Here is a 57,671-nt window from a genome sequence, read left to right as displayed (position 1 = left end):
ATCTAACGCTAATAAATCTGCAGCCGGTTCAGCACCATCGAGTGCTTCTTCTGACGCTAATGCTCTAGTTGAAATCGCCGCTTTTGCACGTTCGCGTAGCGCAGTTACGATGTCTTCGTCAAAACCATCAATGTCTAATAGTTCTGTTTCAGGTACGTAAACAATTTCTTCTAAAGACGTAAAGCCTTCTTCTGCAAGTACTGTTGCAAAATCTTCGTCAACTTCAAGTGTTTCAACAAATAAGTTAACGATTTTAGCGCTTTCAGCCTGATGCTTCTTGTTAAGGTCTTCAACAGTCATTACGTTTAATTCCCAGCCTGTTAACTGAGTTGCTAAACGTACGTTTTGACCATTACGACCAATCGCTTGTGCTAGGCTGTCTGCTTCAACAGCAATGTCCATTGAGTGGTTGTCTTCATCAACAATGATTGAAGCAACATCAGCAGGTGCCATTGCGTTAATAACGTATTGTGCTGGATTGTCATCCCACATAACGATATCAACACGCTCACCACTTAACTCATTTGAAACAGCTTGAACACGTGCGCCACGCATACCAACACAAGCACCGATAGGATCGATACGTTTGTCATTGGTTTTCACAGCGATTTTAGCGCGAGCGCCTGGGTCACGTGCAGCACCCATGATTTCAATCACTTCATCTAAGATTTCAGGTACTTCTACTCTGAATAACTCAATGATCATTTCTGGCTTGCTACGGGTTAAAAATAACTGCGCACCGCGAGCTTCTGGGCGTACTGCATAAAGTAAAGCACGTACACGGTCACCAGGACGGAATGATTCACGGCTAATGATGTCTTCTTTGTAAATAACACCATCAGCATTATTACCTAGATCAACAACAACGCTTTCACGGGTGCTTTTCTTAACGACACCAGTAACAATCTCACCTTCACGTTCAATGAACTGTTCAACGATTTGAGCGCGTTCAGCTTCACGTACTTTTTGTACGATAACTTGCTTCGCGGTTTGCGTCGTAATACGGTCAAACACAACTGAATCGATTTCATCTTCGATGAACTCACCAGGTTGAATTTCTGGATTTTCATATCGCGCAGCTTCAAGTGTGATTTCGCTGTAAGGGTTTTCTAAAGCTTCACCTTGATCATCGACAACCATCCAACGACGGAAAGTGTCGTAGTGGCCAGTTTTACGGTCGATAGCAACGCGAACTTCAATTTCGCCTTCATACTTTTTCTTAGTTGCAGTGGCTAGAGCAATTTCTAGCGCTTCGAATATTTTTTCACGCGGGACGGCTTTTTCATTTGATACCGCCTCTGCGACTAGCAGAATCTCTTTATTCATTATGTCTTGCCTCGTTCACCTTGAAACTATCAAAACTTCGCAATAATGTTGCCTTTGCGTACATTATCTAAAGCCACTATCAAATCTTCACCATCTACGTTTATCGTTAGCATTTGCCCTTCGATTGCCGTGATGACACCTTTTAAATTACGACTACCCGCTACTGGCATCGTCAATTGTACTTTTGCATCTTCGCCGATATACGCAGCGTATTGCGCTGCAGTAAATAACGGTCTATCAACCCCAGGCGAAGAAACTTCTAATGTGTATTCTGTCGAGATTGGGTCTTCAACATCTAGAACAGCACTAACTTGACGGCTGGCTTCGGCACAATCTTCGATATTGACACCACTTTCACCATCAATAAATACACGTAATATTGAATGACGCCCAGCATGGACAAACTCAATACCCCAAAGTTGAAAACCAATAGCTTCAACAGGTACTGTCAGCATTTCTGTCAGTTTAGTTTCTAATGTTGCCAAAAATGACCCCCAAAAACGAAAAAAAGGGCATAAGCCCCAAAAAAGTCCGTATAATCACGGAGTTACCAAGCTCCATATAACAAAAAACCCCGTAATGACGAGGTCTTAATATAGAACCTTTTAATTGAAGAATGTTTTACGCTATTTCGTAAAACCAATCGACAATAAGCTGGTTGCGGGGGCCGGATTTGAACCGACGACCTTCGGGTTATGAGCCCGACGAGCTACCAAACTGCTCCACCCCGCGTCAACTTGCGCAATTATATTAACTTACGTCTTCTCTTGCAATGATTAATCCAATTAACTTTGATTAATCAAATTTGGTGCGGATGGTGGGACTTGAACCCACACGAGCATAGCTCACCACCCCCTCAAGATGGCGCGTCTACCAATTCCGCCACATCCGCATATGTAACTGTTACTATTTCCTATTAGCTAATTTGAGGTTAAGTTTGAGAGAGGGAAACTTAACTTAGCTAGTAGAGACAAAACTTAATGGAAGCAACAAACTATGTTGCTTCAATTTTTATTTAGTCAGGAATCTTTGTTTCAGTTTGAGTAGGAGCTTGTTCAACTTGCTCTACTGCAGAACCTAAATCATTCCATGCATCATCTTGCTTTGAATGGTTAGCACTTAAGTTACCTAATACTAGGCTTAAAGTGAAAAAACCAATCGCTAGCACAGCTGTGCTACGTGTCAGGAAATTACCTGAACCGCCTGAGCCAAATAGAGTTCCTGATGCACCAGCACCAAAAGAAGAACCCATATCAGCACCTTTACCTTGCTGAAGAAGGATTAGGCCAACAAGACCAATCGCAACAACCAAGTAAACTACAATTAAAACTTCATACATAATATTAAGCGCTCATCGCTATGGAACATAAACTTAAAAACTCGCTAGAGTTTAAGCTAGCACCGCCAATCAGTCCACCATCAACATCTGGCTGTGCAAAAATATCGGCTGCATTTGATGGGGTAACACTACCACCGTACAAAATACGAATATTTTCTCCGATGAACGGTGACACTTCAGAAAGTCTTTGACGAATAAACGCATGGACTTCTTGTGCCTGCTCTGGAGTTGCACTTTTACCAGTACCTACAGCCCATAAAGGCTCATAAGCAATAATGGCATTATCAAAAGCCATGGTGCCATTCTTTTCAATCACAATGTCTAACTCTTCGGCAATCACTTCAAAAGTACGCCTTGCTTCACGAGCTGGACCAGATTCACCAACACAAAGAATCGGCGTTAAACCATGTTTCTGTGCTGCAGCAAATTTCTCTGCAACGATATTACTTGTTTCGCCATACATACGACGGCGTTCGGAATGGCCGATAATCACATATCGACACCCTGAATCTTTTAGCATTTTACCGGAAACTTCACCAGTGTAGGCTCCAAAGTCATGCTGACTAAGGTTTTGTGCGCCCATTCTTACAAGCGCGCCATCTAAGGTTTGCTTATTTGCTTCAAGTAGTTGTCTTACACTTTCAAGGTAAATTGAAGGTGGACACAAAACTACTTCAGCAGAATCATTTTGGAGCTTTGTAGCGAACTTGCTGAATAACTCTTGGGCTAAAGCCGAACTGCCATTCATTTTCCAGTTGCCAGCTACCATAGGACGTCTGAGTGCCATTACTGTCTCCTTTCAAAGCGGCGTGAATAATAACGAACCACCAAACAAGTTACAATACCTAAGTTAGGAATAATTACTATAACGTGTCAGAGTGTTGTTTTTTTACTCGGTACGATTAAGTATTAATAAATAAACAATTAATATATAACATTTAGGATTTACTAACGCGTTGCACTGCATCAGCAATCTGTTGTGCAAAAGATGTGACCAATGCCATCTCTTCACCTTCAACCATCACCCTTATTAAGGGCTCAGTGCCGGATTTTCTAAGTAAAACTCGACCTGTTTTACCTAATAGCTGCTCTACATGCTGCAGGATAGTGATTACCGCTGACGATGATAACGGATCTGTCTCACTATCAAAAGTGACATTAATTAATACTTGAGGCAACATTTTTAGCGGTTTTACCAACTGAGCTAACGATAATTGTTGCTGCTGCATTGCCGCTAACACTAATATTCCCGCGACGATACCGTCCCCTGTCGTGCCGTGATCTAAATCGAGTATATGCCCAGAGCTTTCGCCGCCAATACGCCAGTGGTGTTGACGCATCAACGCCATGACATAACGGTCACCTACTTTTGAGCGCATAAATGGGATATTCAATCTCTTAAGTGCCAACTCCAAGCCTAAGTTGGACATCAAGGTGCCAACAACCCCGCCCTTTAAGGTGCCGTTATTAAGCGCATTAGCGGCAAGCACATAAAGAATTTGATCGCCATCAATCACATTACCTTGATGATCCACCATCATGATCCTATCACCATCGCCATCTAAGGCAATGCCGACATCAGCTTGTTCAAGCTGCACTTGCTCGCATATTGCCGCCATGGATGTCGCGCCAACATTATCATTAATATTTAATCCATTAGGTTTATCACCAATGGTGATCACTTCTGCGCCAAGCTCTTTAAAAACACTAGGAGCAATGTGGTAAGTTGCCCCGTGAGCGCAATCAACCACAATTTTAAGACCTGCTAAGGTCAGCTCTGCAGGAAAATGACCTTTACAATATTCAATGTAGCGCCCTGCTGCATCATCAATTCTTGCCGCTTTACCCAATAAATGAGACTCAACACAAACTAAGTCTTTGGTAAGTTCATGCTCTATTTCTAATTCAAGCGCATCATCTAATTTACTGCCATCAGCTGAAAAAAACTTAATACCATTATCATAATAGGGATTATGGGAGGCACTAATAACAATGCCAGCTTCCGCCCTAAAAGTTCGGGTTAGATAAGCAATAGCTGGCGTCGGCATAGGCCCAACCAATAATACATTTAAGCCAGCGGCAGATAAGCCAGCTTCCAGTACGGATTCAAACAGGTAACCCGAAATCCGCGTGTCTTTACCGATAATCACTTTCTTGGTGCCACTGCGTGAAAGCACCCTTCCCGCTGCCCAGCCAAGCTTAAGAGCAAGCTCGGGGGTCATTTTACCCGCGCCGATCTTGCCCCTAATTCCATCTGTTCCAAAAAATTGTCTTTGCTGCATGTGTACCTCTCAAAGTGAATCCATACCACTTGATAACGTAACCTAGGCAAAAAATGCATGTTTAAAATGACTGAGAAGGTTAGTTATGTAAACTTGCCATTGTCGCTGACATCACAGTGAGTGCATCAACGGTTTCTTCAACATCATGTACCCGTAAAATTTGCGCTCCTTGCTGCGCCGCAATCATTGCCCCAGCAAGACTACCCGCTAAGCGATTATTAATATCACGCTGTAATAAATCACCGATCATGCTTTTTCTTGATAAACCTACCAGCACGGGAAAATGCAAACTATGTAGTTCAGGTAATTTAGCTAACAGCTGATAATTATGCTCAAGGGTTTTACCAAAGCCAAAGCCTGGATCTAAAATGATATTTTCCCGAGACATACCGGCTGCTAAACAATAATCTACCCTTAGCGACAAAAAGTCATTAACTTGTTGGATGACATTGTCGTATTCTGGTGAGTCTTGCATATCTTGTGGTTGCCCTTGCATATGCATCAAACACACTGGCACATCGAGCATCGCTGCCATTGCCAGCGCGCCGGGCTCTTGTAGCGCACGAACATCATTAATAATATGGGCGCCAGCAGCAACTGCTTGTTCCATGACTTGCGGCTTACTGGTATCGATTGAAATCCACACATCATGGTTTTTGGCAGTATATTCAATCACAGGGATGACTCTTGCCAATTCCTCTTCTTCAGAAACGCTAGCCGCACCTGGTCTGGTTGACTCGCCACCAATATCCACAATCGCCGCACCTTGGCTAATGACTTTATCAACCTGAGCGCAGGCCTTTTCAAAGCTGTGGTGCTGACCGCCATCAGAAAAAGAATCAGGGGTCACATTAATAATAGCCATAACAATCGGACTGGCTAGCGAGAGGGTTTTATCTCCCGATTTAAGTTCAAACACACAACCTCACTTATACTCAATTTAATGAGTTAGATAATATTTACTCTATTACCTGAATTAAAGAAATTTTCACAAAGCAATAAATATAAAAAAACCCCTTTCGGGGTTTTTTAAGTTAATTTAACTCAGCGTTATTTAGCAGGCGCATCAGTATCTGGTGTAGATTCTGTTTTAGCATCTGCTTTATCTGCGTCTGTAACTTCAGAGTCAGCTTTAGTCTCTGTCGCGTTTGCAGGCGTGCCTTTATCTTTATCATCAATTGAATCATCAGCATCCCAATCGGCTGGCTGACGAACTTCGCGACGATTCATTAAATCATCAATTTGATCGGCATCGATGGTTTCAAATTTCATTAACGCATCTTTCATGGCATGGAGAATATCCATGTTGTCATTTAAGTATGTATGCGCACGATCGTAATTTGAATCAATTAAGTGTTTTACTTCGGCATCGATGATACGGGCAGTATCGTCAGACATATGCTGGGTTTTACCCATACTGCGTCCAAGGAATACTTCGTTTTCATCTTCAGCATAAAGTACCGGGCCTAATTTTTCAGAAAAGCCCCACTGGGTCACCATGTTGCGTGCAATTGACGTTGCATATTTAATGTCTTGTGAAGCACCTGTCGATACGCGCTCTGTACCGTAGATCATCTCTTCGGCTAAACGTCCGCCGTAGGCAACTGAAATTTGGCTTTCAAGTTTACGACGACTTTGGCTAATTGCATCCGCTTCAGGTAAGAAGAAAGTCACACCTAATGCACGGCCGCGTGGAATAATAGTCACCTTATGCACAGGATCATGCTCAGGCACTAAACAACCCACAATCGCATGACCGGCTTCATGGTATGCGGTCATTTCTTTTTCATCTTCAGACATCACCATAGTGCGGCGCTCAGCGCCCATCATGATTTTGTCTTTAGCACTTTCAAACTCTTCCATGCTCACTACGCGGCGATTACCCCGAGCAGCAAATAGCGCAGCTTCATTGACTAAGTTTGCTAAATCAGCACCTGAGAATCCTGGGGTGCCACGAGCAATAACACTGGCTTTCACACCATCTGCTAACGGCACTTTACGCATATGAACTTTTAAAATTTGTTCACGACCACGAACATCCGGTAAGCCAACAACCACTTGACGGTCAAAACGACCAGGACGTAGCAATGCTGCATCTAATACATCAGGTCTGTTGGTCGCAGCTATAACAATAATACCTTCGTTACCTTCAAAACCATCCATTTCAACCAGCATTTGGTTCAAGGTTTGCTCACGCTCATCATGACCACCACCAACACCAGCGCCACGTTGGCGACCTACGGCATCAATTTCATCGATAAAGATGATACATGGTGCAGACTTTTTAGCTTGCTCAAACATGTCACGTACACGTGATGCACCGACACCAACAAACATTTCAACAAAGTCAGAACCAGAAATGGTGAAAAACGGAACTTTAGCTTCACCAGCAATGGCTTTTGCCAGTAAGGTTTTACCCGTACCTGGTGGGCCAACAAGTAGTACGCCCGTAGGAATACGGCCACCAAGCTTTTGGAAACGGGTTGGCTCTTTTAGGTAATCAACCAATTCTTTTACGTCTTCTTTTGCTTCGTCACAACCTGCAACATCGCCAAAAGTGGTTTTAATTTGGTCTTCGCTCATCAATTTGGCTTTACTCTTACCAAATGACATCGCGCCTTTACCGCCGCCGCCTTGCATCTGACGCATGAAGAATATCCATACACCAATTAACAACAGCATTGGGAACCAAGAGATAAAGATTTGGGTTAGGAAGCCTGACTCTTCAGCTTCTTGGCCCTTCATTGAAATCCCTTTACGATCAAGATCATTGATTAAATCTTGGTCATACATTGGCATGATTGTAGTGAACTTCTCTCCAGAGCGTCTTACTCCTTCAATAGTACGTTGATCACTTTTAATTTCTACCGAATTGATATTGCCGTTTCGGACACTATCTAAGAATACGGAATAATCCATCTTCTGCGTTGACGAAGAAGAGGGGGAATAGCCCTGAAACACTGACATCAACACGACGGCGATGACAACCCAGAGAATTAAATTTTTTGCCATGTCACTCAAATTGTTAGACCTCTTGAAGACCCACGATAATTAATCGTTAGACTACTATAACTTGTAACCAGTCGCCACTATATAAACTTCACGTGAACGTGGTCGTGATGAATCTGGTTTGCGTGTTTTCACTGTTGTAAAAGCTTGTCGCACTGCTTTCATATATTCGTCAAAGCCTTCCCCCTGAAAAACTTTGACTGCAAAACTACCATTAGATGCCAAAACTTGATGACACATATCTAATGCTAATTCTACAAGATACATTGCCCTTGGTTGATCCACACCATCTGAACCACTCATATTAGGCGCCATATCTGATAGTACTACATCAACTTTATCTTCACCAACGCGGTCAAGTAAAGCATCAAGTACTTTTTCTTCACGGAAATCGCCCTGTAAAAAGTCGACGCCCACGATGGGATCCATAGGTAAAATATCACATGCGACTAATTTACCTTTTTCTCCCACTAGTTTAACTGCAATTTGAGACCAACCGCCAGGCGCTGCGCCTAAGTCCACTACTGTCATACCAGGTTTAATTAATTTGTCTTTTTGTTGGATTTCTTCCAACTTGAATGCAGCTCGAGAGCGTAAACCTCGCTTTTGAGACAGTTTTACATAGTGATCATCAAAATGTTCTTGCATCCATCGGCTTGAACTTGCCGAGCGTTTTTTCGTTGCCATTTAAATTCCGTAACGATTTGGAGTTACATCATGCTTATATAAGGGTAGAATAGCCGTTTTTCAACAGTAACATTTAAAAAGTTGGTACAAATGAACTTAACAACCAAACAAAAACAGCATTTAAAAGGTCTGGCGCATAATTTAAAGCCAGTGGTGCTGCTTGGTGCTAATGGTTTGACCGAAGGTGTACTGGCTGAAATTGATAGTGCACTCACTCATCATGAACTAATTAAAGTGAAAGTAGGCTCTTCTGATAGAGAGCTTAAAAATGCTGTAGTTGACGCGATTATTCGCGAAACTCAATCTACCAAAGTACAGCTTATCGGTCACACCTTAGTTATTTTCCGTCAGTCTGCTGAAATGAAAATTGCTGTTCCAAAAGCAAAGTAATTTCGTCAAACATCTGGTCTACTTAATACTAGTCGATTGTTGATTAACTGGTATTGAATCTGACCTAAAAAAACCACTGCCATGCAGTGGTTTTTTTATAGCTATAAAATACCAGTCGTAAGTCGTAACTTATTAAACGTATTCTACAGCGATAATTTCATATTCTGCTGTGCCGCCAGGCGTAGTAATAGCGACTTCATCATCAAGGTTCTTACCAATTAATCCACGGGCTATCGGCGAATTCACTGAAATAAGATTTTCTTTAATGTTGGCTTCATCATCACCGACGATTCGGTAAGTTGATTCTGCATCAGTATCAACATTAACTATGGTTACTGTTGTACCAAAAATCACTCGGCCATTGTTTGGCATTGATGTCACATCAATGATTTGTGCATTTGATAACTTGCCTTCAATATCACGAATACGTGCTTCACAAATACCTTGTTCTTCACGAGCTGCATGATATTCAGCATTTTCTTTCAAGTCGCCTAATTCACGTGCAGAAGCGATAGCTTCAGTGATGCTTGGACGACGCACAAATTTTAATTCATCTAATTCTTTACGCAGCTGTTCAGCTCCGATAATCGTCATAGGGACGGTATTCATAATGTCTTATGTCTCCTTTAAAAACAAAAGCACCCCGTGTCGACACGTATATCAACACAGTAAAATCTATATTATTAAACGTCGAGTCGTCATACTCACATTCACTTATAGCGACATGTGGCAACAAAACAGTCTCGCGCGCTGAAGGGCTAGCAAATGATGATAGCTAAGCTTACATAAGCTTGCGAGTAGTTACTAGTGAGTGTCAAAAAATAGTAATAAAAAAGGCTGCATGACTGCAGCCTTTTTAACCGAATCGACGTTAAATTAAATATTATTAACTTTTAGCGATTCTTTCATGCAATTCTTGTACTGAATTGACGTTATTACGGTCATCTGCTGAATGCGCCATACAGGTAGCAAATGCAGCATTCATCGTCGTGGTGTAGTTCACTTTGTAACGTAGTGCACCGCGGCGAATTTGACGCGAATCTTCAATGGCCTGACGCCCTTCTGTCGTATTAATAATGTAGGTGTATTCACCATTTTTAATACGGTCAAGAATATGTGGACGACCTTCATGAACCTTGTTCACTAAACGTGGGTTAATACCTGCTTCACCCAGTACCACTGCGGTGCCGTGGCTGGCATCAATTTCGTAGCCCAGTTTAATTAACTTAGCGGCAAGTTCTGCTACGCGAGCTTTATCACTGTTACGCACTGATATTAACGCGCGGCCTGATTTAGGCACTTCAGAGGTCGCGCCAAGCTGGGCTTTAGCATAAGCTTCAGCGAATGTTTCACCGACGCCCATGACTTCGCCAGTAGAGCGCATTTCAGGGCCAAGCATTGGGTCAACACCTGGGAACTTGTTAAATGGCAATACCACTTCTTTTACTGAGAAGTACGGTGGGATCACTTCTTTGGTGAAGTTCTGTGACGCTAAGCTTTGACCTGCCATGACACGCGCGGCAATCTTCGCTAATGGAACCCCAGTCGCTTTAGAGACAAATGGCACTGTACGCGCAGCACGTGGATTGACTTCAATCATGTAGATTTCGTCATCTTTAACCGCAAACTGAACGTTCATCAAACCAATTACGCCCAGCTCCATTGCTAATTTAGCAACTTGCTCACGCATACGATTTTGAACATCTTCGCTTAAGCTGTATGGCGGCAACGAACAACCTGAGTCACCTGAGTGAACACCGGCTTGTTCAATGTGCTCCATAATAGAGCCCACAACCACGATTTCGCCGTCACAAACTGCATCGATATCGATTTCAATGGCGTTATCGAGGAAACGGTCAAGCAATACTGGCGATGAGTTAGATACGCTTACTGCTTCATTAAAGTAGCGACGTAAGTCTTGCTCGTCATACACGATTTCCATTGCGCGGCCACCTAATACATAAGATGGACGAACCACTAACGGGTAACCGATACGGGCAGCAGAAAGCACCGCACCTTCAACCGTTGTTACGGTATCGTTTTCAGGTTGCTTCATTTCAAGACGTTGAATCGCTTGCTGGAAACGCTCACGGTCTTCTGCGCGATCAATGGCATCTGGGCTTGTACCAATAATCGGTACACCTGCCGCTTCTAGTTCACGTGCCAGTTTTAGCGGTGTTTGACCGCCGTACTGTACGATAACGCCTTTTGGCTTCTCGATACGGACGATTTCAAGTACATCCTCAAAGGTCACTGGCTCAAAGTACAAGCGATCTGAAGTGTCATAATCGGTAGAAACTGTCTCTGGGTTACAGTTAACCATGATGGTTTCGTAACCGTCTTCACGCAATGCTAATGCCGCATGAACACAACAGTAATCAAACTCAATACCTTGACCAATACGGTTAGGGCCACCACCAAGAATCATGATTTTTTCACGTGTTGATGGCGCGGCTTCACATTCTTCTTCGTAGGTTGAGTACATGTAAGCAGTGTCTGTGGCAAATTCTGCCGCACAGGTATCGACACGCTTATACACTGGGTGCATATCAAAGCGGTCACGAATTTTACGAACTTCGCTATCACTGACACCTAGGATGTGTGCTAAACGTGCATCAGAGAAACCTTTACGCTTAAGTTGCAGTAAGAAGGCTTCATTAAGACCTGACATCCCCACTTCAGCCACTTTAGCTTCTTGGGCGATAAGATCTTCAATTTGAACTAAGAACCAATGGTCAACATTAGTTAGCTTGAAGATATCATCACGGCTAAGGCCGGCGCGGAAGGCATCAGCAATGTACCAAATACGGTCACAACCTGGCTCTTTTAACTCATGACGAATTGTTTGCATTGCTTCAGGCGATGCAAGGTCAACAATCGGGTCAAAACCGTTACGGTTAACTTCAAGTCCACGTAATGCTTTTTGTAATGACTCTTGGAAAGTACGGCCAATGGCCATGACTTCACCCACAGACTTCATTTGCGTCGTCAAACGGTCATTAGCGCCAGCAAATTTTTCAAAGTTAAAGCGCGGCACTTTAGTCACAACGTAATCAATTGCAGGCTCGAATGATGCTGGGGTGCGCCCCCCCGTAATATCATTCATTAGCTCATCTAAGGTGAAACCTACCGCTAATTTTGCGGCGATTTTAGCAATCGGGAAACCGGTTGCTTTAGACGCTAACGCAGAAGAGCGAGAAACACGCGGGTTCATTTCAATAATGACCATACGGCCAGTGTTTGGACAAATACCAAACTGAACGTTTGAACCACCGGTTTCAACACCAATTTCACGCAGTACTGCTAAAGAAGCATTACGCATTAATTGGTATTCTTTGTCTGTTAATGTCTGAGCAGGTGCAACTGTGATTGAATCACCGGTATGCACGCCCATGGCATCGAAGTTTTCAATGGCACACACAATGATGCAGTTATCATTGCGGTCACGAACCACTTCCATTTCGTACTCTTTCCAACCGATTAGTGACTCATCGATGAGTAGCTCGCTAGTCGGCGATAACTCAAGGCCTTGAGAACAAATGTCTTCAAACTCTTCTTTGTTATACGCAATACCACCGCCACTGCCACCCATGGTGAAAGATGGACGAATAATACATGGAAAGCCTACTTGATCTAAAACACCGTAAGCTTCTTCCATTGTATGGGCAATGCCGGCACGTGGACAATCAAGTCCAATCGATTTCATTGCAGTGTCAAAACGGCTACGGTCTTCAGCTTTATCAATTGCGTCAGCTGTCGCGCCAATCATTTCAACATTAAATTCTTTTAGTACACCTTCAGCTTCTAGCTGCAGTGCACAGTTAAGTGCGGTTTGGCCACCCATAGTTGGCAAAATCGCATCAGGTTTTTCTTTTGCGATAATGTTACGCACAACTTCCCAGTGAATTGGCTCGATGTATGTCGCATCAGCCATTTCTGGATCAGTCATAATGGTTGCAGGGTTAGAGTTAACTAAGATAACTCGATAACCTTCTTCACGCAGCGCTTTACACGCTTGTGCGCCAGAATAGTCAAATTCACAGGCTTGACCAATCACAATTGGTCCAGCGCCTAGGATTAGAATACTTTTAATATCAGTACGTTTTGGCATTGCTTATCTATTCTCCGAATGACCTAACTATTTAGCGTTTTGACGATATTGTTCAATCAACTCAATAAAGTGATCAAACAGTGGTGACGCATCGGTCGGTCCAGGGCTTGCTTCTGGGTGACCTTGGAAACTAAACGCTGGTTTATCAGTAAGGTGAATACCTTGCAAAGACCCATCAAATAACGATTTGTGAGTCACTTTGATGTTCGCTGGCAACGTTGCTTCATCAGCAGCAAAACCGTGGTTTTGACTGGTGATCATCACATTACCTTTTTCAATATTACTTACCGGGTGGTTAGCGCCATGATGACCAAACTTCATTTTCAAAGTTTTTGCCCCTGATGCTAATGCCAGTAATTGGTGACCAAGGCAAATACCAAATACTGGGATTTCAGTTTTGAGGATGTCTTGAATCGCACTAATCGCATAATCACATGGTTCAGGGTCACCTGGGCCATTTGATAGGAAAATCCCATCAGGATTCATTGCTAATACTTCAGCTGCCGTAGTTTGCGCAGGGACAACAGTAACATCACAACCACGGTCAACTAGCATACGTAAAATATTGCGTTTGATACCATAATCAAAAGCAACAATTTTAAACTTAAGCTCTGACGCTGGTGTTTCGTCCGGTAAACCACCCACTAAGCGCCAAGTGCCTTTGCGCCATTGGTAAGTCGACTCTGTGGTCACTTCTTTAGCTAAATCCATGCCTTTCAAACCAGGGAATGCTTTGGCTGCTGCTAATGCTTTAGCTTCATCGATATCGCCAACCATAATACAACCGGCTTGGGCGCCCTTTTCACGTAAAATACGAGTTAATTTGCGGGTATCGATATCAGCGATGCCAACAACATTATTCGCTTTTAAATAATCGCTTAAGGATTGTTGATTACGGAAGTTGCTAGCTAATAGAGGCAGATCTCGGATGATTAGACCACAGGCATGAACTGAATCAGATTCGGTATCTTCATCGTTTGTTCCGGTGTTACCAATGTGCGGGTAAGTCAAAGTGACAATCTGGCGAGAATATGACGGATCCGTTAAAATCTCTTGATAACCTGTCATTGAAGTATTAAATACAACTTCACCAACAGTTAGTCCTTCGGCACCAATTGCTGTGCCAGAGAATACGGTTCCATCTTCGAGTACAAGTAAGGCAGACTGTGTCAACGTGACCTCCAAAAATAAGAGTCAAACCACTGAAATTATTTATTTTTAATTTCTACAGATTTACAAAATTACGAAAATTTGGCAAATTCCGGCGATTCTATATGAATTATGTATAAGCGTCTATGCTTGAGTTATGTTTTTTTGGGAACAATATTTTCCCAAAAAAAAACCACCAACGGTGGTTTTTTTAAAATATTAATTGAGTCCCAATACTTGCTGCATGTCATAAAGACCAGCATCTTGATCGGACAGCCAATAGGCGGCGCGCATTGCGCCATTTGCAAAGGTCATGCGACTGGTGGCTTTATGCGTTATTTCAACTCGCTCACCAATATCAGCAAACATCACCGTATGATCGCCGACAATATCACCGGCACGAATAGTAGAAAAACCTATGGTATTTCTATCACGTTCGCCAGTCATACCTTCACGGCCATATACAGCGCACTCTTCGAGATCACGGCCTAAAGTTTCAGCGATAACTTCGCCCATCTTTAATGCCGTCCCTGAAGGGGCGTCTTTCTTAAAGCGATGATGGCCTTCGGTGATTTCGATATCGGTGTAATCACCCATTACTTTTGCCGTTAACTCTAATAGTTTCAGCGTTAAGTTAACGCCTACTGACATATTAGGTGCAAACACAACCGGTGTTTGCTCAGCATAAGCACCAATCAACTCTTTTTGAGCATGATTGAAACCAGTAGTACCAATCACAATCGCCTTATGGTTTTTAGCGCACCAATCAAGGTGAACTAACGACGACTCTGGAGAGGTAAAATCAATTAATACATCAAAATGTTCTGATGCAATATCTAATGAATCTGTAATCGCAACATTCATAGTACCAACACCAGCAAGCTCACCAGCATCAACACCAATCAGTGTTGAACCAGTACGCTCAATAGCAGCACCCAAATATATTACGTCATGTTGCTTTGCAGCTTCAATCAGTGTGCGACCCATACGGCCACTGGCACCAACAACAGCGACTCTTACTTTTGCAGTCATTTACTTCTCCCAGTGATACAAAAACGCCTAAGTAAACTTAGGCGCTTTTCATTAAACGATTGCTAATAATTCTACTTCAAATACCAACGCCGAGAATGGCGGGATAGAAGCGCCAGCACCACGTTCGCCATAAGCTAAGTGTTGTGGAACGAATAATTTAAGCTTAGTGCCAACTGGCATTAGTTGTAATGCTTCAGTCCAACCAGCGATAACACCAGAAACTGGGAATTCAGCTGGCTCACCACGAGCAACAGAGCTATCGAATACTTCACCGTTGATGAAAGTACCGTGGTAATGTGCACGAATAGTTGATTCAAGGTTTGGCTTTTCGCCTTCGCCTTGTGCAATTACTTCGTATTGAAGACCAGAATCAGTAACAGTTACACCTTCACGTTTAGCATTTTCAGCTAAGAAAGTTTCACCTTCAGCAGAAGCAGCGGCAGCAGCTTCTTCTTGAGCAGCTTGTAAACGACGGCTGATTTCAGTGAAAGCAACTTGTAAGTCTTCCATCGCTACAGCACTTTCTTTACCAGCGAATGCATCAGCTAGACCAGCTTGTACAGCAGGGATATCGATACCTTCGAAAGAGTTAGCAGCTAGTTGCTCACCCATTTGACGACCTACACCGTAACTTGCTTGCTGTTCCATTGTGTTGAACTCTGACATATCGTATTTACTCTTAATTCATCGGTTAAAATTTGCGGGGCAGTTTACCACACTTTAGTTGCTGATGGTGGCTAATCTACCTCGATTATGACTATTTTTCAGCAGCCTTACTGACACTTAGCCAGCGACTGCTTTTTAGCAGCTTGATACACTGGTGTCACTTTCGCTTGCAGGGCTTTTAAATCGGCAATTCTTGTGGAATGAGATGGATGGGTTGAAAATAACTCAGGCCCTTGTTCACCTCCGGCTTTGGCCATATTTTGCCAAAGGGTAACGCTTTTAGCAGGATTAAAACCCGCTTTAGCCATTAGCTCTAAACCAAGCTCATCGGATTCACTTTCTTGATCGCGGCCAAAGGGCAATAAAATCCCTACTTGCGCACCTAAGCCTAAACCCGCCATATAAAGATCTTTATTGGCCACGCCGCCAGCACCTAGGGCTATATCGGCCATTTGCATACCGGCATTGGTCATTTGTGAACGCGAAACTTGCTCATTACCATGATTTGCTAGCACATGGGCCACTTCATGACCTATCACTGTTGCTAACTGGTCTTGATCGCTCGCCACCTTAAGTAAACCGGTATACACCCCAATATGACCACCCGGCAGGGCAAAGGCATTAATTTGATCAGAGTCAAATAACACCACTTCCCAGTTTAAGCTTTGATCGGGTAATACCGCGGTAATGCGATTGGCAACGCAGTTAACATAAGCCGTTTGCTGTTTATTGGTACTGATTTTTTCAGCTTTTTTCATCGCATCGAATGATTGCGCCCCCATTTGCGACATCTGCGCCTCATCAAATAACAGCATTTGACTGCGGCCCGTGGGGGATTTGTGGGTTGCGCAACCTGAGATAACTAAGCTGGCAAACAGCCCCAGTAAAACGGCTTTCATAATAACTATCCTTTTATTATTTTGTGAGCGTTGGCAATAGTTCATCATATATTTAGCACTTTATAGATTGATTACAAATGAAGCTATTACGCGCTATTGTAAGCCATTTTTAGTTCAGCAATCACTAAAAACAGCAGCTTACCTTGGTGTTTTTTTAGCTTTAAAGTCCTTAATACTGCGCTTTTTCTGACTGCGGCGATTTGCTTGCTTATCTTTTTTAGGCCGCTGACTGTTACCCGAACTCGGTTTATCCGTCACCGGAAAGTCAGCTAAGGCAAGTGTCGGCAGCGCTCGCTCAGTTAAGGCTCTGATGGCTTGTAATTCATCAGATTCACCATGACACACTAATGATAACGCCAAACCATTAGCACCCGCCCTTGCGGTGCGGCCAATGCGGTGAACATACACTGCCGCGCTTGCGGGTAAGTCCACATTAATAATCACAGATAAGGCATCAATGTCGATCCCTCGGGCTAATACATCAGTTGCCACTAATACGGTTAACGCCTTTGATTTGAAGTCCTTTAAGGTTTTAGTGCGAATGGCTTGCTCTTTATCGCCATGCAATGCTGCCGCATTAACTCCTGCTTTAACCAGTTTCTTGGTGAGTGCATCTGCGCTATCTTTAGTATTACTAAACACCAACACTTGCTGCCATTGATGCAGCTTTATTAGCGCAATCAGTGCTTGTGCTTTACTGCCTTTATTGACTAAATAAAGCTGCTCTTCAATCTGCGCAACCACCGAATTGGCTTTATCAGCTTCAATACGGATCAGATCATGTTTCAAAATCGCACTAACTTGCTTAGCTACTGTGTCATCTATGGTGGCTGAAAATAATAGTATCTGCTTATTAACTGGTGTTTGCTGCACTATGGTTTCAATATCGGCCCAAAAGCCCATATCTAATAATCGGTCTGCTTCGTCAAGCACTAACAACTTCAGCGCCGATAAAGACACATGTTCAAGCTTTATAAACTGCACTAACCTTGCAGGGGTCGCGATGATAATCTGCGGCTTATTTTTCAAATCAGCGACTTGCGCTTCAACATCAATGCCGCCACATAAAAGCTGCATCTTTATGCCTAAAGGCTTAGCAAGCGCTAAAAGGGTTTGATAAACCTGATTCGCCAGCTCTCGAGTCGGCGCAATCACTAGCGCTTGAGTCTCATCTGCTTTATTAAGCTCAATAGCTTGCAACATGGGCAAACCAAAGGCGTAAGTTTTACCACTGCCCGTTTGTGCTAAAGCCAGTACATCTTTACCCGATAGCACTGCAGGAATAGCCATTGCTTGAATTTTGGTGGCCGCAGTTAACTGCTTAGGTAAAGCTGAGACAAGGCTTGGATTGAGATTTAACTGTGAAAAAGACATCGAAATAGTGTTCCAAAGAAGCAATGAGATGCAGTCTACCGCACACTGCCCTCGTTGTCTTAAGCAGTGTTTGTTTAATCGCCTGCAAAGCGCTTTAATAACTGGCCAATAAAAAAGGTTAATTACTTTGCAGTAATTAACCTTTAAATCGACTCGCTAATAGCGATAAATTTAATCAATAAACTTAATCAATAAACTTAATCAATAAACTTAGCTATTTAAATCGTGAAAAAACTTTTTTACGCCATCAAAGAACCCTTCAGCTTTAGGGCTGTGCTTCTTTGATTCACCCGTTAATGTCGCTTCAAACTCACGTAATAGCTCTTTTTGCTTTTCGTTAAGTTTAACAGGCGTTTCCATAACGACTTTACATAATAAGTCACCAACGGCATGGCTGCGAACAGATTTAACACCTTTACCGCGCAAACGGAACATACGGCCAGTTTGGCTTTCTGCTGGTATTTTCAAATTCACTTTACCATCAAGTGTTGGGACTTCAATCTCGCCACCTAAAGCAGCTTTACTGAATGAAATCGGCACTTCACAGTACAAGTTGTTGCCATCACGAACAAAAATATTATGTTCACGAACGCTAACTTGTACATATAAATCACCTGGAGGTGCACCAAATTCACCCGCTTCACCTTCACCCGATAAGCGAACGCGATCGCCAGTATCAACACCAGCAGGTATTTTAACTGATAAGGTTTTGCTTTTTTCAACACGACCTTCACCGTGACACTTCTTACAAGGATCTTTAATGATCTTGCCGCGGCCATGACATGTAGGACAAGCTTGTTGAACAGCAAAGAATCCTTGGCGCATTTGTACTTGGCCTTGACCATGACAAGTGCCACAAGTTGTCGCTGAAGAACCTTTATTAGCACCACTACCATCACAACTATCACACGATGCTAGTGTAGGAATACGTAATTCTTTTGTAAGACCACGAACCGCTTCTTCAAGTGATAACTCAAGGTTGTAACGTAAGTCACTACCGCGAGCGGCTTGACGTTGTCCGCCGCCACGACGACCGCCGCCAAAGATATCACCAAACACGTCGCCAAAAATATCACCGAAATCACCGCCGCCACCTTGACCGCCGCCACGATTAGGATCAACACCAGCATGACCAAATTGGTCATATGCCGCTTTCTTATTCGCGTCAGTAAGGATTTCGTAAGCTTCTTTAGCTTCTTTAAAGTTAACTTCAGCTTCTTTATCGCCAGGGTTACGATCCGGATGAAACTTCATCGCTAGACGTTTATAGGCTTTTTTGATTTCTCGTTCACTAGCATCGCGTCCGACACTTAGAACTTCGTAATAATCTCGCTTTGACATAATCTCAGTTTTCTCAAGCAGGTATTGTACGAACGGGCGTTAGAGATTTCTCCCAACGCCCGCCTGAAAGTTAACTAACTAATTTAGCTTACTTTTTGTCGTCTTTTACTTCTTCAAACTCAGCATCAACAACGTCATCTTCAGGCTTAGCTTCTTGCGCATCTTGTGCTGGAGCTTCACCTTGTTGCGCTTGTGCTTTCGCTTGAGCGATTTCCATTAACTTAGCAGACGCTTCCATTAATGCTTGAGTCGCTTTATCAATGGCTTCTTTGTCGTTACCTTTAGTTGCGGTATCAACTTCAGCCATTGCAGCTTCAATTTTCTCTTTTTCTTCAACTGGTAATGCTTCACCCGCTTCTTCGATTTGCTTCTTAGTTGCGTGAACCATGCCATCAGCTTGGTTACGTGCAGTCACTAGCTCTTCGAATTTAGCATCTTCATCAGCGTGAGCTTCTGCATCACGAACCATTTGCTCTACTTCTTCGTCACTTAGACCAGAGTTAGCTTTAATCGTGATGTTTTGCGCTTTACCGGTTTTCTTATCAGTCGCTGATACGTTTAAGATACCATCAGCATCGATGTCGAAAGATACTTCAACTTGTGGCATGCCACGTGGCGCAGGCTCAATACCTTCTAGGTTGAATTGACCTAGAGATTTGTTGTAGCTCGCTTGCTTACGCTCACCTTGAAGTACATGAATTGTTACTGCACTTTGGTTATCTTCAGCAGTTGAGAACGTTTGGCTCGCTTTAGTCGGGATAGTGGTGTTCTTCTCGATAAGCTTAGTCATTACGCTACCCATGGTTTCGATACCAAATGATAGTGGTGTAACGTCAAGTAGTAATACGTCTTTTACGTCACCAGAAAGTACGCCCGCTTGAATTGCTGCGCCTACGGCTACGGCTTCATCAGGGTTAACGTCTTTACGTGGCTCTTTACCGAAGAAGTCAGTTACTGCAGCCTGTACTTTAGGCATACGGGTTTGACCACCCACTAAAATCACTTCGTTGATGTCTGAAACTGATAAGTCAGCATCAGCTAGTGCAACTTTTAACGGCTCTAAAGAACGTTGGATTAAGTCGTCAACTAAAGACTCTAACTTAGCACGAGTGATTTTAACCACTAAATGCTTAGGACCTGTTGCATCAGCAGTGATGTAAGGCAGGTTAACTTCAGTTTGTGTTGTGCTTGAAAGTTCAATTTTCGCTTTTTCTGCAGCTTCTTTAACACGTTGCATTGCTAGCGGGTCATTACGTAAGTCTAGACCTTGCTCTTTTTTGAACTCGTCAGCTAAGTAGTTAATTAGACGGTTATCGAAATCTTCACCACCTAAGTGAGTGTCACCGTTAGTAGCAAGTACTTCGAAAGTTTGGTCACCATCGTTGCTATCGATTTCAATGATAGAGATATCGAAAGTACCACCACCTAAATCGTATACTGCAACAACGTTGTCGCCTTGTTTTTTGTCGATACCGTAAGCTAATGCAGCAGCGGTTGGTTCGTTGATGATACGTTTAACATCAAGACCAGCAATACGACCAGCATCTTTAGTTGCTTGACGTTGTGAATCGTTAAAGTATGCAGGAACAGTAATAACCGCTTCTGTTACTTCTTCACCCAAGAAATCTTCAGCTGTTTTCTTCATCTTTTTCAAGATTTCAGCAGATACTTGTGGTGGTGCCATTTTCTTACCGTGAGCTTCAACCCATGCGTCACCATTGTCAGTACCAATGATTTTGAAAGGCATGATGTCAACATCACGTTGAACTTCGTCATCTTTAAAACGACGACCGATTAAACGCTTAATCGCGAAAAAAGTATTTGTTGGGTTTGTAACTGCTTGACGCTTAGCAGGTGAGCCTACTAATGTTTCGTCATCGGTATATGCGATGATAGAAGCTGTTGTACGTTCGCCTTCAGCATTCTCGATTACGCGAGCAGTACCGCCATCAAGGACAGCCACACAAGAGTTAGTTGTGCCTAAGTCAATACCAATAATTTTGCCCATGAGGATCTCCGAAATATAAAATTTTAATGTAACTAATTTGATTATGTTTGTTGATATGGGGTCAGGATTTGATTTTTCAAGTCCTCATTTTTTGCCTCTCATATCAGCCTTACTGCATATATTGGGACAGCTAACTAAAATACAAGGGCTGATCAAAAAAATTATTAAAAATATCTTAAGTAAATATCCCGTGACCTGATTTTGTATATTGCATACAATCTGTCCATACTTGCTTGCTTTGCTCATCCATCCCTTGGATATTATGCATAATAACTATTATTAGGAATGATTTTGTCAAACACCTCTCTTGCCTATATCTATGGTTTAGTTGCCGTTTTACTTTGGTCGACTGTCGCAACTGCATTTAAAATCGCCCTTAGTTTTTATACGCCCTTACAATTGGTGTTTGTTGCGGTGCTAACCTCTATTATCGCCTTGAGTGTGATTATCCTATGGCAAAAAAAGCACACATTAATGCTGCGACAATTTAAACGTCGCCCTGGGTTTTATCTGCTTAGCGGTATTCTGAATCCGTTTCTTTATTATTTTGTGCTGTTTGAAGCTTACGACTTACTTCCAGCTCAGCAAGCCTTATCCCTTAATTACACCTGGGCGATTTTATTGCCCATTTTGGCTGTCCCTTTACTGGGTCATAAGCTCACCAAGCTTGATGTCATTGCTGCGCTGATTGCCTATAGCGGAGTGTATATTATTGCTACCGGCGGCAATGTCACCGCATTTAACTTTGATAGCCCTAAAGGGATTGCTTTTGTATTAAGCAGTACGGTGATTTGGTGCTTATATTGGGTAACCAATACCAAGGATGACGGCGATGCCACTGTTAGCTTATTGCTAAGCTTTTTAATTGGTTTACCTTTAGTGACTATTGCCATGCTAATCCATCAACCCATTAGCGACTTTAGTTGGCAAGCGCTAACTGCTGGAGTGTATGTGGGGCTATTTGAAATGGGTATCACCTTTGTTTTATGGCTTATGGCTCTTAAAACCACTGAGAAAACCTCTAACATCACCACGCTTGTATTTTTAACCCCTGTGCTGTCTGTTGGGTTTATCGCGCTAATCTTAAAAGAGCAAATCGCCAGCAGTACCTATATTGGTCTATGCTTTATTTTAACGGGGTTAATACTGCAAAAGCTCATCCCACAGCTGTTGAGTAAATCCAGCTTAAAGATCAGTCATAAGCACAATAAATAGCCGTGGTTATAGCATTTAACGATATTTAAACGATTAACATTTAAACTTTATTGTCAGCATGGCAGTTAGTTGCTATTAATAAGGTGTGCAGCTAATACGATGTACAATATATAAAGGGTGCTTCAAGGAGGAGATTGGCAATGGGAATGCCGAGATGGAATTTAAGTGACACCACAGAAAGTAAAATCCGCAGCTATAGTTTAATGCTTGCCGCGGCTATCATGCTTTATGAGTATCTCAACGGTGATACCTCAACCCAATATCCCGCCATGTATATGTGCATTTTTGTTTTTCCTGCGGTCTATTTTACTAATAGCATACAAGAAAAGTACTTCCCGCTTATTATGGAGTATGTTCAAGCGGCTCGGCTTGTAAGCATCTTTATGACCCTAAGCAGCTTTATGATTTGGTGTTACACCACTTATATTCGTTTATCTGCGCCTGCGATTTCCAGCCATGGGCTTTACCTGCAATAATCTTCTAGCGGCAATAACCTCTAGCGGCACATTTTAAAATAGCTGCTATTTCAGTGGTCACAAAACAAAAAAAGCACCGAGGTGCTTTTTAGTTGTTAAGCGCCAATCAAGTCAGTTTGTCACTCACCGTATCGTCAGCTTCAAATTTGGCTTGGCTTAGTTTACTTTAGCTGCGAGAAGTATAATCACCGGTTGCCAACCACTTATAAGTCGTTAGCGCATCAAGAGCCATGGGTCCGCGAGCATGTAACTTTTGGGTACTGACCGCCACTTCTGCCCCTAAACCGAATTGCGAGCCATCCGTAAAACGGGTGCTGGCATTGACATATACCGCTGCTGAGTCGACTTCATTCATAAAGTGACAGGTCGCATTAATATCATCAGATAAAATCGCTTCAGAGTGACCGCTAGAGTGTTGACGAATATGGCTAATCGCTTGATCAATATCAGTTACAATCTTAACGCCAAGCGTTAATGACAACCACTCTGTGCTATAGCTTTCATCAGTCGCTGGGTGAATATCAAACTGACTTGCTGCAAATAGTTTTTGGGTTTTTTCACAGCTATAAAAACTCACCCCTAATGCCGACATCTGCGTAAATAAATCCGCTAAAAACTCTGCTGCGACAGCTTCATGTACCAGTAAAGTATCTAAGGCATTACACACTGTTGGGCGCTGCACTTTAGCATTAATGATCACCTCAGCACTGCGAGATAAATCCGCTGATTTATCAAGATATAAATGACAAATACCAATGCCGCCTAAAATCACCGGAATACTGGCTTTTTCCGCGCAAAGGCGCTGTAAGGTTTGGCCGCCGCGAGGAATAATCATATCCACATATTGGTCAAGGCGCAGTAAGCCGGTCACTAAGTCGCGATCGGTAGAGTTAATCAACTGCACCGCATCTTCAGGTAAACCTTGTAATGCCAGTGCGGTGCGGATCACCTCACTTAAAACTTTATTTGAGGTTAAGGTTTCTTTACCGCCGCGAAGGATCACTGCATTACCGGTTTTTAGTGCTAATACGGCAATATCAACAGTTACGTTAGGGCGGGCTTCGTAAATGACCCCAACAACCCCCAGTGGCACTTTGCGTTGAGTTAAGCGTAAACCGTTATCTAATAACTGGCTAGCTGATTCACTGCCCACAGGATCGGCAAGATTAATCACATTTTCAATATCAGCAATAATGCCAGCTAAACGCTCGCTATCTAGCAATAATCTATCGATCATTGCATCGGTTAAACCATTGGCTTTTGCAGCCTGCACATCTTGGTCGTTCGCCGCTAAAATCGCTTCAGTATTTAGCGTGAGCTGCTCGCTAATACAACGAAGCAAAGCGTTTTTGTTTTGGCTCGATAAGTTAGCAAGGGCAAAGCTTGCTGCTTTTGCTTGCTTGCCTAGCGTGGTTAAATATTGCTGCTGTGACATGTTTTCGTCCTTTAATTTATTCACTATCTAGTACCACCATGTCATTACGATGTATTGCTGCTACACCGTAATCATAGCCAAGTATTGTTTCAATCTCGTTGGAGTGCTTACCCGCAATCATCGTTAATGCTTTAGCACAATAACGGCTCATGCCTTTAGCAAGCACGTGACCTGATTTATCGGCAATCAACACGGTTGCGCCGCGTTCAAATTGCCCTTCTACGCTGACAATTCCTTTAGACAATAAACTGCGACCATTTGCAACGACCGCTTTACAGGCGCCATCATCTAATATCAGCCGCCCTTCTGTAGCCGGGCCTGCTAAAATCCATTGTTTTCGGCTTTCAAGGGGATTTTTAGTGACGCTAAAATGAGTGCCGACCGATTCTTTACTGACGACTTTAGAGATCACATCGGGGAAATGCCCCGATGCTATGACCACTTCAACACCGGCGCGTCTGGCAACATCGGCGGCTTCTAACTTCGTCGCCATGCCGCCTGTGCCTAAACCTGAAACTGCGCCACCCGCTAACAAGCGTAAGTTATCATCAATATTGACCACTGAAGTAATTAACTTGGCGTCGGGGTTATTGCGCGGATCGGCATCAAATAAGCCAATTTGATCTGTCAATAACACTAATAAGTCAGCATCACATAATAATGCGGCCCTAGCTGATAAATTGTCATTGTCGCCCACTTTAATTTCATTGGTGGCAACGGCATCATTTTCATTAATAATCGGAATAATATTATTATCTAACAATGCATTGAGTGTATCTCGGGCGTTGAGATAGCGTTCACGATCATGTAAGTCGGCGCGGGTTAACAATAACTGCCCTACGTGCAAACCATAAATACTGAACAGTTCTGACCAAGCTAAAATAAGCTGGCTTTGACCCACGGCGGCTAATAATTGTTTATTGGGCATGGTATCGGGCAATATGGGGTATTGCAGATGTTCGCGACCAGCCGCTATTGCGCCAGATGTGCACAATACAACTTCAATACCTGAACGCACTAGCACAGACATTTGTCTGGCCAGTTCCACCATATGTGCTTTATCGAGCTTGGTACTGCCCGAAGTTAAGACACTGGTCCCTAATTTTACTACTACCCGCTGGTAAGTCATGACTACCTTTTAAAACTCAAAAATATTGACTGAAATATTTTTATACCTAATTCAGCGAATAATTCATAGTAAAGCTCATAATTGAGTAAACAAATACTATATTTATTTGTTATACAGCATAAAAAAGGGCTATGCATTGCATAACCCTTAACAAAAAATACTAATTTATCATTGCTGCTTAATTACAGCTTGATAACCCACACATGGGCTTACCCAGCAGGAGTTAATGGCGTTCAAAGCCAAGGTTAACCCCAAATAAACTTAGCTAAAAATAGTGCCGCAATAAACAAGATACCAAGATTTAACTCTTTGAAACGGCCAGTAAGTAGTTTAATCACCGCATAAGAGATAAAACCAAAGCCGATGGCATTAGCAATTGAAAAGGTTAATGGCATCAATAAACACACAATGACCACAGGCGCCGCTTCTGTTAAGTCTTCCCACTCAACATTGACCAAGCCAGACATCATCAAAATCGCCACATAAAACAAGGCGCCACTGGTAGCATAAGCAGGCACCATACCCGCAAGTGGCGCAAAAAATAATGCAGCAATAAACAACAAACCGACTACCACAGCGGTTAAGCCTGTACGGCCACCGGCGCTAACGCCTGCCGTGCTTTCAATATAACTGGTGGTGGTTGATGTCCCTAAGGTCGCCCCTGCGATGGTGGCTAAGCTGTCTGCACTTAAGGCGCGTTTCACTCTTGGTAAACGCCCTTGTTCATCTAAAAAACCGCCGCGCTGCGCGACTGCAACCAAGGTGCCTGAGGTGTCAAATAAATCCACAAACAAGAAGGCAAATATCACTGAAATCATGCTGATTTCAAGCACGGCGGATAAATCCATTTTCATGAATGTCGGCGCGATTGATGGTGGCATCGACATAACGCCGTTATAGCTCACTTCACCGGCTAACAATGCAATGGCTGTGACAATGAAAATACTTAATATCACCGCCGCTTTATAGCCACGCTGCACCATAGCAATAATCAAGAAAAACCCCACCGCCGCCATCACGGCTGAAAATGAGGTGATATCGCCCATAGTGACTAATGTCGCTGGGCTTGCCACCACAATACCGGCACTTTTAAGGCCAATAAATGCCAAGAACAAACCAATACCTGCGGCAATACCTAGTCGCAAGCTCATTGGGATACTATTGACTATCCATTCTCTAATTTTCACCAAAGATAAAATTAAAAAACAAATACCAGACATAAATACTGCGCCAAGTGCGGTTTCCCAGCTATAGCCCATTTCGCCGACAACGGTATAAGTGAAAAATGCATTAAGCCCCATGCCCGGCGCTAATGCGATGGGATAATTGGCCACTAAGCCCATCACTAAACAGCCCACTGCCGCGGCTAAACAAGTGGCCACAAACACTGCGCCATGATCCATGCCGGCATCAGCTAACATCATAGGGTTAACAAAAATAATGTAAGCCATGGTGAGAAAGGTAGTGAGACCCGCGACAACTTCTTGTTTTAAATTCGTTTGATTATCTTTGAGTTTAAACAGTTTCTCTAACATGAAACCTTGTTCCTTGAAAAAGGGAGTGTAATTGGCTGCTATAGCCGCTACTGGCTAATTACAGTCAAATTCAGAGGTGAATTTATTCGTAAGGATTATAGGTATTTATAAGGTTTATAGCCATGTTAGATAACTAAACACTTATATTCGTAGGAAAGACAATTTAACTCAATGAAAAGCTTGTGTTTGATAAATTTCAGGCAAAAAAAATGCCTACTCAAAAGAGTAGGCAGACAAGTTAAAAAGTTTTCCGTATGGGGAGAGGAAAACTGCATCACAATTAAGTGATAAAACTTCAAAAGTAAATTGGCAATAGAGAACCAATTTACTTGTTGTCTAAAACCGCCCAAAGGCGACAGAAAAAAGGGTTGATACGGTAAATCAATGAATAAGGAGGGTTAGCCCTTAAACGTCATGGCATAAATGCCAAAAGACAGAACAGCCGGATTTAACCAAGTGCTTTGTCCATAAATAGTATAGCTGTCTGTATAAGACATAATCTTACTCCAAATAAAGTTGCGAAAACCTAGTCTTGCTTGGCTCGGTTCCTTGGAACAAACTTTTCTCAATCCATTGAGACAACTTATCACTCGATTCCTTGGAGACTATATCCATCCTGGATTAACTAGAATTGGAAAGCACAGTTGCTGCCCAACGAGAGGAATAATACCAAAGTGTAACTTTATTACAAGTATTTATTTAATTATTTTATATTTTAATCGAAAAATGAAATAAAAGCACACCTGTATGACAAATAGAGGATTCAGAGTTCTTGATAAAAAACAATCAGCCACTACATAACACAATATATAGTGGTTGATTGAAAAGTGAACTACATATTGCCGAGTAAAACACCTTGTAATAAAGTTACCAAAGGCGAGGCTGTTGGTTTTCCGTACAAACTATGGCCTTCTGTGGCACTACCGGCAATATCAAGGTGCGCAAAAGGTAATGGCACCGCAGAGCCTGTGCCATGTTGGGCTAAGCCTGAAGCATTAATTAAAAATGCCGCAGGGTATTGATGGCCTCTGGCGGTGATCGCTGAAGGGCCGTTATTAGATGACAATAACTCCCCTTGGCCAGAGATATTATGCACCTTGGCAAAATCATCATGACGCAAACTTGATAACTCAAATGGCTCGCCCCATTGCTCAGCAATGCCAGCGAGCGTATGACCTACACTTGCTTGCTGCGCAACTTTGTTCTCAACAAGCGCAGTATAACCGCCGTAACAGCGCACCACATGACCGGTTAAGGTTGCCACTGAAAATAGCTGCGGCTTGATTGCTGTCATGGCCTGCAGTCTTAAATGAGATAATAAATCTGCCAGCACTAAGCGCCCTTCGGCATCAGTATTACCAATGCGCACTCGAACCCCGCCATGACTGGTAATGATTTCATCAGGAACAAAGGCATCACTGCCAATACTGTTTCGCACCAATCCCAACTCTGCAATCACTCTAATGCCTTTGGGCTTTAAGATAGATAAGCTTTTCATTAAACCTGCCACCGCTGCTGCGCCGCCTTTATCTCGGCTCATACCCGCCATACCACCAGCGACTTTAATATCTGCGCCGCCAGTATCGTAAATGACTCCTTTGCCAGCAAATAAGTAGGTGCGCTCAATGGCGCCCTCTGCCACATATTCAAGCTTAACCACCCGAGGTTGATGGCGCGGCACATTAAATGAGGCTCGCCCTACTGCGCAAAGCAGCGGGTAATCGCGCTCTAACTCTTCACGCTCTTCAATGACACTGATAGCTAAACCACTGTCTTTTAGCGCCTCAACGCAATAATCAGCAAATGCTGGCGCCGCCATTCTTTCAGGTTCAGTGCCGCATAGATCCCTTGCCAAAATCTTACCGGCTTCGACAGCATTGAGCAGGCCACTACAGTTATCGCTACCAAGCAAACCAATGGCGCTAAATGCTGGGGTGATTGCCGTGGCTTCACGTAGCTCCAGTGATTGCCATAGCTCCTGACCACAGGCAAGTGCAGCAACCTGTTTAGCAAATTGATAGCGCTTATCTTGGCTGGTTTCTACCACTAACAGCGGTTTTGTTGCTCCTGCAGCCTTAGCAATAGCAATGCCTTCTCTGGCTGCTTTAGCAAACACACTTACATCACTGTATTCATTAGTGGCATTAACAACTGGGGCGACAATTAGCCTGCCACCAGCAAGTCCGGGCGCCAGTAACAATGTTGCCGATTGACCAATGCGCTGATCGATTTGTTTTGCATGCTTGGCGAGTATTTTAATTTCATCTTGGGCAATGGCGGCTAAATCGGTAGTGACCACCACCACGGCGTCCCAGCCATTACCTTCAAAAATGGCTTGGTCAGTTGCGACATCAACGATATTGACTTGAAACATAGGGCATCCTTTTTTAAATAGATTGTTATTATTGCTTGCTAATCAGTAATTTCAGGCGCTGAATCACGGATCATAACGATGAATGGTGGTTAAAGTATATAAGCTTAGCTTTACGATAGAGTTAAAATATATTTACAAAAATTAATTTAACCCAGCCTCTCTACTTGCTCTAGGTCACTACTTAGTAACGACAATATGGTAAACTTCAGCGCATCTATTCCCACATTCATAGCATTTAGGGAGTCTTCGTGACCGCCATTAATCAATTATATCCTCAGCCGTTATGGCAATGGTTTGAACAAATTTGTGCGATTCCGCATCCATCTAAGTTTGAACAAGCACTAAGTGAACATATCCAGCAATGGGCTAAATCGAAAGGTTTACCTATCATCGAAGATAAAGTCGGTAACTTGATCATTAAAAAACCAGCATATGCCGGCATGGAAAATCGCAAGACTGTGGTATTACAAGCCCACATTGATATGGTTCCACAAAAAAATGCCGATAAAGTGCATGATTTTGAAAAAGATCCTATTGAAGCCTATGTTGATGGCGAATGGCTAAAAGCCAACGGCACCACCTTAGGTGCTGATAACGGTATTGGTATGGCTTCAGCGTTAGCCATTCTTGGCGCTGACGACATTAAACATGGTCCATTAGAAGTGCTGCTTACCATTGATGAAGAAGCGGGTATGACTGGCGCTTTCGGACTTGAAGCGGGTTACCTTGATGCTGATATTTTAATTAATACTGACTCAGAACAAGAAGGCGAAATCTACATGGGTTGCGCTGGCGGTGTTGATGCACAGCTAAGCGTTCCTATGTCATGGCAAGCACCTGAGCAAAGCAATGCCAGCTTTAGCTTAACCCTTTCAGGTTTAAAGGGCGGCCATTCAGGCGTAAACATTCATTTAGGTCGCGGCAACGCCAATAAATTATTAGCCCGTTTCTTATTTAGTTACGGTGATGATTTAGAAATTGAATTAGTTAACTTCACTGGCGGCTCTTTACGCAATGCTATCCCCCGTGAAGCTAGCATCAACTTTATGCTGCCAAACGAAAATAAAGCCAAGCTTGAGCAAGCCATTGCTGAATATCAAGCGACTGTTCGTGAAGAGCTGGCGATTGCTGACCCTGACATGTTGCTAACACTTGCAGCCATTGACGCTCCAGCAAAAGTCATGAGTGAAGATGCGCAAAATACCGTAATCGATTTACTGCACGCCTGCCCTAACGGCGTAATGCGTATGAGTGATGAAGTTGAAGGTGTGACAGAAACATCGCTTAACGTCGGAGTGATTAACACTGACAACGAATCTGTTGAAGTGCTATGTCTTATCCGCTCATTAATTGACTCAGGCCGAGTGCAAATTGAAACCCAATTAACCGCATTGGCAAACCTTTCTGGTGCTAGCATTGACCTATCAGGCGCTTACCCTGGTTGGAAGCCTGATAATAGCTCTCCAGTGATGGCCATTGTCCGTGAAACTTATAATGATATTTATAAGAAAGACCCAACGATTATGGTTATCCATGCCGGTCTTGAATGTGGACTATTTAAAGAGCCATACCCAACCATGGATATGGTCTCCATTGGCCCAACCATTCGTTTCCCACATAGCCCTGACGAAATGGTGAACATCACCACTGTTGGTCAATATTGGCAACTACTGCTTGCGGTACTAGAGCGTATTCCAGCAAAAGGCTGAGCTTTAACGCGCTAATTAATTACGCGCTTAATAACAAGGCTGCCCTATTCTTGATATAAGAAAAGGCAGCCTTTTTGTTTCTAGCGATAATCACTAGAACTGTAAATCTAGTTGCTCGCTATTATCATCTGTAACCACTTCTGGCTGGCTATTATCAGCTAAACCAACACTGACACCGATTAATCTTATACCTCGGCCATTGGCTCGCTCTAGTGCTTGAGTTAATAATGTCTGGAATAAGTTAAGCGAGATTTCATCACTGCGATGCTCAATAGTAGTTTGCTTGAAATCGTTAAATTTAAGTTTTACTACCTGTTTATGAATTTGCCTGTCTTTAGCACTGCGATGCACCCGACTAATAAGCTCTTGGATTAACTGCGGCATGACATTGTTGCATTGCTCTAAAGTGAAAATATCTTGGGCTAAGGTGGTCTCAACCCCAACCGACTTTCTGATACGATTTGGGCTTATCTGACGCGTATCGATACCTTGAGCGCGCTCAATTAACACGCGGCCAAACTTACCAAAACCACTGATGAGCTTGTCACTCGGGTAGCGCTGCACATCTTCACAGGTTTCAAGCCCGAGCGCTGCAAGTTTAGCCGATGTTACTTTCCCCACCCCAGGGATTTTACTTAAAGGTAATGGTTTTATAAATGAAGGGATCTCAGCAGGCGTGATCACATACTGACCATTGGGCTTATTTAAGTCAGAGGCAATCTTTGCTAAAAACTTAATCGGTGCGACTCCCGCAGAAGCAGTAAGCCCGGTTACCGTAAAGATTTCAGCCCTGATCTGCTCAGCAATTAAGGTGGCGCTGCCTTTACATGCATCACAATCAGTAACATCAAGATAAGCTTCGTCCAATGATAACGGCTCAACTAATTCTGTATAGCGATGAAATATTTCACGGATTTGCAGCGAAACCGCTTTGTAAACCTCCATTCTGCCTGGCACCAATATCAAATCTGGGCAGAGTTTTAATGCCTGATAGCTCGACATAGCAGAACGAACGCCATATTTACGCGCCTCATAACTACAGGTACTAATGACGCCACGGCGATCACTGCGCCCACCTACAGCAATAGGTTTACCACGCAATTGTGGAAAATCACGCATTTCAACTGCGGCATAATAGCAATCCATATCAATGTGGATAATTTTACGCATGGCGTTTTCATAAGGAAGTCACTGAATGACACCATGATACTGTATATAAAAACAGTGTTCAAATTAAAGCAAAATCACAAATCGCGTTGAAAGCCTAAAACGACAAAACAGCGCTAATTTGCAATACAAATAAATAACTATAAGAAAGCTAAATAACAGACAACACAAAACTAAATCAACATTGCATGATACAAATCACTAACTTTTTTATAAGCTTAGGGTATATTCTGCTTTATAAATACGTACAATCAAATAAAAATAATACTACAATTGGGTGAGTTATGAACAAGTTTGGCTTCAAAGCGAGTTTACTTTTTGCGTTAACAATTCTATTAGCTTTCGCCTTGATCATTAGCGGGTTGGTCACTCACCAATTATTAAAGCAACAAATAACAGACAAGCTCACAACCAACATTCACCACCAAATAAAAACCAAAGTCAGCGAAATAGAAAATTCATTTAATCGCACCACTGCCGCGGTAACTGAACTAGCAAGTCTATACAGTCAAAATAATGTGGATGCCGGCCATGTCGCCATGACTCAATACACAGCTAAATTAGGTGGCGTCTCTAAAGTCATTATGGGGTTTGATGATGGTCAATCCTTTACATCCATTGCTTCTGAGTCTTTTCCTGACGGCGTCGGTTTAGTCGATAAATATGATCCTCGCACTCGCCCTTGGTACCAAAACGGCAAACAAAAAAATAGCTTGTCCCTCAGTGAAGTGTTTTTTACCCGTACTGACGGTATTCCAATGGTCGGGGTTATGCACCCCATTGATGGCGGGATCATCATGGCGGATTTACGTTTTGACTACTTGCAACAGCAACTACAAGCATTAGCAGATATTGAAGGTGCCACAGGCTTTATTATTGATAAAAATGGCTTAGTGTTAGCCTCTAATTCAGCCTTAACCAATCAAAAAGACAATATCAGCAGCAATAGCCTATTAAGCGAGATCTACCAAAGTATTCTCGGTCAGGACAGCTCATTAGCGTTCACTGAGATCAATAACGTTAGCACCATTATTGCCAGCCAAAAAATCCCTTTAATTGATAACAACCAATGGTATGTGATTGTCACCCTCGATGAAGCAACAGCTTTTGCACCGCTTGTTAATGCCACATTAAAACTCAGCGGCATAATATTATTGGTGCTTGGCTTATCTGTTGTGGCGTTATTAATACTATTGAATAAACTCTATCAACCTATTAATGAACTACGTGACTTAGTCACTGGCTTATCTCAAGGTAATGGTGATTTAACCCGTCGTTTGGACGTCAAAACCGATGACGATATCGGCAAAATTGCCCTAGGTATTAACGCCTTTATTTCACAACTACAAACCATGTTGTTAGCCATCAATAAATCGACAATTAAATTATCTACCGGTATTGATAAGCTGCAGCACTATAGCCAAAACAGCGAACAAATTTTGACAGCCCATACCAATGAAACAACCCAAATTGTGACCGCCATTGAAGAGCTATCAAATACCGCCGTCACTGTGGTTGAGAATACCGAATCCGCAGCCAAGCATACTAATGAGGCGAATATTACTGGCGAGCAATCACTGAAGACCATCAACTTAACCCAAGTGGGTATCCAAGGTTTAGCTGCTGAAATCCATCAAACTGCAGGTAATGTCGAGCACATGAATAATGAAACCAGCAGTATTCAAAGCATTGTTGATGTGATTGGAAGCATCGCTGAGCAAACAAACCTGTTAGCGCTTAATGCCTCGATTGAAGCGGCAAGGGCCGGAGAGCAAGGCCGCGGTTTTGCTGTGGTTGCAGATGAAGTGCGCGCCCTTGCCAGTCGCACCCAAACAAGTACCAGTGAAATTGAAATCGCGCTGGCAAAATTAAAAGCTGAAGCCACTGCAGTGGTAGCGGCCATTGGCAGTACTGAACGAGCCTGCACAGACACGGTTACTGAGGTCAGTAATACCTCTGATAACTTACAAACCATGAGCACAATTGTAGCTCAAATCAATGCCCTCAATAGCCAGATATCCACTTCAGCCAATGAGCAAAACATTGTTATTCAAGAAATTAATAAAAGCATGCATCAAATACACGATATGGTTGAAACCTTAAATGATGAAGGGGTTATGCAGCGCGATGAAACGGATAACATTGCCACTATCAATGTGGAGCTAACCAATATGATTAATCAGTTCAAACTATAGCGTTACCGATTTATAACGCTTAAAAAACCCATAAAAAAAGCCTAACTCAGTTAGGCTTTTTTTGGCGGCAAACTCAATGATTACATTTTGGTTTGCAGATAGTTTTGTAAACCAACGCGATCAATTAATCGGATTTGCTTCTCTAGCCAGTACATGTGATCTGACTCGGTATCATCAAGTAATACTTCTAAGATCTCACGGGTTTGGAAGTCGCCTTTTTCTTCACACAAAGCGATGACTTCACGTAAATGATCAGCTACTTGATATTCGTAGCTCAAGTCATTTTTAAGCATCTCTTCAACGTCTTTACCGATGTTTAATGCTTCACGACTTGCAACGTCTGGCGTGCCTTCCAAGAAAAGAATCCGCTGAACTAACTTAGCAGCATGGGCTTTTTCGTCATCAGACTCATGTAAGATGCGCGTATAAAGTTCATCAAATCCCCAATCTTCATACATGTGTGCATGTACAAAGTATTGATCCATCGCTGACAACTCACCGGTTAATAATGCATTTAAAGCTGCAATAACTTCTGGATTACCTTTCATGATAATGTCCTATTAATCTTTAATTTGTGATTGAAGATAGTTCTGAATACCGGTTTGGTTAATCAGTTCTTTTTGGGTTTCGATCCAGTCAAGATGCTCTTCTTCATCTTCAAGTAAATCTTCGAGTAAATCACGAGTAACGTAATCGCGCTCTGCTTCACAAAGCTTAATCGCCTCACGTAACACAACCAGCTGCTCGAGTACCGCTTGCTGATCACAATCAAACATTTCTTCGCAATGCTCACCAATGCGTAACTTGTCTAATTGCTGAAGGTTAGGTAAACCTTCCAAAAACAATACTCGCTCAATTAACTTGTCTGCATGTTTCATATCTTGAATAGATTTTTTATATTCTTTCTCATTGAGGTTTTCGAGTCCCCAATGCTTAAACATACGCGCGTGTAGAAAATATTGATTAATGGCAGTGAGCTCACATGTCAGTACACGATTAAGCTGACTAATTACTTTTGGATGGCCTTTCATGATTTAGTCCTTAAATGCTAGATTGATCTGGATCAATTTCGACCAGCATAGTACATGTGACTTTAAAAAACAAATTCCCTTTATTATCATAAACTTAGTTATTGATAACTATTATCATTATAACTTAGGTTCTTATCTCGCTTCAGTATTTTCACCTTTGAAAATTTCTTAATAGAATCACATCTCTAGCTAATTTGGCTGGATTTTAAGGGTGACAATAATCACACAAGCAAGGGCAAATGTTAGCTATATTTAGTTTTGTAAATTTTGTAACAGTCGTAAAAAAGCCCACTTGAACGTGGGCTTAATGTTAATGCTGGCGTACTAGATAATCCGGTTTTGATTCAGTTTCGCTTCTCTTTCCGCTTCAGCCATGCGACGTTTGCGTTTATCACATGGGTCATCACAGTCGCAGGCCTTTTCAATACCTAAGACCCCTAAACCACCACAACTGCCTTCAACTGCCTTGCGCTTCACGATATAGCCCACAGACATTAATAAAAAAAATAATAACAACACCACAAATGCTGCGATAAAAGTACTCATCATATTCTCCAAGCTAAATTGGTCATCAAATAAATCTATAAATGGCATTAACGAATGTAAGGTGCAAACGCCTCACTATAAAATACATCATAATCATCGTCGTCTTTTTCAATCAGCATTACTGGCAGTTTCTCACGCTCAGCTAACGCTAAAGACGCCTCGGTACCCAGTACCATCATTGCAGTTGCATAGGCGTCTGCAGTCATGCTATTAGGGTGCAAAACGGTTACTGAGGCTAACTTATGCTTTATTGGATAACCGCTTCTAGGGTCAATTAAATGCGAAAAACGCTCGCCGTTTTCTTCATAATAAATTCTGTAATCACCAGATGTTGCTAGCGCCATATTACCAGGCTCTATTACCTGTTGAATAGCCGCGCCTTGGCTCGAAGGTTTCTCAACAGCAATACGCCATGGACTACCGTCATTTTTAACACCTTTAACGCTAATCTCACCACCAATTTCCACTAAATAGCCCTCTACTTGGTATTTATTTAGTAGTGCTGCAATTTTATCGACACCATAGCCTTTAGCAAGGGAAGATAAATCAATGTAGAGATCAGGGCTTAACTTGGTGACTGTTAAATCTTTAACACTAAAACCATGAATATCCGATTTAGCTTTCACCTCGGCAATCATTTCAGCACTTGGGATCGCTGTTGGGCGCTTATCAGGGCCAAAGCCCCACAGGTTAACCAATGGCCCTAAGGTAATATCCAGTGCACCTTGGGTCGTGTCGTACAGGCGTAAGCCTTCATTTAAAACCTTGGCCGTATCTGCTGACACTTTCAGGCGTTGATTAACAGCTAGCTGGTTAAAACGTGATAGCTCTGACTTCGGTCTGTAAGTGGACATTTGATCATTAACTAACTCGAGGGCGATATCAATTTCAGCTTGCAGTAGTTGAGTGGTTGGCAGGCGTTCATTACGTACCACTTTTATATGATAAGTGGTGCCCATGGTATTGCCTGACAGTGACACTATCTTATCTTCAGTTCCACAGCCGACTAAAATCAACAAACCCAAAAATGCTGCCAGTGCCTTAAACGAATTTTTTATCATGTTAATGTTCAAATTATCTATTTTTATATGGTTAATGTTTAAATCAGTATTAATTAAAGCAACAGCGGCTAATGCAACAGCGGCTAATGCAACAATAACTAAACTACACAGTCCCTAAAATAAAAATTGCAGCTAGCTTAACAATGGTGACCACCGTGTCAGCGAGCTGCAATTTATGACGTTCAATGTCTTTTGCAAAGGGTTAGCGGTTAATCACTAACCACCAAAGTCATCGAGTAAGATGTTTTCATCTTCAACGCCTAAGTCTTTAAGCATACCAATTACCGCAGCATTCATCATTGGAGGTCCACACATGTAGAACTCACAATCTTCTGGTGCGTCATGGTCACGTAAGTAGTTTTCGTACAATACGTTATGAATAAAGCCTGTGTAGCCATCCCAGTTATCTTCCGCTTGCGGATCAGATAGCGCAACATGCCACTTAAAGTTTTCATTCTCAGCTGCTAAGCCATCGAAATCTTCTACGTAGAACATTTCACGCTTAGAACGCGCACCATACCAGAAACTCATCTTACGTTTAGACTGTAAACGCTTAAGTTGGTCAAAGATATGTGAACGCATTGGCGCCATACCAGCACCACCACCGACAAACACCATTTCAGCATCGGTGTCTTTAGCAAAGAACTCACCAAATGGACCTGAAATCGTGACTTTGTCACCTTCTTTGAGGCTCCAAATAAACGATGACATCTTACCGCAAGGTAAAGTTAGGTTACGTGGAGGCGGCGTAGCGATACGCACGTTCAACATGATAATACCGAACTCTTCTGGGTAGTTAGCCATTGAGTATGCACGAATGGTTTCTTCATCAACTTTAGATTCTAAGTTGAAGAAACCAAAGTGTTCCCAATCGCCACGGTATTGCTCTGGTACATCAAAGTCAGCATATTTTACATGGTGAGCTGGGGCTTCAATTTGAATATAGCCACCCGCGCGGAACGGCACAGACTCGCCATCAGGAATTTGCAGCTTAAGCTCTTTAATGAAGGTCGCTTTGTTATCGTTAGAGATAACTTCACATTCCCACTTTTTGATGCCGAAAATCTCTTCATCAAGTTCGATTTCCATGTCAGTTTTAACGTTAACCTGACAGGCTAAACGACAACCTTGACGTGCTTCACCTTTGCTTATGTGATCAAGTTCAGTAGGCAGAATATCACCACCACCAGACTTAATGTTTACTCGACACTGACCACATGAGCCACCGCCACCACAAGCACTTGAAACGAAAATACCATTGTTAGCTAGTGCGCCAAGCAGCTTGCTACCAGCACCGGTTTTAATTGCTTTTTCGCTATCATCATTAATTGAGATAGTGATATCACCGCTGGCTACTAGTTTAGATTTAGCAAATAAAATCACTAATACTAAAACCAGTACAATCGCGGTAAACATACTCACACCTAGATAAACATCTATCGGAGTAGCTTTAAGAATATCCATTAACTTATCCTTTAAGGTTCAAATTAATACGTCGTATGGGTGTCTTAAAGAGACACACCTGAGAACGACATGAAACCTAGCGCCATTAAGCCAGAAGTGATAAAGGTAATACCTAAACCACGTAGCCCTTTAGGCACATCAGAATACTTCATTTTCTCACGTAGACCGGCAAGCAATACAATTGCTAATGCCCAACCAACACCAGAGCCGATACCAAATACCAAACTCTCGCCAAGGTTATAGTCACGCTCAACCATGAATGAAACCGCACCAAAAATTGCACAGTTAACCGTGATCAATGGTAAGAAAATACCTAATGCGTTGTACAAAGGTGGAAAGTACTTATCTAACGCCATTTCCAGGATTTGTACTAATGCAGCAATAACACCAATAAAGGTAATGAACTTCAAGAAGCTCAAATCTGCATCAGGTACACCTGCCCAAGCTAGTGCGCCCGGAGCCAGTAAACCTTGATAGATGATTTGGTTAACAGGCACTGAAATTGCCAGTACCACAATTACCGCAACACCTAGCCCCATCGCAGTGGTGACTTTCTTTGATACCGCTAAGAAAGTACACATACCGAGGAAGAAGGCTAACGCCATGTTCTCAATGAAAATCGAACGAATTAACAGACTAATATAATGTTCCATTGCGCCTACCCTTTTGCTTCTACTTGCTCTGGCTTATAAGTACGGATAATCCAGATCAGCATACCGATCAAGAAGAACGCACTTGGAGGAAGAAGTAACAAGCCATTAGGCTGATACCAACCACCGTCAGAGATTTTGCTGAGGATTTCAACGCCGAACAATGAACCATTACCGAGTAGTTCACGGAAGAAACCAACTGATAATAGAATGGCGCCATAGCCTAAGCCATTACCAATACCGTCCATAAAGCTCATCAGTGGCGGCGTTTTCATTGCGTATGCTTCTGCACGGCCCATTACAATACAGTTGGTGATAATCAAGCCAACAAATACTGATAATTGCTTCGCTACGTCATAGGCGTAAGCTTGCAATACTTGGTCTACAACAATTACTAATGAAGCAATAATTGTCATTTGCACAATAATACGAACACTGCTTGGAATATGATTACGTAGTAACGAAATAAATAAGTTCGAACACGCGGTCACCGCAGTCAATGCTAATGTCATGACAATGGCGGTTTCCATTTTAGCGGTAACAGCCAGTGCACTACAGACACCCAGAATTTGCAGAGCAATTGGGTTGTTATTAATGATAGGTCCAGTCAGAACCTGTTTAAGTTCTTTAACGTCAGCCATTAGCCTAGTCCTCCATTGCGTGCTTTTTCGATAAAGCGTGCAAAACCTTCTTCACCTAACCAAAACGTTAGTGAGTACTGAACACCGTTACTGGTCAAGGTCGCACCCGATAAGGCATCAACACCGTGAACTGAAGATGCAATTGTCGGGATCTTAGTGACTTGAATAGCTAAATCGCCATTGTCGTCATAAAGTTTTTTCCCTTGCCACTTAGCAATCCACTGAGGATTTTGAACTTCACCACCTAAGCCCGGTGTTTCACCAGAACCTGTGAAGTCGTAATACACTAAGCTACGAATGGTATTCATATCCGCTTCAACCGCTAAGAAGGCAAACATGGTTGACCATAAACCGTAGCCTTTAACAGGAATAATCACGGTTTGTAGTTCATTGTTGTCATCTTTAACTAGATAAACAACACCTTGGTTTGCTACGCGCTTAACTGAGGCAATGTCATTTTCAGGCTTGAAAGACGTTGCAGGGGTACGTGCCGCTTTTTCAACATCAAAAGTATCAGCATCGCCTTCAACAAACTCACCGGTTTTTAAATCAACAAGACGAGCTTCAACGTACTTACCATACTTTGCAATAATAACGTCTTTCTCAACTTTGCCAGCTTTAGTATCCACTAAACCTGCCGCTTCAAGAATGTACTTTTGCTTATCTAGCAATTTATTCTCTTGCTGAATTGGCTTAAGTAATACTGCTGCCGTTGATACCAACATTGAGCAGATAAAACACAGACCAATTACAACAAATAATGTTTTGCCGATTGATTCTTTATTACTGGCCACGAGCAATCCTCCGCTTCACATTTGCTTGAACCACGAAATGGTCAAATAACGGTGCAAATAAGTTAGCAAACAGGATGGCTAACATCATTCCTTCTGGGAACGCTGGGTTAATGACGCGAATAAACACTGCCATTGCACCAATTAAGATACCGTAAGCCCATTTAGCATTGTTGGTGAAAGACGCAGAAACTGGGTCTGTCGCCATAAACATCATACCGAAGGCAAATCCGCCTAAAACAAGATGCCAATACCAAGGTGTTGCAAACATTGCGTTAGTGTCGCTACCGATAAAGTTAAGTAGGTAAGAAACTGCAATCATGCCCATCATCACACCAGCAATAATGCGCCATGAGGCGATACGGGTATAAACGATAACTGCGCCACCTAGCAAAATAGCAAAGGTAGAGACTTCACCCACAGAACCAGGAATGAAACCTAAGAAAGCATCCCACCAGTTAGCGCTAGTGTATTCAAACGTGCCTTGTGCCGCTTGGCTTAATGCCGTAGCACCAGAGAAACCGTCAGCCACAACCCATGTTGTATCACCTGACATGCTTAACGGATAGGCAAAGAATAAGAAGGCACGGCCGGCAAGCGCTGGGTTTAAGAAGTTACGACCTGTGCCGCCAAACACTTCTTTTGCAACCACAACACCAAAGGTAATACCCAGTGCAACCATCCATAATGGAATTGTTGCTGGTAAGGTCAGCGCAAATAGAATTGAAGTCACAAAGAAACCTTCGTTAACCTCATGGCCACGTACAGAGGCGAATAAGACTTCCCAGAAACCACCCACGGCAAACGTCACCGCGTAAATAGGTAGGAACCAACAAGCGCCATACCACATCAGTGCAGGCACACCTGAACTTGCGGTTAATTCAGTACCAAATAGGCTGAATAGGCTGACTTGCCATACATCAGGCGTTGCAAAGCCAGCCAGCAGTGCATCTTGTGCTTGCAAGCCAACGTTGTACATACCAAAAAACATTGCCGGGAAAGTACAGGCCCAAACCGTAATCATCATACGTTTTAGATCAAGGCTGTCACGCACGTGCGTGGTGCCTTTGTTTACTTTTCCTGGAGTGTAAAACACTGTCGCAGCCGCTTCATAAAGGGCGTACCACTTCTCGTACTTGCCGCCTTTTTCAAATTGCGGTTCAATACGCTCGATAAAATCTTTCAAGCTCATTAGCCTTCCCTCTCGATCGTATCTAAACAATCACGCAGATATGATGCATAGTCATACTTGCCTGGACATACGAAGGTACACAATGCCAAATCTTCTTCATCTAGCTCTAGTGCGCCCAGTGCAACGGCACCGTCATAATCACCAGAAACAAGGTCGCGAAGTAACATTGTCGGTAAGATATCTAATGGTACAACACGTTCATAGTTACCAATTGGCACCATGGCACGATCTGAACCACCCGTAGTTGTGGTCATATTAAACAGACCAGTACGGTTTAAGTGACCTAAGAATGCGCGAGTGATAGAGAACTTATCAGCACCAGGCATAGCCCAACCAAATAATTCTTTTTCATTGCCTTCTTTCAACAAGCTAAGTTGTTGATGATAGCGACCTAAATAGCCATGAGGACCCGCCGCTTGGCGCCCGCTCAATACTGAACCTGAGATAACTCGAACATTGTCAGTTTCAATTTCGCCAGCAGTTAATTCAACAGTGCTAGCACCTAATACTGTACGAACTAAACGTGGATTTTTAGCTTCAGGGCCAGCAATCGCAATAACACGTTGAGTGTTAAGTTCACCTTGGGTGAATAATTGACCAACAGCAATCACGTCTTGGTAGCCTATATGCCAAACCGTACGTGTTGCAGAAGCAGGAAGAAGATGATGAATGTGAGTGCCCACTAGGCCAGCAGGATGTATACCTGCAAACTCTTCAACTTGAGCATTGCCAGAAGGAATATCAGCACCAGGTGCTTTAGCAAGGAAAACTTTGCCTTCTGTTAATTTCGCTAGTAGCGTCAAGCCGTTAGCAAAATCATCTTTATGCTCAGCAATCACTACAGCAGGATCTGCAGCAAGTGGCTGAGTATCAATTGCGGTGACGAAAATACCAGCAGCGACTGAATCAACAGCAGGTACTTTACTGAAAGGGCGAGTTCGTAAAGCTGTCCAAAGACCTGATTCAATCAAGTTTTCTCTGACAACGTTAGCATCTAACGTGTTAAGTTCATCAGCGCTATATTGCGTAAAGCTGACTTTATCATCACCTTCAACGTCGATAACCACTGACTGAAGTACACGTTTCGCACCCCGGTTAATTTCTAATACAGTACCACTAGCTAAAGCAGTATATTTAACGCCAAGGTTCTTTTTATCTTCAAAAATCACCTGACCTTTCGAGACTTTTTCGCCAACCTTGATTTTCATCGTTGGACGTAAGCCAATATACTCTTCACCCAAAGTCGCTACGTTCTTAATGGCTGGGCCATTATGGATAACTTGCTCTGGGCCACCTGCTAGAGGTAGTTCCAATCCTTTCTTTATTGTAATCATATCCACAAGCACTACGTTTGAAGGAAAGACAATGCGCCGCGTTCCTACCCAAAAGAAAACAAAGTGTTAACAAACACTTCAGTGTTGAGCTAGCGCAGATTTATCACGGAAATGCGATCGCAATCACGCTGGTCGCGCGCATTTTACCCCAAAATGTGCGCTATCGCCACGAAAAAAATCGGTGATTGAATTTTTAGATTGTTCATTTTTAAACAATTCACCTAAAAAGGGTGTGGAAACGTCTGATTTAACGCCATTGAATGCAATATTTCAGTAACAGAGGCACTATAACATTAATTTTAAAAGAAATAATACAATAAGTGATTTGCGATTTTGTTAACAAATGTCGCATTAGCACGAGCTAAAATAGCCCGTACTAAAGCATAATTAAAACAAGTAGCTACAAGAGGGGTAACTGGTGGGATACTTAGAATTTAGCCTGATAACCAAGGTAACTCAGCATCTCGCCTTGGGAGATAATGCCTGAATTTGACTGCTGACTGATTAAATCTTCATCAAGTAAGTTTTCTATACGCAAATAAACTTCGTGAACATTAGAAATATGGTAGTTCGCTGCCAAGTCTAGCTTCCATTGTGTATCAATTTGTTCACCGCCATTAATGGCAGTGGCATAACCCATTTCTGATTGATATAGCGCTTGGGCGATGACACTAAATTGACCCATTATCATGCCCGCATTTAAAGCTAATTGTTGCTCAGGCACCCAAGGCAGTTGTTCGTCTTTGGCATAAAAGCCAATCAGCTCACTCACGCCAGTTTCACCAAACTCTGCTTGGGTATATTGGTACTGAACAGAAAGTGGGATAGAAAAACCGTCAAAGCCAATGTGGTAATCCACCGACAAGTCGATACCGTTAACGGAGGTATCGTTAATATTGTCTTGCACATAACGTTGCGAATAATCACACACCATGCTCCACATACAGCTCACATGCTGATTATCAAAGTCTTGGACATAGGCATTGAGGCCAACATTCAGTGCATCATTGCTATAACCAAGCGCTAATTGATACTGCAGCGATTCCTGTGCTTGCTGCAATGCATTGCCCGCTCCAGCCGCAGTCCAAGCTTGTTTAGCTGAAACAGCCGCTTTCCAAGCACCTGTGGTATAGGCAATTTCTACTGATGGGATCCAGCCATCATCAGAAAAGTCAGCCGCCTCTATCCCATAGGCTTCAATACCAATTTCACGGGTGGTACTGACACTTTCAAAGCTTAAACCTAGATTTATCGATAAGGCGCCATAGTTTAGTTTGCCATCGGCGCTGGTGATCAGCACGTTGACGTCGTCATCATAGGCTAGCAGCGCATTATCTATATTGGTGCTGGCTAAACTTCTATCTTGGCTCCAAGTCCAGTCTTGCTGGCCAAAACGCATTTTGGCACTGTCTGAATGAAACAGCGCACCATAGGTCACTTGATGAGCGCCGTATTGACTTACACCTTCTGTTTGCAAGCCATAACCTGAATATTGATTATCTTCAAGCATAGAGCCTAAAGCCAAACCGCCTGCTGTCGGGGCTTTATCAAAAGCTGACATTGCTGATAATTCAGCCGCACCAATAAACACGCCAGATAACGAGTTTAATTGCGAGATTTGCTCATCATAGGATTGATAATAAAAGTCGGACATCACCACCGAGCCATCACTAAGATTAACAATATGGCTCACTTGATACTTATGGCGCTGGCCTTCACGATTATCATTTTCGGTAGCTGAATAAGCGCGACCTGGTTTTGCCTGCCAATCTTGACTGGTTAAACCGATATTGGAATGATCATTTTCTGAGTTAGTGTACTGATACATAAACTCTGTCGTTTGTGGGTTTCTGGCGCCAGCAAGACTATCAGCATTAATTTTGAACATGATATCGGTTTGGCTGTGATCGCTATCAACATTGGTCACAAAGCCTGTTTCTTCGGCGGTATTTTGATAATCCACCGCAAACAGCATGCCGTATTCTTTATTTAAGCCACTGGCAATGGCGCCAACTCGGCCACCACCATTGTCATTAATTTCGATGTTAGCCTGAGCATCTAATTTAGTCGGGCTGATCTGCGCCGTGATGTAATCGACACTACCAAAAGCCCCTTTGCCGCCTTTTGTCACTCCAGTCATGCTGGCTGTAGCCACTTGGGTTTGCAAGGCTAAATTAGGTTGTAACACCAGATGCGGAGCAGAATAAGGAGAAGGTGAATAGGACACTCTATCTTGGGAAATCGCAATTCCATTGACCGCGCCGCGATGACTGACGCGAGTGGCTTGTCCCATGGCAGCAGGCATGATTGTCATTCCTGATAATGCTAGGGGCATTGTACTGCTGCGATAATGAAATGGAGCAGTCTGAGGCTGGTCGAGTACAACAGTATTATTTGATTCATCCAAGGATGCCGTGCCAGAGGTTGCAGCAAAACTTGAAGAATGACACACAAACAGCACAGCAGAAGCAATTACAGACAAGCTGAATTGGCCTTTAGACATGGTTAACTCCCAAAATACATCATCGGCATCGCAATCCGCTACGCCTTTATTATTATAAATAACATCCTATTACTAACTTTTAACAATAACGTTTTCATGAAAATAAAAACAGTATTTTAATAAAATTAACCACAAAAAAACAAAGCGGCCGAAGCCGCTTTGGTGTCAAACTAAAACCTAAGATTAACTGCTAGCCTATAGCGTACCTAAAATATCGTCACTCAATTTAAGGTCATCATTACGATTGACAGTCACGCCAGCAGCAATAATGGCACGCGCAATATCTTGGGCTTGTTCAAGTGAGTGCATGTCATAAGTGCCACACTGATACTCATTCAATTCTGGGATCTCACTTTGTTTGACCACTTTAAGTACATCACCCATTGCTGCGAGCCACGCATCAGCAACAACCCGCTCTGTCGGCTGACCAATCAGGCTCATGTAAAAACCGGTGCGACAACCCATTGGCGATATATCAATAATTTCTACCGTGTCACCATTTAAATGATCACGCATAAAGCCGGCAAATAAGTGCTCAAGGGTATGAATACCACGTTCACTTAAAATATCTTTATTTGGCGTACAAAAACGCAAGTCAAATACCGTAATGGTGTCACCTTTAGGTGTACTCATATGCTTTGCGACACGCACAGCTGGAGCTTCCATTCGTGTATGATCAACAGTGAAACTATCAAGTAAAGGCATGACTCATTCCTTAAGGCTAAGTAAAAGATGTTTGGCATCATAGCATCAAATTTGAAAGCAGACAGCTTTGTAAATATGAGATAAACCGGAGTTATCTTCATGTAATAAATTGTCTATATTAAAAACTGATGACCGATACTCATTACTTTTATTAAAACACGAAAGCCTGAAAAGCAAAAAACCTCATCTAAAGACGAGGTTTTGATTTTTAAGCTTATTTGGCTAAATTGCCTTAATCTGCAATGACCATAAATGGCCTTATGGATCAACCTTTACAGTTTGGCGTTTTAGGCACTGCATCTAATGCTTGCCACTCGGCCTGAGTATAAGCATTAATGGAAAGTGCATGCACACCATTGGCTAACTCTTCTGCTAACACAGCATTTACTGCTCGGTGGCGGGCAATTAATCGCTGCGCTTCAAACTGCTCGCTAACAACCACAACTTTAAAGTGTGTTTCTGAGTTAGGCGGCACATGGTGGCGATTGCTTTCATTAAGCACATCTAAATGTATCGGACTAAAAGACTGGTTCAGTTTATCGCTAATGATTTGTTCAACTGACATAACAAACTCTTTATAACTACATTTTAAAGTTTGAAGACTACTGCTTAACTCTCCATAAATCAAACTAGCCAGTCGGCAATCTGATTTAAGTGGCAATTTTAGTTAACAATGCAAGCTCACCCAGTAAGTTAAAGATTAAGCTGACGAATTAGCCCTACAATTGATGATAACCAACAATTAACTGTCTAAAGGTTAGATTTAACCGACAGCTCTTAACCTTTAAACGCTTTGGTATTGCATGTTGCCACTGTGATTGCATCCCTTGATGCATAATGACTAAATCGCCGCTTTCAAGCTCAATGTTTTGTTTGATATTGAGGCTTTTATGCCGTAATGCAAAGGTTCGGCTAGCGCCAATACTGATTGACACAATTGCGCTATTAGCCACGATTTCAGGCTCATCATCACTATGCCAGCCCATAGAATCTAAGCCGTTTTGATAACGATTAACCAGTACCCCGTTGCAATTAAACTGCAGCTCATCCAGCAGCCGCTGCCTTAAATCTGCTAATAAGTGTGGCCAAGGTTGCGGTGAAATTAATAAAGAAGAATATTGATATTCACAACCAGGATCAGCAAACCATACTTGAGCCCGAGGAATAGGGTGCTGTTTACCAAAAAGAGTAATAATCGGTTTTTCAAAGGGGTAGCTATCGGCATCGGCTAGCAGCTGTTGCTGCTGTGCTCCTGATAAAAAGCCCTTTATATACGTTATTGGTGCAGCTATTGACGCGCCATGGAGCTTGGATTTAGCGCTGGGGCTGTTCTGATTATCACTGCTGTGCTCATCAGATAATTTAAATTCGATTTGTTTCACCCCCTCCCTCCTTTGCCTCTTAAAGCCGCTAACGTTGACAACCGATACTTTGTGACTAATCCTTTAGTATATCAACAAATTCATTTACATCTTTTTAATATTAACTCACTAAGCTTTATGAGAGCCTAAAATTGCAACGTAAGCTGTTTTATTGAGCTAGGCGAACCGCCTTAATGTTTATCCCAACACGTTCATTGCACCAGCGCCGCCACTATCTTATCGGCGCTTGTAGCACTGTTAGTCTATAAAAGATAAAGGTAGTTTATTGCACTTATGAAATGGATATTGGATCTGCTTGTCAATCTAAGCATTATGTTCAGCTTAAGCATTGCCGTTTTCAACATCAGCAATGCCCATGCTGAAAAGCTCAACTTAACTGAACGTTACACAGCGCCAATAGGCCAATCTATAGGGTATTACACCGAAACAGATCGTATTAACGCATCGCAAGCTTATCAATTATTCCGTAATGGCCACTTCCGATCTGGCAGCGAGGAAATTAGCAACCATGGCATCGGCTCTAATCCAGTATGGATTAGTTTATCCATTAATAATCCAACGCAAACTCAGATAAACCGCATCATCCACCTTGATAATTACTGGCTCGATGAAGTCAGTGCTTATTGGCTAAGCTCAGATAGAATTGATCATTTTGAGCACCAAGGCGATCTATCGCTATTTTATAAACAACCGACTTTTCAACCCAGCTATAATTTTCAATATAGCTATCCGCCAGGCATAACCACAGTATTAATCAGGCTTCAAACCCTAGATGCCATGGTCATTCCGGTATATCTATTTGATCAAAACCAAAGCGCTCAAAACAGTATTTTTAATTCCTATAGCTATGGTTTTTTATACGGCGCGATTATTGCGTTGCTGATTTATAACTTTATTTTATTTTTAGGTTTACGCCTAAGAAGCTACTTTTACTACTGCCTCTACTTACTTAACTTTTTGGTATTAAACATGGCATATAGTGGACATGGTTCATTATGGCTATGGCCTAACTCACCTTTTTGGCAACAATGGGCTGTGCCAATCCTCATGGTTACGTTCTGCTCCAGTGGTATTGTATTCGCGTGCCACTTTTTACGTCTGCGATACCAACTGCCGTTATTACATAAAATTTTAAAGAGCTTATGTGTGCTGTTTCCGCTGTTAATGTTATTGGCCGTAATACTGCAAGATAGAGTACTAGGATTGATTTTTGCCTTTGATCTTATGCTGTTATTCAGTGGTTTAATGATTGTGCTAGGGGTGCTGTCGCTTAACTTTGGCAATATTTCAGCGCGGCTATTTTTACTGGCCTCCATATCATCAATGATTGGGGTTGCCATCACCGCCCTTGCCGTTTGGTCCTATATTCCCTTTAATAATTTTACCTATCGCGCCGCTGAAGTCGGTATGTTTATTGATGTGCTATTACTCGCATTAGCATTAACCGAGCGATTTAGACGAGTTGAAAATGAAAAACTGATCGCAGAAAAAATGGCCCGAATGGATCCGTTAACCCGGCTTAATAACCGCCGCGCTTTTTATCAATTAGTTGAGCCGCAATTTAGCGATGACAATCACGCTATTGAGCAAGCTAGTGATTGCTCTTCTATCGTAATGATTGATATTGATAAATTTAAAGATATTAATGATAACTACGGCCATATTTTTGGTGACTTGGTACTGGTCAAAGTCGCGTCAGTCATCAGAGACACTTTACGCAAGCATGACATTGTTGCGCGCTGGGGTGGTGAAGAGTTTATTGTTTTTTTACCGCAAACTCATGCACAAGAAGCCGATAGCTTAGCGATGCGCATTTGTGAAAATATTGCCAAACTGAATTTGCAGTATCAACACACTAAAGTACAGGTCACAGCCAGTATTGGCATAGTGACCAGTAATGCTGAAATCTATCAATTACCAGCCTTAATTGAACAAGCCGATAAACACCTATATCAAGCTAAACGAGCCGGCAGAAACAGAATATGTAATAGTGAGCAGGCATTAACCCATAGCGTCGCCAGTTAATGATGGCTCAAGTGCTAATGTAATTTTATCAAAATGACTGTTTACCCAAGCAGCATCAATCGGCCCCCAAGCTAACAGCTGATAAAAACCAGCATTGTGTCTTTGCCCCTGCTGTACAAATTGCACATCAATGCCAATGTCAGTGAGAGCGGCAATGGTGTCTTGCAAGGTGCGTCTTGGCATTTGGGTCTGCTTTTGTAATGACAACAAATTATGCTGTTGCTGCTCAATGAGTCCCGCCAGATAAATTTTACGTAAAAATGCTTTTTGCGCCTTAGAGACAGGTCGCGCTAAAAATCCATTATTAGTCGCCAAACCAGTTACTTTTTCCATATTACTCAATCCCATATACTATATAAGGCTAAAGTAATGGATAATCAGTAGTTAAGAAAGCCTAATCGACACTTTTTATTCATCAACCTTTTACCCGTCAAGCTTGTAGTAAACAATCTTTAGCAACAATTTTACGACTAACTTAGCAAAAGGATTTATCTATGTCGGCCACACCAGAATCAGATGTGACAGCAGCTAACACCTCAGAAAAACTGCTCATAGCTGAGGCCCAGTGGCAGAGCTACACAAAAGTGACATTAACCAAGGTAGATAAAAACTACCCCAAGCAAATCCTTACCCAAAGCATTGGACTGCTATTGTTAATAATAGCCGCGTTAGTGATCGTCATGACATTAAACCAAGCCTTAGGAGCTGATGAATACCTTATCATTAGCGCAATATTGATTGTCGGTTCAGTGCTAACTTTAATGCGTTTTTTGGCGGCAAAAAAATTGCGCTACGGCGTGCTTGAACATGAAATATTAATACGCCAAGGCTTATGGTGGATAAAAACCACCGCGCTGCCTTATAGCCGCTTACAGCATGTGAGTTTGTCGCAAAACCCATTACAACGACGCTTTAATTTAGCCAGTATAAAATGCTTTAGTGCAGGCAGCGGCGCAGCAGAGATTTTCCTCCCGGGACTGAGCTTTCCCCTCGCTGAAAAGTTAAGGCAGCACTTACTGAATAAAGCCTCTTCTCATCAACAGCCGCACTCCTCAGATATAAGCTCTAACATAAGCTCTAATATAGGCTCTAATATAGGCTCTGACATAAACTCAGATACAAGCTCAAATATAAGCTCTAATTTAGGCTCAGATACAAGCTCAGATACAAGCTCAGATACAAGCTCAAATATAAGCCCTGTAATAAGCACTGAAAAGCCGCGAACAAAAGAGGCCGCTGATGAGTAACCAGCCCAATGAGCCTCAAGAAGATAACAAGACTTCAGTAGCCCACTCTTCACTGCAGGCCTCTGAGAGTGACTCATCACAAGTAACTCAAGCGACACAAGCAACACACGCGGCTTTAGAATCAGCCTCAAAATCCACTGCAGCTGACGATAATGTCAATCCATTAACCCAATGGCAATCGCTGTCTCCTTGGTCAATGCTAAGCTTTATTTTTGGCAGTGCAAAGGCCATTTTATCTAATGGTTACGCCATCATTCCAGTTGTGTATGCCGGTTGGCACAGTGGTTTTGATTTAAAAATGGGTCTGCTGGGCTTTATTGCGGCAATAGTTTTACTGACTATATTTTCTTTTATTCAATGGCAAACATACCGCTTTAAGCTTTCAGGGCAACAACTCAATATAAAACGTGGGCTGTTTTTTACCCGTAAAGATGAAATCCCACTCAACAAAATTCAAAATATCCGTTACAGCCAGCCGTTTTATTTCAAACCATTTAAGCTCGGTACCTTAATCGTTGAAACTGCAGGCTCAAAAGATGACGAAGCGCATTTATCGGCGCTAGACGCTACCCAAGCCAGCAAGCTTAAACAGCAATTACTGCAGCTCGCTCCCCAGCAGCTTGCAACTTATGACGCTGTCGATGAAATCAGCACTGAAAACACTGCCGATAGTGTTAACACACCTAGCAATAAAACCCACAAAACGATTGTGGTGCGTAATTTAAAGCAGCTAATCCAATTTGGTTTTTATCAGAATAATTTGATTTGGTTTGCGGTTATCGCAGGCCCCATCATGGGACAAGTTCAATGGGAGCAGATCGTGGAGCTTCCTATTATTCAACAATTTTGGAGCGTTATTGTCAGCTATAGCGGCCCAAGTATTGCTCTACAAGCCATGGCCATTATGCTGACATTGTTGTTGATATATTGCCTGTTTTCGATAATTTCTATTGTGGCGGCAGTACTTAAATATCATCCTTATACATTAGACAAACAGCAACAAACCCTGCAGCGCAGTGGCGGGATAATCTCCCATCAGCAAGATGCATTAGCTATTCGACGCGTGCAATTAGTGCACTTTAGCCAGCCATTTTTAGCGAAATTATTGGGCTTATGGACACTGTATTTTAAGCAGGTGAAAGGCCAAGAGGTTGAGCAAAAAACCACTGAACACATGTTACTACCCAGCGTTAAAACTGCAGAGATTGCCACAATATTGGCGCAAATACCGCAATTAGCAGGCGGGGCAACAAATATCCCAGCGAGATACCAAGCTATTGCTTTGGCATGGTTTTTAAGGCGCGGCTTGTTAATGTACATTCCTGCGCTATTAATTTTAATCTATACCGGCTTAAATCCGATCTCTGAAGTGGCTTTATTGATTGCTACTGCGGTTATGGCACTAACCTTTTTGCGCTACAAGCAGTGGGGCTATGTAATTGAAGATGAGGTGTTATGGCAACATAGCGGCTTATTCGGCCACCATTGGAAACGGATCCACTACGAGAAAATACAGCATGTATCTATCACCCAAACCAAAGGGCAGCAACGCAGCGGTTATGCCTATATCGAAATTGGCCTAGCTAGCGGCAGCTTAACTCTGCCCTACATCGCTGAAAAAGATGCCTTATTCATTGCCGAAAAAGCCATGCAAACCATTAAGCAAGATTACCGTAATTGGATATAAACGCTTATCTTAATGGCATATTGGCTTATGGCGAATCACTGGCACTGACATTAGCACTAAACATTCAGCCAATGTGAGTTAGCACTAGTTAGCACTTGTTCAGTAGTACTTGCTGACTCGCGCTACTTAACCACTAGCACAGGACAGCTAGCCTGATTAGCCACCTCTTCGGCAACATTGCTATGCAGAAAATGGGCTAAACCACTGCGTCCATGGCTGGCAATCACCACCATACCAATGTCGCCTTTGTTGGCCTCATCGACAATTTCCTCTATGGCATCACCACGCCTAATGACTGTTTCGACCTTCAAGTCGGTATTTAAATCAGCAAGTAAACTCTGCATTTTACTGGCCGCGGCCTCTTCCATGCTTTTAGCGAGTTCCTCAGGAGTAATAGCCAAAATCATGTAGTTTTCATCACCAAGGGGCTGAGCAACCACATGTAAAATACGAATACCCACTTCATATAAATTGGCCATTTCAATGGCATATCGCAGCGCATGGGACGCTGTTTCAGAAAAGTCTGTTGGCCATAATATTGTACGTGAACGCATGTGAGTTCCTCCTGTAGATAAAATAACTAAGCTTGAGCATTAAACTAACTTATCCAACTTAACGATGTGAATGTCGTTAGCGAAATATAGCTCACGCTATAAAGTAAGCATCATCAATGCAATCATGGCTATAGTGATAAATAACAATCATAGTTAGCATCAAAGATAGCATGATAGTTTTAGATACAAACTGCTTAAATATCCCTCTATTTAAAGTGTAGTGCAAATAGTAAAAAACCACCTTGACCCAGCTCAAGAATCCAAAGGCTTGCAATTAGACCTAACCCAGCACATACTAAACCGACTAATCAGTCGGTTTTAATTTATTGAAATGATGTCAGTATCAATATCACTCTAGGAGCGCTTTATGAATATGGCCGCTAACAATGCTCAGCAAAGTCCATTACAACAATTACTTCAGCAGCAACGCCAAGCCTATCAGTCAATGCCTGCGCCTAGTTATCAATCCAGAGTCGATAAACTCAATAAACTCAAAGCCGGCTTGCTCAGTTATAGTGAGCAATTTGTTAGCGCATTAGCCACAGATTATGGCCATCGCTCAGCCAATGACACCATGATCTCAGACATCATGCCTTGCGTGAATAACATCAACTACAGCCTGAAACACCTAAAATCGTGGATGAAACCCAATAAACGCCATGCAGGGTTATTGCTGTCCCCTTCTTCGGTCACAGTGCATTACCAACCCCTTGGGGTTGTTGGCATAATCGTGCCGTGGAATTTCCCTGTCATGCTGGCTGTTGGCCCGTTAATTACCGCCATTGCGGCAGGTAATCGCGCCATGCTTAAAATGTCAGAATTTACCCCAGCCACCAACCAAGTATTGATTCGCTTATTAGCAGAGATATTTAGCCAAGATGAAGTAGCCGTGGTGGAAGGAGAAGCCGATGTTGCCGCGCAATTTTCAGCCCTGCCTTTTGATCACTTATTGTTTACCGGCTCCACCACCGTAGGTCGTCACGTCATGCGCTCAGCCGCCGATAACCTCACTCCGGTCACCCTTGAGCTAGGCGGCAAGTCACCGGTCATTGTGGCCCCTGATATTGATATCGATACTGCTGTTGAGCGCCTGATTTACGGTAAATGTTTAAATGCAGGCCAAATCTGCGTCGCGCCCGATTATATTTTGTGTCCAGAAGACAAAATCGATGCGCTAATCAGTGCCTACAAAACTCGTTTTAATAACATGTACCCAGACTTTGCCAGCAATGAAGACTATGGCAATGTGATTAATCAGCGCCAATACAGTCGCTTACTCGCTGTACTTGATGACGCTAAACAAAAAGGCGCGACCATTCACCCCGCCACTGAGTTCAGCATTGATAGCGAAATACGTAAACTACCAACACAGCTAGTGACCAATGTCAGTGCTGATATGGCCATTATGCAACAAGAAATCTTCGGGCCATTACTGCCGATAATCGGTTATAAAGATCTTGATGAAGCCATTGAATATATTAATAACAATGAGCGTCCATTAGCGCTTTATATCATGAGTTTTGACAGTCAAACCCAGCAACATATTATCCAACAAACCCACTCTGGCGGCGTATGTATTAATGAGACTATCTTCCATGTGGCAGCCGATGACGCGCCCTTTGGCGGCATTGGCCCATCAGGTATGGGCCATTATCATGGTAAGGAAGGCTTTTTGACTTTCAGCCATGGGAAAACGGTCTTAAAAAGCGGCAAGTTCAATTCAGGTTTACTGGTGCACCCGCCTTACGGCACTAAAATCCAAGCCTTGTTGATGAAGTTTTTCCTGCGCTAACGCGCTAGATAAGTGCCAATATTTGAGTGTGCGATTATCGCCTTGGTGCTAAACTCGCACGCTCAAAATCCTGATTGATAATCGGCCTTTTTATTAACCGCTTTGTAATTAATAGCTCATTAATAGACAGCTTATTGATAGATAGCTCATTCATAAACCGTCCCTTAATAGAGAGCTCAGTAATAAATAGCTCATTGAAATACGAACAGCATATGACCCAAACTGTAGCCAACAAAAAACCTAAACTAGATAAGAAACAAGCGATACTCGATAGCGCTTTACAGCTATTTGTTGAGCAAGGGTTTCATGGCACATCCACCGCATCCATCGCTAAAAAGGCCGCTGTCGCCACTGGGACATTATTTCATCACTTTCCCAGTAAAGATGACTTGCTCAATCACTTATTTGTTTCTATTAAACAAGAACTTGCTGACGATATTACTCAAGCTTTAGCCAATTTCGACAATGCAGGCAAAGATTTAAAAACCGATGCCGAATACCTTTGGCAACAAGCCATTGATTGGGCCTTAAAACACCCGATTAAGCAGCGCTTCTTTTTGCAATTTTCGATGTCCAACGACATTGATGCCGCAATCCGTGGTCAAGCCATGAACGGTATTTTGCATTTTGTAGTGCAGCTTATTACTAAAGGCCAGCAACAAAAGATTATTGCTGATTTTCCTATCCCATTAATGCTTGAAAACTGTCACGGCCAATACCTTGCCGCTATACGCTACTTTACTGATAACCCGCAATGGGGCAACGACCCAAGTCAGCGCCAAGCAAGCTTTGAATTATTTTGGCGCGCAATGAAAGCCCAGTGATCTTCTTTTATCGTCAAAACCTCCTTAAAGCCAGTTAGCTGATGACTGGCGAAAGCTGCTAAAGCTTAACCGCTACCCCTAGCCGCTAACCACTTCAGCAAATCTCCTCCCCAGCTCCAAGCATACAATTGACCAACCATGCGATTGGTCCATACAATTGACCTACACAGCAGATAACAAAATTTTATTGTTTTTATAAAATTTGATAATTTTATTAAATCAACACCTCATCCTATACTTCTGCCATCAAAACGAACAAGCAACAGCTTAGCAATTAACGTATAAGGCGAGATTATTATGAAAATGAGTCATGTAGGTATTATGGTTGGTGACATGGATAAAGCCGTCGAGTTTTATACCCAAGCATTAGGTCTTGAAATTGTCATGGGCAAATCAGCAGTCATTGAAGAAAAACAAACTGCCATTGGTAGAATGTGTATTGCGGTGTTTGGTGAAGGTTTCAAAGGTTTTAACATTGCTCACCTCGTCACGTCTGATGGCATCGGCTTTGAGTTGTTTGAAATGAAAGACCGCGAACAAAGACATCATGTCGACTTCACTAAAATCGGTATCTTCCATTACTCGTTAGAAACAGATGATTTTGAAGGCGTTATCGAGCGAGTTGAAAAGTTCGGCGGTAAAGTCAGAATGGACATCATGCGCTATCATCCAGAAGATGATAATAAGCCTTACAAAATGGTGTATTTAGAAGACCCATTTGGAAACTTATTTGAACTTTATTCTCATACTTATTCAGAAACTTACTCTTCTGAATACACATAAGAATTAAAGAATATAAAAAGCAGCTAACCTGGGTTAGCTGCTTTTTTTTGTATTAGAGAAGTTTGTAGGCAAGTATTATTTAAGCACCTAAATCACTTTTGTCGGATAGGCGACACCTGTTACCAAGTGCCGCCCTCCTAAGAACCGTACGTGCAACTTTCACTGCATACGGCTCAAGCCTCCACTAAGGCGTGTTCTGTTACCCAGCACCCTACATCGCAGCCAAGACAGGCTCAAACCATGAGTTTCTACCTTCCTTTGCCCGTTTTCGCTTACCTAAGTAAGCTTCATGTTCGGGGTCGTAAGGTGTCGCTGCACTCCTGATTTTTACATGTCTTTTTATGAGCGTTTGAGCTATTTGGACAAGGTTAAATCGACAATCCATGTTCGCTATTTTCTGCCAACCATGAAATTGCCATTGCCCCTTACCATCCAAATAATATTTACGCCTCACCCAGTCTTTACTTTTCGTTGGATGACGCCTAACGGCCCAACGCCATAACAACCAGAAAAGTTGATACCCTACATAACCGAAAACTTGTTTTGCAACACTGTGGCGATAATAGTTCGCCCATCCTCTCAGTTTCGGATTTAATATTTTGATTAAATCG

Annotated in this window: 50 protein-coding genes and 2 tRNA genes (1 of these 52 running past the window's edge); 11 read left to right on the top strand and 41 right to left on the bottom strand. The window is 42.6% G+C overall.

Going from position 1 to position 57,671, the window contains the following annotated elements; all coding sequences use genetic code 11:
- The 10 genes from nusA to rlmE all read right to left on the bottom strand — a co-directional run.
- On the bottom strand, positions 1–1,326 hold the 5' portion of the coding sequence (gene nusA, locus BM739_RS17095; protein ID WP_076542863.1) for a transcription termination factor NusA. Its footprint begins 174 nt before the window's first position; 1,326 of the gene's 1,500 nt are visible here — the first part of the coding sequence; the start codon lies at positions 1,324–1,326; its stop codon lies off the left edge, out of view.
- Positions 1,327–1,355: 29 nt separating this feature from the next.
- Positions 1,356–1,811 (bottom strand): ribosome maturation factor RimP, encoded by a 456-nt coding sequence (rimP, locus tag BM739_RS17090; RefSeq protein ID WP_076542862.1) that lies wholly within the window; start codon positions 1,809–1,811, stop codon positions 1,356–1,358.
- 170 nt (positions 1,812–1,981) lie between these two features.
- Positions 1,982–2,058 (bottom strand) — tRNA-Met (locus BM739_RS17085).
- A gap of 74 nt (positions 2,059–2,132) precedes the next feature.
- Positions 2,133–2,218: transfer RNA gene (locus BM739_RS17080), tRNA-Leu, on the bottom strand.
- Positions 2,219–2,341: 123 nt separating this feature from the next.
- Positions 2,342–2,665 carry a preprotein translocase subunit SecG gene (gene secG / locus BM739_RS17075; protein ID WP_076542859.1) on the bottom strand — a complete coding sequence of 108 codons (324 nt, stop codon included), beginning with the start codon at positions 2,663–2,665 and terminating at the stop codon, positions 2,342–2,344.
- A 4-nt stretch (positions 2,666–2,669) separates the two neighbouring features.
- The gene (tpiA, locus tag BM739_RS17070) at positions 2,670–3,452 is read right to left on the bottom strand and encodes a triose-phosphate isomerase (RefSeq protein WP_076542857.1); all 783 of its coding nucleotides are present in this window, start codon (positions 3,450–3,452) and stop codon (positions 2,670–2,672) included.
- Positions 3,453–3,603: 151 nt separating this feature from the next.
- Positions 3,604–4,947 carry a phosphoglucosamine mutase gene (glmM, locus tag BM739_RS17065; RefSeq protein WP_076542854.1) on the bottom strand — a complete coding sequence of 448 codons (1,344 nt, stop codon included), beginning with the start codon at positions 4,945–4,947 and terminating at the stop codon, positions 3,604–3,606.
- 79 nt (positions 4,948–5,026) lie between these two features.
- Complete coding sequence (gene folP, locus BM739_RS17060) at positions 5,027–5,866, bottom strand: dihydropteroate synthase (protein ID WP_076542851.1); 840 nt, start codon at positions 5,864–5,866, stop codon at positions 5,027–5,029.
- A gap of 131 nt (positions 5,867–5,997) precedes the next feature.
- Complete coding sequence (gene ftsH / locus BM739_RS17055; RefSeq protein ID WP_076542849.1) at positions 5,998–7,959, bottom strand: ATP-dependent zinc metalloprotease FtsH; 1,962 nt, start codon at positions 7,957–7,959, stop codon at positions 5,998–6,000.
- A 54-nt stretch (positions 7,960–8,013) separates the two neighbouring features.
- The gene (gene rlmE, locus BM739_RS17050; protein ID WP_055023704.1) at positions 8,014–8,643 is read right to left on the bottom strand and encodes a 23S rRNA (uridine(2552)-2'-O)-methyltransferase RlmE; all 630 of its coding nucleotides are present in this window, start codon (positions 8,641–8,643) and stop codon (positions 8,014–8,016) included.
- Positions 8,644–8,733: 90 nt separating this feature from the next.
- Here rlmE and yhbY point away from each other — a divergent pair, with 90 nt between their 5' ends.
- A complete protein-coding gene (gene yhbY / locus BM739_RS17045) occupies positions 8,734–9,033 on the top strand; it encodes a ribosome assembly RNA-binding protein YhbY (protein WP_076542846.1) in 300 nt (99 codons plus the stop codon).
- 132 nt (positions 9,034–9,165) lie between these two features.
- On the opposite strand, the gene greA is transcribed toward yhbY, so the two are convergent.
- The 9 genes from greA to dnaK form a co-directional block, all read right to left on the bottom strand.
- The gene (greA, locus tag BM739_RS17040; RefSeq protein ID WP_076542843.1) at positions 9,166–9,642 is read right to left on the bottom strand and encodes a transcription elongation factor GreA; all 477 of its coding nucleotides are present in this window, start codon (positions 9,640–9,642) and stop codon (positions 9,166–9,168) included.
- 277 nt (positions 9,643–9,919) lie between these two features.
- Positions 9,920–13,144, bottom strand: a complete 3,225-nt coding sequence (gene carB / locus BM739_RS17035; RefSeq protein WP_076542840.1) for a carbamoyl-phosphate synthase large subunit — start codon at positions 13,142–13,144, stop codon at positions 9,920–9,922.
- 27 nt (positions 13,145–13,171) lie between these two features.
- Positions 13,172–14,329, bottom strand: a complete 1,158-nt coding sequence (gene carA, locus BM739_RS17030; RefSeq protein ID WP_139326907.1) for a glutamine-hydrolyzing carbamoyl-phosphate synthase small subunit — start codon at positions 14,327–14,329, stop codon at positions 13,172–13,174.
- Between the two features lie 183 nt (positions 14,330–14,512).
- A complete protein-coding gene (gene dapB / locus BM739_RS17025; RefSeq protein WP_076542834.1) occupies positions 14,513–15,325 on the bottom strand; it encodes a 4-hydroxy-tetrahydrodipicolinate reductase in 813 nt (270 codons plus the stop codon).
- Positions 15,326–15,376: 51 nt separating this feature from the next.
- Positions 15,377–15,991 (bottom strand): FKBP-type peptidyl-prolyl cis-trans isomerase, encoded by a 615-nt coding sequence (locus BM739_RS17020; RefSeq protein ID WP_076542831.1) that lies wholly within the window; start codon positions 15,989–15,991, stop codon positions 15,377–15,379.
- Positions 15,992–16,098: 107 nt separating this feature from the next.
- Positions 16,099–16,890, bottom strand: a complete 792-nt coding sequence (locus BM739_RS17015) for a M48 family metallopeptidase (protein WP_076542828.1) — start codon at positions 16,888–16,890, stop codon at positions 16,099–16,101.
- Positions 16,891–17,028: 138 nt separating this feature from the next.
- Positions 17,029–18,264, bottom strand: a complete 1,236-nt coding sequence (locus tag BM739_RS17010) for a DEAD/DEAH box helicase (RefSeq protein ID WP_076542825.1) — start codon at positions 18,262–18,264, stop codon at positions 17,029–17,031.
- A 210-nt stretch (positions 18,265–18,474) separates the two neighbouring features.
- Entirely contained in the window at positions 18,475–19,605 is a 1,131-nt protein-coding gene (gene dnaJ / locus BM739_RS17005) for a molecular chaperone DnaJ (RefSeq protein ID WP_076542822.1), read from the bottom strand.
- A gap of 88 nt (positions 19,606–19,693) precedes the next feature.
- Positions 19,694–21,613 (bottom strand): molecular chaperone DnaK, encoded by a 1,920-nt coding sequence (gene dnaK, locus BM739_RS17000; RefSeq protein WP_076542819.1) that lies wholly within the window; start codon positions 21,611–21,613, stop codon positions 19,694–19,696.
- Between the two features lie 291 nt (positions 21,614–21,904).
- On the opposite strand from dnaK, the gene BM739_RS16995 reads away from it, so the two are divergent.
- Together BM739_RS16995 and BM739_RS16990 are read left to right on the top strand one after the other, a co-directional pair.
- Entirely contained in the window at positions 21,905–22,828 is a 924-nt protein-coding gene (locus BM739_RS16995; protein WP_076542817.1) for a DMT family transporter, read from the top strand.
- A 146-nt stretch (positions 22,829–22,974) separates the two neighbouring features.
- Positions 22,975–23,304: a hypothetical protein gene (locus tag BM739_RS16990; protein ID WP_254843575.1), complete on the top strand. Its 330-nt coding sequence runs from the start codon at positions 22,975–22,977 to the stop codon at positions 23,302–23,304.
- Between the two features lie 166 nt (positions 23,305–23,470).
- Here BM739_RS16990 and BM739_RS16985 read toward each other — a convergent pair whose 3' ends face one another.
- The 4 genes from BM739_RS16985 to BM739_RS16970 form a co-directional block, all read right to left on the bottom strand.
- A complete protein-coding gene (locus tag BM739_RS16985; protein WP_076542811.1) occupies positions 23,471–24,739 on the bottom strand; it encodes a glutamate-5-semialdehyde dehydrogenase in 1,269 nt (422 codons plus the stop codon).
- 16 nt (positions 24,740–24,755) lie between these two features.
- Positions 24,756–25,868 carry a glutamate 5-kinase gene (proB, locus tag BM739_RS16980; protein WP_076542808.1) on the bottom strand — a complete coding sequence of 371 codons (1,113 nt, stop codon included), beginning with the start codon at positions 25,866–25,868 and terminating at the stop codon, positions 24,756–24,758.
- A 245-nt stretch (positions 25,869–26,113) separates the two neighbouring features.
- Positions 26,114–27,403, bottom strand: a complete 1,290-nt coding sequence (locus BM739_RS16975) for an NCS2 family permease (RefSeq protein ID WP_076542805.1) — start codon at positions 27,401–27,403, stop codon at positions 26,114–26,116.
- An 832-nt stretch (positions 27,404–28,235) separates the two neighbouring features.
- Positions 28,236–29,777 carry a peptidase M17 gene (locus BM739_RS16970; RefSeq protein WP_076542802.1) on the bottom strand — a complete coding sequence of 514 codons (1,542 nt, stop codon included), beginning with the start codon at positions 29,775–29,777 and terminating at the stop codon, positions 28,236–28,238.
- Between the two features lie 248 nt (positions 29,778–30,025).
- On the opposite strand from BM739_RS16970, the gene BM739_RS16965 reads away from it, so the two are divergent.
- Entirely contained in the window at positions 30,026–31,486 is a 1,461-nt protein-coding gene (locus tag BM739_RS16965) for an aminoacyl-histidine dipeptidase (RefSeq protein WP_076542799.1), read from the top strand.
- Between the two features lie 93 nt (positions 31,487–31,579).
- Here the strand turns inward: BM739_RS16965 and dinB are convergent, their stop codons facing one another.
- Entirely contained in the window at positions 31,580–32,656 is a 1,077-nt protein-coding gene (gene dinB / locus BM739_RS16960) for a DNA polymerase IV (RefSeq protein WP_076542796.1), read from the bottom strand.
- 281 nt (positions 32,657–32,937) lie between these two features.
- Here dinB and BM739_RS16955 point away from each other — a divergent pair, with 281 nt between their 5' ends.
- Complete coding sequence (locus BM739_RS16955; protein ID WP_076542793.1) at positions 32,938–34,848, top strand: methyl-accepting chemotaxis protein; 1,911 nt, start codon at positions 32,938–32,940, stop codon at positions 34,846–34,848.
- A gap of 80 nt (positions 34,849–34,928) precedes the next feature.
- Here the strand turns inward: BM739_RS16955 and bfr (BM739_RS16950) are convergent, their stop codons facing one another.
- The 14 genes from bfr (BM739_RS16950) to BM739_RS16885 all read right to left on the bottom strand — a co-directional run bounded on the left by bfr (BM739_RS16950) (position 34,929) and on the right by BM739_RS16885 (position 48,148).
- Complete coding sequence (bfr, locus tag BM739_RS16950; protein WP_076542791.1) at positions 34,929–35,396, bottom strand: bacterioferritin; 468 nt, start codon at positions 35,394–35,396, stop codon at positions 34,929–34,931.
- 12 nt (positions 35,397–35,408) lie between these two features.
- Positions 35,409–35,879, bottom strand: coding sequence for a bacterioferritin (gene bfr / locus BM739_RS16945; RefSeq protein ID WP_076542788.1), 471 nt, complete (start codon positions 35,877–35,879; stop codon positions 35,409–35,411).
- A gap of 324 nt (positions 35,880–36,203) precedes the next feature.
- Positions 36,204–36,425 (bottom strand): (Na+)-NQR maturation NqrM, encoded by a 222-nt coding sequence (nqrM, locus tag BM739_RS16940; protein WP_076542875.1) that lies wholly within the window; start codon positions 36,423–36,425, stop codon positions 36,204–36,206.
- A gap of 47 nt (positions 36,426–36,472) precedes the next feature.
- Complete coding sequence (locus BM739_RS16935) at positions 36,473–37,486, bottom strand: FAD:protein FMN transferase (RefSeq protein WP_076542785.1); 1,014 nt, start codon at positions 37,484–37,486, stop codon at positions 36,473–36,475.
- Positions 37,487–37,702: 216 nt separating this feature from the next.
- A complete protein-coding gene (gene nqrF / locus BM739_RS16930; protein ID WP_076542782.1) occupies positions 37,703–38,950 on the bottom strand; it encodes an NADH:ubiquinone reductase (Na(+)-transporting) subunit F in 1,248 nt (415 codons plus the stop codon).
- A 44-nt stretch (positions 38,951–38,994) separates the two neighbouring features.
- Positions 38,995–39,603: an NADH:ubiquinone reductase (Na(+)-transporting) subunit E gene (nqrE, locus tag BM739_RS16925; RefSeq protein WP_076542779.1), complete on the bottom strand. Its 609-nt coding sequence runs from the start codon at positions 39,601–39,603 to the stop codon at positions 38,995–38,997.
- 5 nt (positions 39,604–39,608) lie between these two features.
- Positions 39,609–40,241, bottom strand: coding sequence for an NADH:ubiquinone reductase (Na(+)-transporting) subunit D (locus BM739_RS16920; RefSeq protein WP_076542777.1), 633 nt, complete (start codon positions 40,239–40,241; stop codon positions 39,609–39,611).
- Positions 40,241–41,035 (bottom strand): Na(+)-translocating NADH-quinone reductase subunit C, encoded by a 795-nt coding sequence (locus tag BM739_RS16915; protein WP_076542774.1) that lies wholly within the window; start codon positions 41,033–41,035, stop codon positions 40,241–40,243. Before BM739_RS16915 ends, BM739_RS16920 begins: the two co-directional genes overlap by 1 nt.
- Positions 41,025–42,224 carry an NADH:ubiquinone reductase (Na(+)-transporting) subunit B gene (locus tag BM739_RS16910; RefSeq protein ID WP_076542771.1) on the bottom strand — a complete coding sequence of 400 codons (1,200 nt, stop codon included), beginning with the start codon at positions 42,222–42,224 and terminating at the stop codon, positions 41,025–41,027. Before BM739_RS16910 ends, BM739_RS16915 begins: the two co-directional genes overlap by 11 nt.
- Positions 42,224–43,558: a Na(+)-translocating NADH-quinone reductase subunit A gene (locus BM739_RS16905; RefSeq protein ID WP_076542874.1), complete on the bottom strand. Its 1,335-nt coding sequence runs from the start codon at positions 43,556–43,558 to the stop codon at positions 42,224–42,226. The genes BM739_RS16910 and BM739_RS16905 overlap by 1 nt, the downstream gene beginning before the upstream one ends.
- A gap of 427 nt (positions 43,559–43,985) precedes the next feature.
- On the bottom strand, positions 43,986–46,061 hold the full coding sequence (locus tag BM739_RS16900) for a TonB-dependent receptor (protein ID WP_076542769.1): 2,076 nt from the start codon (positions 46,059–46,061) through the stop codon (positions 43,986–43,988).
- A gap of 195 nt (positions 46,062–46,256) precedes the next feature.
- On the bottom strand, positions 46,257–46,766 hold the full coding sequence (gene luxS, locus BM739_RS16895) for an S-ribosylhomocysteine lyase (RefSeq protein ID WP_076542766.1): 510 nt from the start codon (positions 46,764–46,766) through the stop codon (positions 46,257–46,259).
- 265 nt (positions 46,767–47,031) lie between these two features.
- The gene (locus BM739_RS16890) at positions 47,032–47,331 is read right to left on the bottom strand and encodes a BolA family transcriptional regulator (RefSeq protein ID WP_076542763.1); all 300 of its coding nucleotides are present in this window, start codon (positions 47,329–47,331) and stop codon (positions 47,032–47,034) included.
- A gap of 154 nt (positions 47,332–47,485) precedes the next feature.
- The gene (locus BM739_RS16885) at positions 47,486–48,148 is read right to left on the bottom strand and encodes an alpha-ketoglutarate-dependent dioxygenase AlkB (RefSeq protein WP_254843574.1); all 663 of its coding nucleotides are present in this window, start codon (positions 48,146–48,148) and stop codon (positions 47,486–47,488) included.
- Positions 48,149–48,421: 273 nt separating this feature from the next.
- On the opposite strand from BM739_RS16885, the gene BM739_RS16880 reads away from it, so the two are divergent.
- Positions 48,422–50,173, top strand: coding sequence for a diguanylate cyclase (locus BM739_RS16880; protein ID WP_076542760.1), 1,752 nt, complete (start codon positions 48,422–48,424; stop codon positions 50,171–50,173).
- Here the strand turns inward: BM739_RS16880 and BM739_RS16875 are convergent.
- Entirely contained in the window at positions 50,150–50,506 is a 357-nt protein-coding gene (locus tag BM739_RS16875) for a winged helix-turn-helix domain-containing protein (RefSeq protein ID WP_076542757.1), read from the bottom strand. The two genes, BM739_RS16880 and BM739_RS16875, sit on opposite strands and share 24 nt — an antisense overlap.
- Positions 50,507–50,667: 161 nt before the next feature.
- Here BM739_RS16875 and BM739_RS16870 point away from each other — a divergent pair, with 161 nt between their 5' ends.
- Both BM739_RS16870 and BM739_RS16865 read left to right on the top strand, forming a co-directional pair.
- On the top strand, positions 50,668–51,420 hold the full coding sequence (locus BM739_RS16870) for a PH domain-containing protein (RefSeq protein ID WP_076542755.1): 753 nt from the start codon (positions 50,668–50,670) through the stop codon (positions 51,418–51,420).
- A complete protein-coding gene (locus BM739_RS16865; protein ID WP_083698205.1) occupies positions 51,413–53,107 on the top strand; it encodes a PH domain-containing protein in 1,695 nt (564 codons plus the stop codon). The genes BM739_RS16870 and BM739_RS16865 overlap by 8 nt, the downstream gene beginning before the upstream one ends.
- 122 nt (positions 53,108–53,229) lie before the next feature.
- On the opposite strand, the gene BM739_RS16860 is transcribed toward BM739_RS16865, so the two are convergent.
- A complete protein-coding gene (locus BM739_RS16860; RefSeq protein WP_076542753.1) occupies positions 53,230–53,661 on the bottom strand; it encodes a universal stress protein in 432 nt (143 codons plus the stop codon).
- A gap of 367 nt (positions 53,662–54,028) precedes the next feature.
- On the opposite strand from BM739_RS16860, the gene BM739_RS16855 reads away from it, so the two are divergent.
- The 3 genes from BM739_RS16855 to BM739_RS16845 all read left to right on the top strand — a co-directional run bounded on the left by BM739_RS16855 (position 54,029) and on the right by BM739_RS16845 (position 57,060).
- Complete coding sequence (locus BM739_RS16855; RefSeq protein ID WP_076542751.1) at positions 54,029–55,453, top strand: coniferyl aldehyde dehydrogenase; 1,425 nt, start codon at positions 54,029–54,031, stop codon at positions 55,451–55,453.
- A 212-nt stretch (positions 55,454–55,665) separates the two neighbouring features.
- Positions 55,666–56,277, top strand: a complete 612-nt coding sequence (locus BM739_RS16850) for a TetR/AcrR family transcriptional regulator (RefSeq protein ID WP_076542749.1) — start codon at positions 55,666–55,668, stop codon at positions 56,275–56,277.
- A gap of 297 nt (positions 56,278–56,574) precedes the next feature.
- Entirely contained in the window at positions 56,575–57,060 is a 486-nt protein-coding gene (locus BM739_RS16845) for a VOC family protein (protein ID WP_076542747.1), read from the top strand.
- Positions 57,061–57,271: 211 nt separating this feature from the next.
- Here the strand turns inward: BM739_RS16845 and BM739_RS16840 are convergent.
- On the bottom strand, positions 57,272–57,671 hold a 400-nt coding region (locus BM739_RS16840), incomplete at its 5' end, for a group II intron maturase-specific domain-containing protein (RefSeq protein WP_303046102.1).

This window comes from Shewanella sp. UCD-KL21 (genome assembly GCF_001957135.1).
Lineage (GTDB): Bacteria > Pseudomonadota > Gammaproteobacteria > Enterobacterales > Shewanellaceae > Shewanella.
This window is presented reverse-complemented; position numbering and strand designations above follow the sequence as displayed.

Coding starts and splice junctions, on each gene's coding strand:
- secG (WP_076542859.1), bottom strand. CDS start 2,665: ATGTATGAAGTTTTAATTGTAGTTTACTTGGTTGTTGCGATTGGTCTT.
- tpiA (WP_076542857.1), bottom strand. CDS start 3,452: ATGGCACTCAGACGTCCTATGGTAGCTGGCAACTGGAAAATGAATGGC.
- glmM (WP_076542854.1), bottom strand. CDS start 4,947: ATGCAGCAAAGACAATTTTTTGGAACAGATGGAATTAGGGGCAAGATC.
- ftsH (WP_076542849.1), bottom strand. CDS start 7,959: ATGGCAAAAAATTTAATTCTCTGGGTTGTCATCGCCGTCGTGTTGATG.
- rlmE (WP_055023704.1), bottom strand. CDS start 8,643: ATGGCAACGAAAAAACGCTCGGCAAGTTCAAGCCGATGGATGCAAGAA.
- yhbY (WP_076542846.1), top strand. CDS start 8,734: ATGAACTTAACAACCAAACAAAAACAGCATTTAAAAGGTCTGGCGCAT.
- greA (WP_076542843.1), bottom strand. CDS start 9,642: ATGAATACCGTCCCTATGACGATTATCGGAGCTGAACAGCTGCGTAAA.
- carB (WP_076542840.1), bottom strand. CDS start 13,144: ATGCCAAAACGTACTGATATTAAAAGTATTCTAATCCTAGGCGCTGGA.
- dapB (WP_076542834.1), bottom strand. CDS start 15,325: ATGACTGCAAAAGTAAGAGTCGCTGTTGTTGGTGCCAGTGGCCGTATG.
- BM739_RS17020 (WP_076542831.1), bottom strand. CDS start 15,991: ATGTCAGAGTTCAACACAATGGAACAGCAAGCAAGTTACGGTGTAGGT.
- BM739_RS17015 (WP_076542828.1), bottom strand. CDS start 16,890: ATGAAAGCCGTTTTACTGGGGCTGTTTGCCAGCTTAGTTATCTCAGGT.
- BM739_RS17010 (WP_076542825.1), bottom strand. CDS start 18,264: ATGTCTTTTTCACAGTTAAATCTCAATCCAAGCCTTGTCTCAGCTTTA.
- dnaJ (WP_076542822.1), bottom strand. CDS start 19,605: ATGTCAAAGCGAGATTATTACGAAGTTCTAAGTGTCGGACGCGATGCT.
- dnaK (WP_076542819.1), bottom strand. CDS start 21,613: ATGGGCAAAATTATTGGTATTGACTTAGGCACAACTAACTCTTGTGTG.
- BM739_RS16990 (WP_254843575.1), top strand. CDS start 22,975: ATGCCGAGATGGAATTTAAGTGACACCACAGAAAGTAAAATCCGCAGC.
- BM739_RS16985 (WP_076542811.1), bottom strand. CDS start 24,739: ATGTCACAGCAGCAATATTTAACCACGCTAGGCAAGCAAGCAAAAGCA.
- proB (WP_076542808.1), bottom strand. CDS start 25,868: ATGACTTACCAGCGGGTAGTAGTAAAATTAGGGACCAGTGTCTTAACT.
- BM739_RS16975 (WP_076542805.1), bottom strand. CDS start 27,403: ATGTTAGAGAAACTGTTTAAACTCAAAGATAATCAAACGAATTTAAAA.
- BM739_RS16970 (WP_076542802.1), bottom strand. CDS start 29,777: ATGTTTCAAGTCAATATCGTTGATGTCGCAACTGACCAAGCCATTTTT.
- dinB (WP_076542796.1), bottom strand. CDS start 32,656: ATGCGTAAAATTATCCACATTGATATGGATTGCTATTATGCCGCAGTT.
- BM739_RS16955 (WP_076542793.1), top strand. CDS start 32,938: ATGAACAAGTTTGGCTTCAAAGCGAGTTTACTTTTTGCGTTAACAATT.
- bfr (WP_076542791.1), bottom strand. CDS start 35,396: ATGAAAGGTAATCCAGAAGTTATTGCAGCTTTAAATGCATTATTAACC.
- bfr (WP_076542788.1), bottom strand. CDS start 35,879: ATGAAAGGCCATCCAAAAGTAATTAGTCAGCTTAATCGTGTACTGACA.
- nqrM (WP_076542875.1), bottom strand. CDS start 36,425: ATGAGTACTTTTATCGCAGCATTTGTGGTGTTGTTATTATTTTTTTTA.
- BM739_RS16935 (WP_076542785.1), bottom strand. CDS start 37,486: ATGATAAAAAATTCGTTTAAGGCACTGGCAGCATTTTTGGGTTTGTTG.
- nqrF (WP_076542782.1), bottom strand. CDS start 38,950: ATGGATATTCTTAAAGCTACTCCGATAGATGTTTATCTAGGTGTGAGT.
- nqrE (WP_076542779.1), bottom strand. CDS start 39,603: ATGGAACATTATATTAGTCTGTTAATTCGTTCGATTTTCATTGAGAAC.
- BM739_RS16920 (WP_076542777.1), bottom strand. CDS start 40,241: ATGGCTGACGTTAAAGAACTTAAACAGGTTCTGACTGGACCTATCATT.
- BM739_RS16910 (WP_076542771.1), bottom strand. CDS start 42,224: ATGAGCTTGAAAGATTTTATCGAGCGTATTGAACCGCAATTTGAAAAA.
- BM739_RS16905 (WP_076542874.1), bottom strand. CDS start 43,558: ATGATTACAATAAAGAAAGGATTGGAACTACCTCTAGCAGGTGGCCCA.
- BM739_RS16900 (WP_076542769.1), bottom strand. CDS start 46,061: ATGTCTAAAGGCCAATTCAGCTTGTCTGTAATTGCTTCTGCTGTGCTG.
- luxS (WP_076542766.1), bottom strand. CDS start 46,766: ATGCCTTTACTTGATAGTTTCACTGTTGATCATACACGAATGGAAGCT.
- BM739_RS16890 (WP_076542763.1), bottom strand. CDS start 47,331: ATGTCAGTTGAACAAATCATTAGCGATAAACTGAACCAGTCTTTTAGT.
- BM739_RS16880 (WP_076542760.1), top strand. CDS start 48,422: ATGAAATGGATATTGGATCTGCTTGTCAATCTAAGCATTATGTTCAGC.
- BM739_RS16875 (WP_076542757.1), bottom strand. CDS start 50,506: ATGGAAAAAGTAACTGGTTTGGCGACTAATAATGGATTTTTAGCGCGA.
- BM739_RS16870 (WP_076542755.1), top strand. CDS start 50,668: ATGTCGGCCACACCAGAATCAGATGTGACAGCAGCTAACACCTCAGAA.
- BM739_RS16865 (WP_083698205.1), top strand. CDS start 51,413: ATGAGTAACCAGCCCAATGAGCCTCAAGAAGATAACAAGACTTCAGTA.
- BM739_RS16860 (WP_076542753.1), bottom strand. CDS start 53,661: ATGCGTTCACGTACAATATTATGGCCAACAGACTTTTCTGAAACAGCG.
- BM739_RS16855 (WP_076542751.1), top strand. CDS start 54,029: ATGAATATGGCCGCTAACAATGCTCAGCAAAGTCCATTACAACAATTA.
- BM739_RS16850 (WP_076542749.1), top strand. CDS start 55,666: ATGACCCAAACTGTAGCCAACAAAAAACCTAAACTAGATAAGAAACAA.
- BM739_RS16845 (WP_076542747.1), top strand. CDS start 56,575: ATGAAAATGAGTCATGTAGGTATTATGGTTGGTGACATGGATAAAGCC.